Genomic DNA, 57,671 nt, shown 5'->3' on the forward strand with positions numbered 1-57,671 from the left:
ATCGGCGATCTGCACGGTCATCTTTTCCTGGATCTGCAGACGCTTCGCGAATGCATCGACGAGCCGCGCGAGCTTCGAGATGCCCACCACGCGATGCTGCGGCAGATAGGCGACGTGCGCGCGGCCGATGATCGGCACCATATGGTGCTCGCAATAGCTTTCGAAGCGGATGTCCTTCAGCACGATCATTTCGTCGTAGCCGTCCACTTCGGAGAAGGTGCGGGCGAGGATTTCGCGCGGATCGGTCTGGTAGCCCGCGAAGAACTCCTCGTACGAGCGGACCACGCGCGCGGGCGTGTCGAGCAGCCCTTCGCGGCGCGGATCGTCGCCGGCCCAGCGCAACAGCACGCGCACGGCGGCTTCAGCTTCTTCGCGGCTCGGGCGGGGCTCGGCCGCTGCGGTTTTGGTCTTTTTTGCCTTGCTGCTGGTCATGCGTCGTTCCTCCTGGATCGCGCGGCGACGCTGCGCGTGGCGCGCGGGGTCAGTCACTGCGGCCATTGTTCCATGTTTGCGCGCAAAGGTGTCGAAGTTCCCGGCGGCGGTCAGAGCGCGCGAGGGAACCGCGTCGATTGCCGCGCGCCCGCGTGCGAAGCGGCACGCTTACTTTGGCCATTCGTCCATCGCGTCGTTGAAGAGCTCGGAGACCACGCCGCGCAGCCACGTGCCGCGCGGATCGTTATGAAACTTGCGATGCCAGTGTTGCCGCAGATCGAAGCGCGGCAACGGCAGCGGCGGTTCGACCAGCATGATCGACGCATGCTCGGAGACATAGGCGAAGCCGATCGCGTGCGGCACCGTCGCGAGCAGGTCGGTGCGCGCGAGGATAAACGGCAGGCTCATGAAGTGCGGCGTTTCGAGCACCGCGCGGCGGTTGATGCGCTTTTTCGCCAGATACTGTTCGAGCACTTCCTGGCTGCGTCCCTCGGAACGCACGACCGCGTGGCCCGAGGCCACGTACTGCTGGAGCGTGAGCGGCGCCTTCGCGAGCGGATGGCCGCTGCGCATCAGGCAGATGAAGCGGTGCGTGAAAAGCCGCTGCTGGAAAAAGTTATTGCCCGCGAGGTCCGGAAAATAGCCGACCGCGAGATCGACGTCGCCCGATTCGAGCCCGCGTTCCACCTGCGACGGCGACAGCGTGACCGAGCGCAGATTCGCGCACGGCGCGCGCTCGGCGAACAGTTGCAGAAGCCGCGGCAGAAACACGATTTCGCCGACGTCGGACAGCGCGATCGAAAACGTATGGGTGCTGGTGACCGGCTCGAAGTCCTGCACGTCGAGCATGCCTTTCTCGATGCGCAGGAGCGCGTCGCGCGCGGCGGGCAGGATCGCGAGCGCGCGCGGCGTCGGCTCCATGCCTTTGGAGGTGCGCACGAAGAGCGGATCGTCGAAGTATTCGCGCAGCCGGCCGAGCGCGGTGCTGACGCGCGGCTGGCTCACGCCGAGCTGCTCGGCGGCGCGGCTCACGTTGCGCGTGTCTTCCATCGCGACGAGGTAGGGGATCAGGTTCAGATCCAGCGGTGTCTCGGACATGCTCGGCTCGTTATCGGCTTGCGGGGCGGGCGGTCGGGCGGGCACGGGTGCGGCCCGGGTGTGGCCCGTTTGTGCCTATTCCGTATCGCTATAAAGGGTAGTTGAAAAATCGCCCGTAAGCATACTGGGAATAGCCGTTGGCGGTTTTTTCGCGCGCCGCGAAGCGCGCGTTGTCACGTGCCGCGACCTATGATGAAGGGGATTTCCCTGCCTTGACAATGCGGCCCAAGGGCAACCATAATCGCCGAATCGTTCGCTAAACGAATCACTGTTCATACAACGAACAAATCGACGGTGAACGAACCGAAGGCGCCAGCCCGCTCCCAACGTCGCGAGCCGTCGCCAGCATGCCCGGAGACTGTTCCGCGCGAGCCTTGCCGGTTACGGCGGTACGCTCGGCGGCACGTAGTGCCCCCAAAGGAAATTCGACATGATCAACAAGATTTTCGAGTCACTGCAGTCGGCGGTCGCCGATGTCCACGACGGCGCGACCGTCATGATCGGCGGCTTCGGCACGGCAGGGATGCCGTCGGAGCTGATCGACGCGCTTATCGAGCAAGGCGCGCGCGACCTGACCATCGTCAACAACAACGCCGGTAACGGCGACATCGGCCTCGCCGCGCTGCTGAAGACCAAGCGCGTGCGCAAGATCGTCTGCTCGTTCCCGCGCCAGAGCGATTCGTATGTGTTCGATGCGCTCTATCGCTCCGGCGAAATCGAACTCGAACTCGTGCCGCAAGGCAATCTCGCCGAGCGCATCCGCGCGGCGGGCGCCGGCATCGGCGGCTTTTTCACGCCGACCGCGTACGGCACCAAGCTCGCCGAAGGCAAGGAAACGCGCCTGATCGACGGCCGCCACTATGTGCTCGAAGCGCCGCTGCATGCGGACTTCGCGCTGATCAAGGCGTACAAGGGCGACCGCTGGGGCAACCTGATCTATCGCAAGACCGCGCGCAACTTCGGCCCGATCATGGCGAGCGCGGCGAAAACCGCGATCGTGCAGGTCTCGCAAGTCGTGCCGCTCGGCGGCCTCGACCCGGAAGAAATCGTCACGCCGGGCATTTTCGTGCAACGCGTGATTGAAGTGCCGCAAGCGGTGCATGCCCCGACGCCCAATCCTCACGACGCTGCTGCCTGATTCGGAGACCGACATGAAGAAACTGACCCGCGATGAAATGGCCAAGCGCGTTGCCCAGGATATTCCTGAAGGCGCTTACGTGAACCTCGGCATCGGCGTGCCGACGCTGGTGGCGAACCATCTCGCCACCGACAAGGAAATCTTCCTGCACAGCGAAAACGGTCTGCTCGGCATGGGCCCGGCACCGGCGAAGGGCGAGGAAGACGACGAACTGATCAACGCCGGCAAGCAGCACGTTACGCTGCTGACGGGCGGCGCCTATTTCCACCACGCCGATTCGTTCGCGATGATGCGCGGCGGCCATCTCGACTTCTGCGTGCTCGGCGCGTTCCAGGTGTCGGCGAAGGGCGACCTCGCGAACTGGCACACCGGCGCACCCGACGCGATTCCGGCTGTCGGCGGCGCGATGGACCTCGCGATCGGCGCGAAGCAGGTCTACGTGATGATGGAGCACCTGACCAAGCAGGGCGAAAGCAAGATCGCCGCCGAGTGCTCGTACCCGGTTACCGGTGTCGGCTGCGTGACCCGTATCTATACGGACCTCGCGATGATCGACGTGGCGAAGGAAGGCCTCGTGGTGCGCGAGATCTTCTCGGATATCGGCTTCGACGAGCTGGTGAAGCTGACCGGCGTGCCGATGACCGACGGCACGCAGTCCGCGCGCGCGGCCTGATGGCTGGCTGAGTGGTGCGACAGGGCCGGCGCCGATGGAGCAAACGCTTCGTTGGCGCCGGCCCGGCAATTTCGGCGGCATGCCCGCCGCGTTTGGCGCAAAATACACGGCGACGCGCAATCGTGCGAACCGGCGTGTCAGGCCACCTGATGCGGCCCTGCGCCGGGCGAGCGTGAGCGCGAAGCACGACATGACGTGCGCAGCCGGAGATTGCGACCGCGGCAACCGCGGCAAGCGCGCCGGCTCGCGTCAACGTTGAGCCGTTGCGCGCCACGCTCATTCTTCATCCCCGATTCCCTCGAACCCGACGTCACCATGCTCGACTCCAGCGCCCGTCTGACTGGCCTTCTTTGCGGCACGCAGCCGATGAACGACATCTGGGCGCCGCGTGCCACGCTGCAACGGATGCTCGACGTCGAAGCCGCGCTCGCGCGCGCTTCGGCCGCCCATCATGTCATTCCCCACACCGCCGTGCCTGCGATCGAGGCGGCCTGCCAGGCCGACCAGCTCGACGCCGACGCGCTCGCGCGCGATGCCGCGCTCGGCGGCAATCTCGCGATTCCGCTCGTCAAGCAACTGACCGCGCGCGTCAAGGCCGCCGATGCCGAAGCCGGCAAATACGTGCACTGGGGCGCGACGAGCCAGGACATTATCGATACGGCGACGGTGCTGCAACTGCGCGACACGTTCGATCTGCTCGACAGCGGTTTGCAAGCCACCTGCGACGCGGTCGCGACACTCGCGGCCACCCATCGCGCGACGCCGATGATCGGCCGCACATGGCTGCAACAGGCGCTGCCGATCACGCTCGGCCTCAAGTTCGCGCAATGGCTCGACGCGCTGCTGCGTCATCGCGAGCGGCTCGATGCATTGCGCGAGCGCGTGCTCGTGCTGCAATTCGGCGGCGCGGCCGGCACGCTCGCGAGTCTGCGCGAGGCGGCGCCGCAGGTTACGCAAGCGCTCGCGAAGGAACTCGGCCTTGCCGTACCGACCTTGCCGTGGCATACGCAGCGCGATCGCATCGCCGAAACGGCAGCGCTGTTCGGCATGCTGATCGGCACGCTCGGCAAGATCGCACGCGATATCTCGCTACAGATGCAGACCGAAATCGACGAGCTTGCAGAACCGGCCGCGGCCGGCAAGGGCGGTTCGTCGACCATGCCGCACAAGCGCAACCCGGTCGGCTGCGCGGCCGTGCTGACCGCCGCGACGCGCGCGCCGGGACTCGTCTCGACCGTGTTCGCGGGCATGGTGCAGGAGCACGAACGCGCGCTCGGCGGCTGGCAGGCCGAATGGGACGCGCTGCCGGACCTCGCGCGCCTCGCGGGCGGCGCGCTCGCGAATATCGAGCAGATCGCCGCCGGCCTGAATGTGAACGTGACGCGTCTCGCCGCGAATCTCGACGTCACGCACGGCCTGATTCTCGGCGAAGCGGTCATGCTCGCGCTCGGCGATTCGATCGGCCGGCTCGACGCGCACCATCTGGTCGAGCGCGCCTCGAAGGCGGCGATCCGCGACGGCAAGACGCTGTACGAGGTGCTGTCCGCCGACGCGGACGTCACCGCCCATCTTTCGGCCGAGCGCCTGCAAGCGCTGCTCGACCCCGCTCAATACGTCGGCCAGGCGCACGCATATGTGGACGCGGCGCTGGCGCTTCATTCCATGCGCGCGCAGCGCGCCCATTCCAAGGAGTAACCGGCATGCCCTACGCCGCAGTCAACGGCACCGAGCTTCACTACCGCATCGACGGCGACCGTCACGGCCACGCGCCGTGGATCGTGCTGTCGAATTCGCTCGGCAGCGATCTGTCCATGTGGACGCCGCAGGTCGCGGCGTTGTCGAAGCATTTCCGCGTGCTGCGCTACGACACGCGCGGCCACGGCCATTCGGAAGCGCCGAAGGGGCCGTACACGATCGAGCAACTGACCGGTGACGTGATCGGCCTGATGGATACGCTGAAGATCGCGCGCGCGCATTTCTGCGGCGTGTCGATGGGCGGCCTGACCGGCGTCGGTCTTGCCGCGCGTCACGGCGACCGCTTCGAGCGCGTCGTGCTGTGCAACACGGCCGCGCGCATCGGCTCGCCGGAAGTGTGGGTGCCGCGCGCCGCGAAGGCCCGCAACGAAGGCATGCTCGCGCTGGCCGACGCGGTGCTGCCGCGCTGGTTTACGGCTGACTTTATCGAGCGTGAGCCGATCGTGCTGGCGATGATCCGCGACGTATTCGTGCATACCGACAAGGAAGGCTATGCATCGAACTGCGACGCGATCGACGCGACCGACCTGCGCCCCGAAGCGCCCGGCATCAGGCTGCCGGCGCTCGTCATCAGCGGCACGCACGACGTTGCCGCGACGCCCGCGCAAGGCCGCGAACTGGCCCAGGCGATTCCGGGCGCGCGCTATGTCGAACTCGACGCCTCGCATATTTCCAACATCGAGAAGGCCGACGCTTTCACGAAGACCGTACTCGACTTCCTGACGGAGACGAAATGAACGACGAAGACCGCTACGAAGCCGGAATAGGCGTGCGCCGCGCAGTGCTCGGCAATGCGCACGTCGACCGCTCGCTTGCGAATCGCACCGAGCTGACCGAAGAATTCCAGAACTTTATCTCGCGCTATGCATGGGGCGAGATCTGGACGCGCGATGGCCTGCCGCGTCATACGCGCAGCCTGCTGACCATTGCGATGATGGTCGCGCTGAACCGCAACGAAGAACTCGCGCTGCATCTGCGCGCCGCGAAGAACAACGGCGTGACGCGCGAGCAGATCAAGGAAGTGCTGATGCAGAGCGCGATCTATTGCGGCGTGCCGGCAGCCAATTCGGCGTTCCATCTCGCCGACAAGCTGTTCCGCGAAGACGATGCCGCGGCGGCGGCAAAGCCTTAAGCGTATCGCAAGCCGCATCGCAATCTTCTGCTGATTGAAGATGAAGAACGCGCGCCGGGATGTTGTCCGGCGCGCGTTTTTTTATGCACGGCGGCGCCACTGCGGCGCGCCTACCTGGCGTTGCCGCATCCAGCAGGTTCCGCGACCCCACGCAACGAGTATTGGCCCGCCGCCACACACTGCACGCCCGTTCGCTTCGGCGTAGATTTTGTGTGGGTTGTGATGCGGGATGATTCACTGGTAGTGTCCTGCCTTTGACGCGGGCGCATGGTGCCGCACGCGCTGCAACGCCCGCCGACCGTGCCGACGCGCCCGCCGCTCGCACGCCTTTCGGCTGGCCGCCGAGGGTCGCAATGCTTTCGAATCTGCTGGTACAACTGGTCAACGGACTTGCCGATGCCTCGACGCTGTTTCTCGTTGCCGCCGGCCTGTCGCTGATCTTCGGCGTAACGCGCATCGTCAACTTTGCGCATGGCTCGTTCTATATGATCGGGATTTACGTCGCGTACAGCATCGCGAGCCGCTTCGGCCATACGGTGGCGGGCTTCTGGCTGTCGGTGCTGGCTGCCGCGCTGGCGGTCGCGGTGCTCGGCACGCTCGTCGAAATCGTGGTGCTGCGGCGTATCTATCAGGCACCCGAGTTATTCCATCTGCTCGCGACATTCGCGCTCGTGCTGATCTTTCGCGATGCCGCGCTCTGGCTGTGGGGCCCCGACGATCTGTTCGGCCCGCGCGCGCCGCATCTCGCCGGCGCGGTCGATTTTCTCGGCCATCCGCTGCCGACCTACGATATCGCGCTGATCGTCATCGGTCCGCTGGTGCTGCTGCTGCTCTGGTATGCGTTGACGCGCACGCGCTGGGGCACGCTCGTGCGCGCCGCGACGCAGGACCGCGAGATGCTCGGCGCGCTCGGCATCAACCAGGCGTGGCTGTTTACCGGCGTGTTTTTCGTCGGCGCGTTTCTCGCTGGGCTCGGCGGCGCGCTGCAAGGGCCGCGCATGTCGGCGAACCTGTCGCTCGATCTCGAGACGATCGGCAATGCGTTCGTGGTCGTCGTGGTCGGCGGCATGGGTTCGATTCCGGGGGCGTTTATCGCGGCGCTGCTGATCGCCGAGATCAAGGCGCTATGCATCGGCATCGGCCATGTGACGCTGTTCGGCGTGGGCCTGTCGCTGAGCCGTTTTACGCTCGTCGCGGAGTTTGTCGTGATGGCGGTCGTGCTCGTCGTGCGGCCGTGGGGACTGCTCGGCCGCGCGAGCGTCGCGGTGCGCGGCATGGGCGCGCCGGAAGCGCCGCTGCGTCCCGCGAGCAGGCGCGTGAAGTGGCTCGCCGCGCTCGTGTTGCTGGTTCTCGCGCTCGCGCCGCTCGCGGCCGGGGCGTTTCCGTATATGCCGGTGCTGCTCGTCGAAATCCTGATCGCGGTGCTGTTCGCGGCGAGCCTGCATTTCATCATGGGGCCGGGCGGCATGCATTCATTCGGCCATGCCGCGTATTTCGGGCTCGGCGCATACGGCGCCGCGCTGTTTCTCAAGGTGCTCGATCTGCCGATGGAAGCCGCGCTGCTGCTCGGCCCGTTGCTTGCCGTGCTTGGCGCGCTTGTATTCGGCTGGTTCTGCGTGCGCCTCTCGGGCGTCTATCTCGCGATGCTCACGCTCGCGTTCGCGCAGATCGTCTGGTCCGTCGTATTCCAGTGGGACGACGTGACGGGCGGCAGCAATGGCGTGCTCGGCTTATGGCCGTCGAACTGGCTGGCGTCGCCGCTTGCCTACTATTACCTGACGCTCGTTTGTGCCGCGCTCGGTGTGTGGCTGTTGCGCCGCATGCTGTTTTCGCCGCTCGGCTATGCGATGCGCGCGTCGCGCGATTCCGTGCTGCGCGCCGAGGCGATCGGCATCGATGCCAGGCGCGTGCAGTGGGCCGCGTTCGTGATCGCGGCGCTGTTCTGCGGGCTCGCCGGTTCGCTGTATGCGTTCTCGAAGGGCACTATCTCGCCGGAAGTCATCAGCGTGAGCCGTTCGGTCGACGGTCTCGTGATGGTGCTGCTCGGCGGCTTGCAAACGCTGAGCGGGCCGCTCGTCGGCGCGGCGGTATTTACGTGGTTGCAGGATACGGTCGCGCGGCAGACCGACTACTGGCAGGCGCTGCTCGGCGTCGCGATCCTGCTGCTCGTGATCGCGTTTCCGCAGGGCATGGTCGGCTTCGTTCGCGAGCGTTTCGGCGATGCGAGCCTCGATCATGCCGATGAAAACAGCGGCGGCACGTCACCCGCGCAGCGCACCGAAGCGGTCAAGGAGGGCCTATGAGTCTGCTGCGCGTGAGCGGCCTGTCGAAATCGTTCGGCGGCGTCAAGGCCGTCGACGACGTTTCCTTCGCTCTCGAAGCCGGTCAACTGCTGGCGCTGCTCGGGCCCAACGGCGCGGGCAAATCGACCTGCTTCAATATGGTCAACGGACAGTTGCCGCCGTCGTCGGGCTCGATTCTTCTCGACGGGCACGAACTGGCCGGCATGCGTCCGCGCGATATCTGGCGGCTTGGCGTGGGCCGCACGTTCCAGATTGCCGCTACGTTCAATTCGATGACGGTGCTCGAAAACGTGCAGATGGCGCTCGTGTCGCGCGAGAAAAAGACCTTCAGTATATGGAGGCCGGCGCGCTCGCGTTATGCCGACGAAGCGTTCGCGCTGCTCGAACAGGTCGGCATGACCGCGCACGCGAGCCGCGCATGCGGCGTGCTCGCGTATGGCGACGTGAAGCGCGTCGAACTCGCGATCGCGCTCGCGAACCGTCCAAAGCTGTTGCTGATGGACGAACCGACGGCCGGCATGGCGCCGCAGGAGCGCCACGAATTGATGGCGCTGACCAAACGGCTCGTTATCGAGAACGGGATCGGCGTGCTGTTTACCGAGCACAGCATGGACGTGGTGTTTGCCTACGCCGATCGCATGATCGTGCTCGCGCGCGGCAAGCTGATCGCCGAGGGCGATGCGCAGACGATCCGCAACGACGCACGCGTGCAGGAAGTCTATTTCGGCACCGGCAAGACGTTCCGGCCGCAGGCGCCGTTGCTTCACGCAGCAGGTGGCGCGAACGGCCACGGTCGAGACGAAGGGGTGCGGCAATGAGCGAACCGATGCTGAAGGTAGCCGGCCTCAACGCGTTCTATGGCCGCGCGCATATCCTGTTCGACGTCGATCTCGAAGTCGGCCGCGGCGAAGTCGTCGCGCTGCTCGGCCGCAACGGCGCGGGTAAATCGACGACGATGAAAGCGATCATGGGGTTGCTGCCGCGCCGTCGCGGCGAAGTGACGTTTCGCGGCCAGAATATCGGCGCGCTGCCGCCGCACAGGATCGCGCGCATGGGCGTCGGCTTCGTGCCCGAGGACCGCCGCCTATTCGCCGATCTGAGCGTGATGGAAAATCTCGATACGGGCCGCCAGCCACCGCGCGAAGGCGCGCCGCAATGGACGCCGGACAAGCTGTTTCGCCTCTTTCCGAATCTCGGCGAAATGCCGAAGCGCCCAGGCGGACAGATGAGCGGCGGCGAGCAGCAGATGCTCACGGTATCGCGCACGCTGATGGGCAATCCTTACCTGGTGTTGCTCGACGAACCGTCCGAAGGCGTCGCGCCCGTGATCGTCGAGCAGATGGCGAACATGATTCTCGAACTGAAGCGCGAGGGACTCTCTATTCTGTTATCCGAACAGAATCTGCATTTCGCCGAACTGGTCAGCGATCGCGCGTACGTGCTTGAAAAAGGGCAGATCCGTTTCGGCGGCACGCTCGGCGAGCTTGCGCAAAACGATACGGTCAGGCGTGCATGTCTAAGCGTATGAGTCGGCGTATGAATGCGCGTATGAAGCGATACGGTACGATGCCGGCTTGTTGCGGCGAGTATCGCCTCGGTTGCCGCGCCGCCCGCCACCCGAATACCGGAAAAAACCCGCAATCCTTCAGACAACGGAGAAACGCATGACCACGCGCGCAGGATGGATCTCTCGCCTCATGGTGTCGGCCGCGTGCTCGTTTGCCGCATTCGGCGCGAGCGCACAGCAGACCATCAAAATCGGCGAGATCAATAGCTACAAGGCGCAACCCGCCTTTCTCGGACCTTACCGCAACGGCTGGACTCTCGCGCTCGAACAGGTGAACGCGGCGGGCGGCGTGCTCGGCAAGCCGCTCGAAGTGATTTCGCGCGACGACAACGGCAACCCCGGCGATACGATTCGCGTTGCGCAGGAGCTGATTGCGCGCGAGCAGGTGCAACTGCTGTTCGGCGGTTATCTGTCGAATACGGGCCTCGCGCTCACCGACTTTGCGAAGCAGAAGAAGATGTTCTTCCTTGCCGCCGAACCGCTGACCGACAAGATCGTCTGGGCCGACGGCAATCAATACACGTACCGTCTGCGTCCGTCGACCTATATGCAGGTTGCGATGCTCGTGCCGGAAGCGGCGAAGCTCAAGAAGAAGCGCTGGGCGCTCGTCTACCCGAACTACGAGTACGGGCAGTCGGCGGTGGCGACCTTCAAGAAACTGCTGACGGCCGCGCAGCCCGACGTGCAGTTCGTCGTCGAACAGGCCACGCCGCTCGGCAATATCGACGCGGGCGCCGTGACCCAGGCGATCGCCGATGCGAAGCCCGACGCGATCTTCAACGTGCTGTTTAGCGCAGACCTCGGCAAGTTCGTGCGCGAGGGCAATACGCGAGGGCTCTTCAAGGATCGCGCGGTCGTTTCGCTGCTGACCGGCGAGCCCGACTATCTCGATCCGCTCGGGGCCGAAGCGCCGAGCGGCTGGATCGTGACCGGTTATCCGTGGTATTCGATCGATACGGCCGCCAATAAAAAATTCGTCGAGGCGTATCAGGCGCGCTTCCACGATTATCCGCGGCTCGGTTCGGTGGTCGGCTATACGGCGATGATGTCGATCGCGGACGGGATTCGAAAGGCCGGCTCGGTCGATTCCGACAAGCTCGCCGCCGCGTTCAAGGGGCTCAACGTACAGACGCCGTTCGGGCCGATCATGTTCCGTCCGCAGGACAACCAGTCGACCATGGGCGCGTATGTCGGCGTGACGGCGCTGAAAGACGGCAAGGGCGTGATGACGTCGTACCGGTATATCGACGGCGCGAGCGTGCAGCCGTCGGATGCCGAGGTGAAGAAACTGCGGCCGGCGGAGTAGCGGAGTAGGGGGCCGGCGGCCTAAAAATACCGGCGGCCTTCACGCTTCACGACACCGAAGGCCGCCGCCAGCTACTCTTCCGCGTCGTGCTCCATGACGAAGTGCTTCAGATAGGCGAGCACGGCCGCTTCCATCGCACGATGATCGGCGGTGCTTTTCGAGCCCGCGCTGGCCTCGTCGCCGAATAGCGTGGCCGGCGCGTCGTGCACGTCCACTTCCTGCCCTTCGCGAAACACGCGAATTTCGTGGACGTCTTCGGCATATTCGGCGACCCAGTGCACGCCCTCGATATGCGTACCCGCGCGAACGGTGGGACTCTTCATGAACGTCTCCTCAAAGCGGTCGACCTGAGTTGGCGCTTCAGCGCCGACTCCGATCCCATGCAAAGCGATCGACCCGAGTTAGCTCTTCATCGCCTATTCTGATCCCATACCAGGCAGCCGGCCAGATCGGGCATCGCTTCAGGTATCACCTCAGGTCTCACTTTACACACGGTTCTGCGCAAACCGCATCGCGCGCGCCTCGCAAATGTGGACACGACTCCGTGTAATCCCTGGCATGGATTTAGCCGCGTATTACCTCGGCCGCCGCCGCGGTCGCTACATTTGACTCCATGGTCGGCGCAAACGGGCTCGCGCCGTTCCTCGCGCTGCCGGCACACGCATCGCACACTGACGGAGGAGGATATGGCGAAACTCATCCACACGATGATTCGCGTGCGCGATCTGGAGCGCTCGCTCGCTTTCTATGAGACCGTACTCGGCATGACGCCGAGCCATCGGCTCGATTTCGACGACTTCTCGCTCGTCTATCTGCGCAACGGCGAAGCCGATGCCGAAATCGAACTTACCTGGAACAAGGGCCGCGAGACGCCGTACACGCATGGCGACGGCTACGGCCACGTCGCCGTCGTGGTCGACGACACGCACGCGGAGCGCGAACGCCTGCTCGGTCTCGGCTTCGCGCCCAAGGACCTGCGCGAATTTAAAAACGACGCGGGCGAATTGCTTGCGCGCTACTTCTTTATCGAAGACCCGGACGGCTACAAGATCGAGGTGCTGGAGAAGCACGGACACTATCGCTAGTCCGGCACCCGCCCGCGCGCAAGGATGCCCACAGTCCGCGCGCCAACATGGAAGGAGACGACGATGACAGGCAAGACCATCGATATTGCCCTCGACGCGCAAGCGGCGAGCGGGACGCGTGCGCGCATCGCGCTTACGCGCCGCGAATGGCTCAAGGGCACGGGCATTCTGATCGGCACGCTCGCGGTATCTTCCTCGCTGGCGATGTTCGCGCCGAGCCGCGTCTGGGCGCTCGAACTCAAGCATCTCGACACGCATCAGGGCGCCGTGCTGCTGGCGATGACGAAGCAGCTCTATCCGCACAAGACGCTCGACGACGCCGTTTATGCGCTCGCGGTCAAGGACCTCGACGCCAAGGCGCAGCAGGACGCGGCCGTGCGCAAGCAACTGGCCGACGGCGTGACAGCGCTCGATAAAAAGGCCCCGGGCGGAGACTGGACAAAGCAGGCGGCCGAGGCGCAGGCCAGCGACGTCGCCGCCCTCGCGGGCACGCCGTTCTTCGAAACGGTGCGCGGCACGGCCGTGGTGTCGATCTACAGCAGCACGCTCGCGTACCAGCATTTCGGCTATGGCGCGAGCGAGGGCGACGGCGGCTATCTGTTCAAGGGCTTCAATAATCTCGCGTGGCTGCCCGAGCCGCCCGCCGAGGACAGCGGCCCGGTTCCGGCGGCGTGACATCGGGAGACCCAACATGGCAACGACACAAGGCAGCACACGCTTTTCGCTCGACGACCATAACGTGGTCGTTATCATCGGCTCCGGCGCGGGCGGCGGCACGCTCGCGAACGAACTCGCGCAGAAGGGCATCGACGTGGTCGTGCTCGAAGCGGGCGCGCACAACACGCCGGCCGATTTCAAAACGGAAGAGTGGGATGCGTTCCATCTGCTCTCCTGGCTCGATCCGCGCACGGCCTCGGGCAGCTGGCGCGTGGCGCGCGATTTCCCCCATCTGCCCGCGTGGATCTGCAAGACGGTCGGCGGTACGACCACGCACTGGGCCGGCGCGAGCCTGCGCATCCAGCCGCACGAATTCAAGGCGCGCACGACCTATGGCGCCATCGACGGCGCGACGCTGCTCGACTGGCCCGTGACGCGCGAGGATCTCGATCCGTACTACGACCGCGCCGAGAAGAAGATGGGCGTGACGCGCACGAACGGCTGGCCGGGCCTGCCGGGCAACAATAATTTCAAGGTGATGTTTGCGGGCGCCACCAAGGTCGGCTATCGCCAATGCAACACCGGGCATATGGCGATCAACAGCGTGAATCGCGACGATCGCAGCCACTGCTATCAACGCGGCTTCTGCTTTCAGGGCTGCCGCTTCAGCGCGAAGTGGTCCACGCTCTATACCGAGCTTCCGAAGGCGCAGGCGACGGGCCATATGGAATTGCGGCCGCATTCGCACGTTGCGCGCATCGAACACGATGCGCACGGCAAGGTGAATGCCGTGCTCTATTACGACGGCAAAGGCAAGCTGCAACGCCAGAGGGCACGCGTGGTGGCGGTCGCGGGCAACTCGATCGAAACGCCGCGTTTGCTGCTTGCCTCGGCATCGAGCCGCTATCCGAACGGACTCGCCAATTCGTCGGACCAGGTGGGACGCAATTACATGCGCCATACGACGGGTTCTGTCTACGCCACGTTCGAAAACAAGGTCGAGATGTTCAAGGGCACGACGATGGCCGGCATCATCGAGGACGAAGCGCGCTTCGATCCGAAGCGCGGCTTCGCCGGCGGCTATCATATGGAGACCATCTCGCTCGGCTTGCCGTTTTACGCGGCGTTCCTGAATCCCGGTGCGTGGGGCGCCGACTTCGCGCACGCGATGGACGCGTATCCGTACACGGCGGGCATGTGGATCGTCGGCGAGGACATGCCGCGCGCGAACAACCGCATTACGCTCAATCACGACGTGAAGGATCAGTTCGGACTGCCGGTGGCCAACGTCAATTTCGACGATCATCCCAATGACGAGGCGATGCGCGAACATGGCTTCAAGCAGGGCACGGCCGTGTACGAAGCGGCGGGTGCGAAGACGGTGTATCGCGTGCCGCCTTATCCGTCGACGCATAATCTCGGCACGGCCCGCATGAGCGCGCGAGCGGAAGACGGCGTATGCAACCGCTTCGGGCAGACGCACGACATTGCGAATCTGTTTATTTCTGATGGCAGCCAGTTCACGACCGGCGCGGGCGAGAATCCCACCTTGACCATCGTGACGCTCGCGATCCGCCAGGCCGACTATATCGCCGGGCAGATGAGCAAACGCGAAATCTGACGGGCTGGCGTAGCGGCGCGAGGTGGGGCGAGGGCCGCTACGTCATCATTTGCGAGGGACAGTATGTGCAATGTCTATGTCAACGCCGATCCGATCCTCTATGAATCGCGCACGCGCGCGCTGCGCATTCATGGCGTCGTCACGACGGTCCGGCTCGAAAATCTCTTCTGGGATGTACTCCAGGAAATCGCCAACCGCGAGAACATGACCACGACCCAATTCGCCGTCAAGCTCTACGACGAACTGCTGGCCTTGCGCGGCGAAGAGCCGCTGAATTTCGCGTCTTTTCTGCGCGTATGCTGCCTGCGGTATTTATCGACGAGTGCCGCGCGCAACGAGGCGGCGGGAGACTTGCCGGGCAATCCCGCCTTTCGGCCCAAGATCGTGAAGACTGTTTGAGCCTGTGCGTTTGAACCCGCGTGTTTGAACGCGTGTATCGCATGCGCATCTACAGGCGCATCCACGCGAGGCGCGATAAAAAAAGCGGCGGCACGCCAACGCGTGCCGCCGCTTCTGCTTTCGAGCGTGTTTCGAGCCGCGCTTACTGCACGGTCGCGAGCACCTCGCCAACCGTCCTGAAGAGATGCGCGATCTGCTCCTCGTCGATGATGAGCGGCGGCGAAAACGCGAGGATATCGCCGGTAAAGCGGATCAGCACGCCCGCCTCGAAGCATTTGACGAACGCCTCGTAGGCCCGCGCGCCCGGCGCGCCGTCGCGCGATTCGAGCTCAATGCCCGCGACGAGGCCGAGGTTGCGCACGTCCTTGACGTGCTTCGCGCCGCGCAGCGCATGCGCGGCCGCTTCGAACGTCGGCGCGAGGCCGGCCGCGCGTTCGAACAGTTTGTCGCGGCGATACAGGTCGATCGTCGCGATCGCGGCGGCGGCCGCGGCCGGATGCGCCGAATACGTGTAGCCGTGGAACAGCTCGATCGCGCCCGGCGCGCCGCTATTCACGACCGTATCGTGGATCGCGCGGCTCGCCGCGACCGCGCCCATCGGAATCGCCGCGTTATTGATCGCCTTCGCCAGCGTGATGATGTCCGGCGTCACGCCGAAGCGCTCGCTCGCGGTCGCCTTGCCGAGGCGGCCAAAGCCCGTGATGACCTCGTCGAAAATCAGCAGGATGCCGTGCTTCGTGCAGATTTCGCGCAGCTTCTGCAGATAGCCTTGCGGCGGAATCAGCACGCCGGTCGAACCGGCCACCGGCTCGACGATGACCGCGGCGATCGTCGACGCATCGTGCAGCGCGACGAGGCGCTCCAGTTCCTCGGCCAGATGCGCGCCCCACGCGGGCTGGCCCTTCGAGAACGCATTGTGTTCGAGGTTGTGCGTGTGCGGCAGATGGTCGATCGCGGGCAGCAGCGCGCCCGAGAAGGCCTTGCGGTTCGGCGAGATGCCGCCGACCGAAATGCCGCCGAAGCCGACGCCGTGATAGCCGCGCTCGCGGCCGATCAGACGCGTGCGCTGGCCTTCGCCGCGCGTGCGGTGATAGGCCAGCGCGATTTTCAGCGCGGTATCGACCGATTCGGAGCCCGAGTTCGTAAAGAAGATGCGGTCGAGGCCGGCCGGCATCAATTCGGCGACCTTGGCGGCCGCTTCGAACGCGAGCGGGTGACCCATCTGGAAGGTCGGCGCGTAATCGAGCGTCGAGAGCTGCGCGGTGATCGCCGCGACGATCTCGTCGCGGCTATGACCCGCATTCACGCACCATAGACCCGCGCAGCAGTCGAGCACTTCGCGCCCGTCGGTGCTGCGGTAGTACATGCCCCTCGCCGATTCCAGCAGGCGCGGCGCGGCCTTGAACTGGCGGTTGGCGGTGAAGGGCATCCAGAACGACGACAGATCGTCGATGACGGGGCGCGAGTTCATGGCATTTCCTTGGAGTAGGTGGGGGTGCGGGTTTTCTGCGTAGCCAAACTGTAGCGCTCGCGGTTTAATGACGGCATAAACAGTTGACGAAGTGTGGTGCTAACTGTGCTGGCGGATTCGCTTGAACTGTTCCGGTGGGCGATCGATTCACGGCGCGAATGCTCAGGCACCGCATCCACAGCGTCCATTCACCCCGGCCGGCCGTCGCGGCCCGTTTTTTTGCCTGGATTCATCGCCCGCATCATGATCGAACTGGAACTTCAGCGCGACCGGCGCGCCGCGTCGACGCTCGTCGAGCAGGTCGTGCAAGGCTTCGCGCAGGCGATCGAGGCGCAATCGCTGCGCGCGGGCGCGCTGCTGCCGTCGGTGCGGCAGCTCGCGCACAGCCATGCGCTGAGCACCTTCACGGTGACCGAGGCCTACGGCCGGCTCGTCTCGATGGGGCTCGTGGTCGCGCGGCGCGGCTCCGGCTATCGCGTGGCGGCGCGCGGACCGGCCACGCGCGCGGCCGCCGACGACTGGCAGCCGCCGAGCCTGACCGCGACCTGGCTGCTGTCCGACGTGTTCGCCGACCATTCGGTGCCGATCAAGGCCGGCTGCGGCTGGCTGCCGGCCGAGTGGATTAACGAAAGCGGCTTGCAGCACGCGTTGCGGGCGATAAGCCGGGTGCCGGCCGTGCGCCTCGGCGACTACGGTCATCCGTACGGTTTCGCGCCGTTGCGCGAGCGCGTCGCCGAACAACTGGACCGGCGCGGCCTGCCCGTCGACGTGACGAACGTGCTGCTCACCCAGGGCGCGACGCAGGGGCTCGATCTGATCGTGCGCACGCTGCTGCGCGCGGGCGATACGGTGATCGTCGAAGATCCCGGCTATTGCAATCTGCTGCAGATCCTCAAGCTCGCCGGCCTCGTCGTGCATGGCGTGCCGCGCACGCCGGCCGGCATCGATACCGACGTGCTCGACACGCTGGTCGCGCGGCACAAGCCGAAGGCGATCTTCGTCAATACGACGCTGCAGAATCCGACCGGTGCGACCTTCGGCATGTCGGCCGCGTTCCGTGTGCTGCAGATCGCCGAGCGCGAGCGCATGTGGGTGATCGAGGACGACGTGAGCCGCGAACTCGCGCCGTCGGGCGCGCCGCTTTTTGCCGCGATGGAAGGGCTGCAGCGCGTGGTGTACGTGAGCGGCTTTTCGAAGACGGTGACGCCCGCGCTGCGCTGCGGCTATGTGGTGGCCGAGACGGCGGTGCTGCGCGAACTCGCGCGCACGAAGATGGCGGTGGGGCTGACGTCGTCCGAAACGATCGAGCGGATTGTCGACAAGGTGCTGGTCGAGGGGCGCTATGCGCGCCATGTCGAGACCGTCAACGAACGGCTCAAGCTCGCGCAGGCCGCGCTCGAAGAACGGCTCGATGCGCTCGGGCTCGAGATTTTTCACCGGCCGCGCGCGGGGCTTTTCATGATGGCGCGCCTGCCGATCGAGCCCGAGCGCGCGGGCGCGGTCGCGACGGCCGCGCTCGCGCATGGCATCTGGCTCGCGCCCGGTTCCTACTTCCGTCCCGACGACGCGCCGAGCACCTGGTTCCGCTTCAACGCGCCGTACTCGACCGACGATGCATTGTGGCGCTTCATCGAGCGGGTCGGGCAGGGCGCGTTCTGAGCGCGGCGGGCGGATGTGGCAGTGCGAGGCGTGCTACGAAAGCCGTAACGTGCGGCACCGCGGCGCTGTGTTGTGCGGTGTTAGGCCGCGAAGGCCGGCCGTGCTCAGCCGCCGTGGCCGAACAGCTTCAGCGCGATCGGATACAGCGAGGCCACCAGCAGCAGCGCCATCGCCACGTTGAAGATGCGCAGCCGCTTCGGATTCGACAGTACCTGTCGCATGGCCGTGCCGAAACCCGCCCATAGGCAGATGCACGGAAAGCCGATCACGTAGAACACCACCGCCATCGCGACGACATTCATGCCGAAGCTCTCGCTGAGGTGGATCGTCGTGGCCGCGGTCAGCACCATCATCCACGCCTTCGGATTGACCCACTGGAACGCGATCGCTTCGTGAAAGCGCATGGGCCGGCGCTCGCCCTTCTTGAGCTTCAGTTCGCCCGAGGTGCCGATTTTCCACGCCAGATACAGCAGATACACGACGCTGACAGCTTCGAGCACCGTGTACAGCACGGGGAAATGCACGAACGCCTCGCCGAGACCGATGCCGACCGACAGCATCAACAGCACCATGCCGGCGCTGATACCGGACAGGTGCGGCAGCGTGCGGCGAAAGCCGAAATTGACGCCCGAGGCCAGCAGCATGGTGTTGTTCGGACCGGGCGTGATCGACGTGACGAGCGCGAACAGAATGCCGGCGGGCAGCGCGCTGAGACTGACGTAAGACATGAATGGCTCCGTGGCGGCGGAAAGGTGAATGACCGATGAAGCTCATTCTATCGGGGTGATCCGGTACAGTACCTATACGGTTTGGGGATGATGTCCGGTACGGATCGGGGCCTCATGGGAAGCGTGATCCATGCCTCTCACGGAGCAGGGGACGGCGGACAGCAGTGCGGGCGGTGGTGCCGTTTCTTGCCGCGCAACGCGTCAGGGACCTGCAAATGGAAAGGCCGAGGCCATCACTGGCCTCGGCCTTTCTGCTATCGCCAATCCCGGCTTTTTTCAGCCGGTTTTGCGAACCGGCGCGAAACGCCGCTTGGTGGGCGCCGGCCCGATGCGTCTGAAGCGTTCCCGCTTGTGTTCCTCTTCGAAGTGCGCGAGCGACGGCTTGACCAGATCGCTGCGCGAGACGATGCCGATCAGCCGCATGCTCTTGCGGTCGGCGACCACCGGAAGGCGTTCGAGACCGAGCACGGCGAGGCGCGTTGCGACGAGCCGGCATGTTTCGGATGGCAAGGCAAAGGCGGTGTTGTGCTGCGCGAATACCTCGGCGAGCGGCAGCGCGCGTTTGCGCTCCGCGTCGTCGGCGCAGAAGCGTTCGAGCAGCATGCGGTCGGCCACGCCGATCACCGCGCCGTCGCGCACCACCGGATAGGCGCGGCGCACCTGGTTCGCGCCGAACAGCGTTTGCAGCGTGGCGCCGACCGTCGCGCTCGCCTCGGCCGATTCGACCGAGGCCGTCATCACCTCGTCGACATAGTGGCGTTCGAGCGGATCGACGCCGTACTCGCGAAAGATGTGATAACCGCGGCGCGCGATTTTCTCGGTCATGATCGAGCGGCGCATCACCATGGTCGAAAAGCCGTGCGCGACCAGCGTGGCGGTCAGAAGCGGCAGCAGCGCGTTGCTGTCGTGCGTGAGGCCGAATGCGAACACGATGGCCGTAAGCGGTGCGCCGAGCGTGGCGCCGAGCGTCGCGGCCATGCAGACGAGCGGCCACAAGGCCGGCTCGCTGCCGGGCAGCCAGTGCGAGAGCACCGTGCCGAGTCCGGCGCCGAGCATCAGGAGCGGCGCGAGCACGCCGCCCGAGGTGCCCGAGCCGAGCGCGACGACCCACATCACCGCCTTCACGGCGAGCAGCAGAAGCGCGACCTGCACCGCGATATGCTGATGCAGCAGATCGCCGATCACGTCGTAGCCGACGCCGAGCGCGCGCGGTTCGAGCCACCCGCCGATCCCGACCACGATGCCGCCGAGCGCCGGCCACCACATCCAGTGGATCGGCAGCTTGCCGAACAGGTCTTCCACCTTGTAGAGCGCGGCGGACAGTCCCGAGGCCAGCGCGCCCGACAGCACGCCCGCGACGAGGCACGAAATCAGCGACCAGCCGTCGGGCGTGGCGGTTTGAAGCGGAAACAGCGGACCCGTGCCGAAGAAGATCGCGCGCGCGAAACCGGCGACCGCGCAGGCCACCGCGACCGGCAGGAAACTGCGCGGCCGCCATTCGAACAGCAGCAGTTCGACCGCCAGCAGCACGGCCGCCACCGGCGTGCCGAATACCGCGGTCATGCCGGCGGCGGCGCCGGCGACCAGCAGCGTCTTGCGCTCCGCCGACGTGACCTTGATGCACTGCGCGATCAGCGAGCCGAGCGCGCCGCCCGTCATGATGATCGGGCCTTCCGCGCCGAACGGTCCGCCGCTGCCGATCACGATGCCCGACGACAGCGGCTTGAGTATCGCGACTTTCGGCGACATCTTGCTCTTGCCGAACAGGATCGCTTCGATCGCCTCGGGAATGCCGTGGCCGCGGATTTTTTCGGAGCCGAAGCGCGCCATCATCCCGACGATCAGCCCGCCGATCACCGGCACGCCGATGACCCAGAGGCCGAGCGTATTGGTGGCCGGCGAACGGTCGGCGAACGACAGCGTGCCGAAGAAGAACAGATTGGTGAACAGATGAATCAGGTTCAGCAATACGAAAGCGGCGAGCGTGCTGACCATGCCGATCGCGGCCGCCAGCGCAAAAATGCCCGGCAACCGCGCGTTGGTCGAAAAGTCGCGCTTATGGGAATCCATGCTCATAGTTAGTCGAAGTCGATCTGTGGAATCTGGAAAGAGCCTTCGAGCGATTTCAATTCGGCGCGATGCAATTCCGCGAGTCGCTCGAGTACCCGCTCGCCGGCTTTTTCGATGTGTACTTCAACCTGGCGCCGATCGGTTTCGCTGACCTGACGGCGCACGAGATTCAGCGCCTCGCAGCGCGACACCAGCGCGACCACGCCGTGATGCTGCGCCTGCAGGCGCTCCGCGAGTTCGCCGACGGTGGCCCAGTCGCGCTCCGGATAGCCCTTGATATGCAGCAGCAGCAGGTATTGCAAGGGCGTGATGCCTTCGCTTTGCGCGGCCTGTTCGGAGAACCGCTCGAAGCGCCGCATCTGATAGCGAAACTCCGACAGTTGCTCGAAGTCGCTTTTGTTCAGCTTGCGAGTTCGTACTTTCATGGGCGATCAGCCGAGAGGAGAAAACCTCAAATATATCACATGGTGATGTATTTGGTCGAATGAAGGCCTTGATTCGCGACCCCGGTTGCGCGTATGTCTAGGCTGCGTGGCGTGCTTTGGCGATGGTTTGCCGGTAAAGGCCGGAGATCAGGTCGACTTGCGTAATCATGCCGGCCACGCGCCCGCTCGCATCGAGCACCGGTACGTGGTGATGGCCGAAGTTCGCGAACATCGGCACGAGTTCGGTGATCGGCGCGCTTGCGTCGACGGTGCAGACCTCGGTGGTCATCACGCTGCCGACGTTGGGCGTGCGAGACGCGTCGCCGCGCAGCCAGCCGTCGAAGTAGTCGAGGATCGGCGCTAGTGCGCCGGAGCTTTGATGGTCGACGAAATCGGCGCGCGTGACGATGCCGACCAGTTTCTGTTCCGCATCGACGACCGGCAGCGCTTTCACCTTGTTGCGTTTGAACAGATCCCAGGCGGTGGCCGCGCGAGTTTCCGCGGAGACCGATACGACGTGGCGCGACATGACGTCTTCGCAGCGCAGTTCGTCGAAGCTGCGCGAGAACGCCTGAAGCTGCGTTTCGCGCAGCAGCGAATAGAGATCGTCGGGATCGATGTCGAGCATTTCGCCGCGCCGCGCGAGAACCGCTTCGACGTCCGCGCGCGCGAAGCCGACGCGCGAGGCTTCGTCGGCGGCCTGGCTGGCCGTCGCGCGATCCTGGCGGCCCGCATGCGGATAGCGGTGACCGGTGGCGGCGTGATAGACGAGTGCCGCGAGCAGCAGCGCGGCTGACTGGATCGCGATCGGTTCGAGCACGAAACGGTAGCCGAGTACATGAATGACGGGGCCGCCGAGCACGGCCGTCAACGCGACCGCGCCCGACGGCGGGTGTACGCAGCGCAGCGCGAACATGCCGCAGATCGACAGCGAGACGGCCAGCGCGGCCGCGAGCGTCGGGTCGCCGATCAGGTTCGCGCAGGTCACGCCGATCGTTGCGGAGACGAGATTGCCGCCGATGATCGACCACGGCTGTGCGAGCGGACTCGCGGGCACCGCGAACAGCAGGACCGCCGAGGCGCCCATCGGCGCGACGAGCAGCGGGATGCTCGCGGCAGGCCCGAGCAGCAGGTACATGAGTCCGCCTGTGAAGGCGATGCCGAGCAATGCGCCGAGACACGATCGCGCACGCTCGTGCCATTTCACGGTGACCGGTGCGGGGAAGAAACTGGACAGCCAGCTAAGGACGGGGGAGCGGGACAAGATAAGGATCAGAAAGTAGTCGAGAATGCCGGGCCCGACATTACCGGGGAAACCCTGGCAACGCGAATACACTGTGGTCATGATTATATTTCAATATGATATAAAACGCGGCGCCGGCACGCCGTGGCGCGGGAAAACTGTGGCGTGGCGCTGACAGCGGCGCAGTGTCGCAACGACGATACGGACCGTGCATGCCCGCGCACGGCACCTCGCGCATTTGCATCATGTTGTGATATAAAATGATGGCGACAGGGCGGGTGCGGGTCGCTGGCCGGTACAGCGCGTCTATCGGGAAAGGAGCCATCATGATGATTACATTTCAATCGACGGCGTCACCGGATGTCGTGATGCTCAGGGACCTCGCGCAATATCTGCTTGGTTTGATCGGCAAGCGGCTCGGCGAGCGCGGCGTCATCATGCACGACGAACTGCCCCACGCGATCGACCGGCTCGAAGCCGCGATTTCCGACGATGCGACTGCGGAGGCGACGCTCGAAGCGTTGCACTGCTCGGCCGGCAATCAGCGCGACTCGCGCAACCGGCTCTCGCAACGCGCATGGCCGTTTCTCGACATGATGCGTGAGGCGCGCAAGAGCGAGGCAGACATTATCTGGGGACTGTGAACGCATTTTATTCGGCTTCCTGATGGGTCATTCCGTTTTACGCGGGCCTGGCGAAGGCCTGATGATGAAGCGGCGGTTGTTGCGGCTGTTGTCGCGGCGGCGTTTCACGATCGTTCTCGCGATGGTCTGCGTCGTGCCGCTCGCCGTGCCGTATGTATCACAAACTGACATATAATGAATTAATCATATGCCGCGAAAGCAGTGCAGGGGAAACGCTATGGCATGCTTTAACCGCATTCTTCTCTGTTACGACGGAACCCGCGAAGGGCAGCACGCGCTGAAAGACGGTGCCGCGCTGGCGCAGGAACTGAACGCCCAGGTTCATCTGCTTTCCGTGCTCAATAACTCGGCCTGGATGCAGGGCGCGGATATCACCTCCGCGGTGCCGGTCGACTTCATCAACGAATCGGCGCGGAGCCTGCTCGACGAGGGATTGAAGAAACTCGCCGCACGTGGCATTCACGCGACGGGACATCTCGCGATCGGCGAACCGCTCGAACAGATTCCCTTCTTTGCGAAAGATCTGAACGTCGATCTCGTGGTGGTGGGACACCGTCGTAGCCACGGACTCGCGCGCTGGTGGGGCGGCAGCCGCAACGACGGTCTGCTGCTCGACCGGGTTACGTGCAGCGTGCTCGTGACGATGGGCGCGCAAGCCGAAGCGTCCGAGGCGGTGGCCGGGGCGTCGGGCGCGTAGATATGGGTGGCACGAAGTTCGCGCTTTTCCGCCATATGTTTTGCCGCATTGCGGGGAATGATCCGATCGTTGCGTCGGGGGCTGCGTTGTGCTCTCGTTCGTGTGTGCGGCGCGTGCCCTTGGGCCTGGCAGACGGTGGCACGAAATTCGACTCGTGCCGACTTTTGCCGCTACAGCAGGCTCGAAATCAAACGACAGCCACAACTGGCCCGATGTCCATGCCGGGCAATCGGAACGCCGTTGTCGGTCATTGTTTCGTCGCCTTCCACTATCGTGTTCGGCTGCACGTCCGGGTGGCGCGGACACGAAACCTCGTCGCCCTTGCGCGCGACGTAACGACCGTCGAAACACAGGGTCGACGAACCCGTGATGACCTTGCCGCCGTGGTCGGTGTCGTCGCCGACACGAATGAGATCGATCATTTTTTGTCTGACTTTCGAGTGCGATAGAGGTTTATTTGTAGCGGAAGTACAGGTTGCCGAAGTTGGGCAGTTTGTTTTCACGGCGAGATTCGCGTGATGTTTTCCGCAAATCGATGTTTTCGACGTCGGGCCAGCCGAAGGTAGCGAAGATCGTTTCTGCGATTCTGACGAAGCCCATGAATTTGCGTGAAATGCGGAATGCCATCAGACCCGAGATCAGCATCCAGAACGCAAATACCATAAGCAGCATGAAGGGCATGTCTTCGTTGGAAAAAAACTTGTGGCCTTCCCGGAGCATCAGGAGTATTGGCAACGTGAGAAACATCAGCACGGAACACCATAGCCAGATCTTGAGGGATTTCTTGTGGTGCACTTTCCGGCCTGCCGTGGCGTGAGGGTAGACGGCAAGCAGGTCGTCGCCGTCCCGTTTGACCGCGTACGCAATGTACCGTTGGCTTCCAATTTGCTCGGCAACGACCTCGACACGGTCGCCGTTGCGCATCGGCATCATCCAGAGCCAGCCCTTGATCTGCTTGCCGTCGAGTTCGAACTCGACCCAATCGGCTTCTTCATCGGAGTTTCCCGCCATGCCGATCAGGCCGATGCCTGTAGCGCCCAAGCCCATGGCCGAGGCGGCAACGGCCGTCGCGCCGACCTGTTGGTGCTGAACTTCGTCCAGCACGAAGTCGCGGTTTCGCTTCGAGCGCTCGAGATTGGAGATCACGCCTTTCAGCAGTACAGCGGGTTTTGTTGGATTCACGTAGGCTGCGACCGTTATTTATAGCGGAAATACAGGTTGCCGAAGTTAGGCAGCTTGTTTTCACGGCGAGATTCTCGAGACGTTTTCCGTAAGTCGATATTCTCGGCATCGGGCCAGCCGAAGGTCTTGAAGATCGTCTCCGCGATTCTCACGAAGCCCATGAATTTGCGCGAAATGCGGAATGCCATGAGGCCCGATATCAGCAGCCAGAAAACGATCCCGGGCAGAATAAAGAACTTGACCATATCCGCGCGCAGGAAAAAACTCGCGCCTTGCTGGATCAGCATGACGATCATCCCTGCCGCATAAAGCAACGCTGCGCTCCAGAGCCATATCTTGAGGGACTTTCGATAATGCACTTTTCTGCCTGCCGTAGCGTGTGGGTAGACGGCAAGCAGATCGTCGCCGTCCCGTTTGACCGCGTATGCAATGTACTGCCCGCTCCCGACCTGCTCGGCGGCGACCTCGACCTGATCGCCATTGCGCATCGGCATCATCCAGAGCCAGCCCTTGATACGCTTGCCGTCGAGTTCGAACTCGACCCAATCGGCTTCTTCGGCGGAATTTCCCGCCATGCCGATCAGGCCGATGCCCGCAGCGCTCAAGCCTAGGGCCGAGGCGGCAACCGCCGTCGCGCCGACCTGTTGGTGCTGAACTTCGCTCAGCACGAAGTCGTGGTTTCGCTTCGAGCGTTCGAGATTGGAAATCACGCCTTTCAACAGTACAGCGGGTTTTGTCGAGTTGTCTTTTTTCATGAGAGTTTGGTCATGGCGTCGACATAGTCCTTCTCTTGCTGAGAAGGGTCCGTGTAGCGCGTGACGCTATGGTCCGCGACGCGAAGTATCGTTTCCTGTCCAGTGCCGAATGCGCACCGGGAACACCAGGATTCGAGCGCATCGGGCGTCAGCCAGCTGGCGAGCGTCTGCAGCACGATCAGTCCCACCGTCGCTTCCCAGCCTATCAGCATACCTACCGATCTCAATGCAGCCCAAGCTACCATGCGCGCGGTGACGGTTTCCACCGCCTCTATCACCGCGTCAGTTCCATACTGGATTGCGAGCCTTTTGAGCAGGGGAGCTGCGGTGCTTATGGTGTCGATCACTGTTGCTACACCCATTGCGCTACCTAGCAGCGCCTGCCCAAAATTGAGGACCGCAATGTCGTACTGTTCCTTTTTGAGGCTATCGCCGGTTTGCTCAAAGCTCATCCACGCCGAAATAAACGTCCCAAAACTACTCAACCCCCCACCCACCAGCTTCCAGCTCTGCGACTTGATGGCGTTCTTCAGCGCCCCATAAAACGGCGTCATCGTAATCGTGATGACCGACGACAGCATCGACGCACCCGACTGCACGAGCTTGAGCGTCGTATCCTTGTCGTGCGTCCCCGACATGATCTTGTAGAAGTTGACCGCCTCCAGCAATGCCGCCACCACGGCAATCCGGCTCGACCTCAGCGCCTTGATGCCCTCGTCGGTGGACTTCATGCCGTTCCACACGTCATACAGCGCCTGGGTTGCTTTCGGCGTATTCGCGGGCGCCGCCGAGCGCAGCAGCGAGCGCGTCTTCAACAGGCGCTCGATCGTTTCGGCACGGCTGATCTTTTCCACCTCGGCCTGCTTGCGCACGAGCGCCATCGCGTCGGAATAGGAGATGCCGGCACGTTGCAGCAGCAATGACTGAATGATCTTTTCGCCGACGAAGTCGCCCATCTGGTTGATGCGGAATTTCGAAAAAACCGCATCGCCCACGGTCAACCCGAACACGTCCACTTCGAGACGTTTGAGCAGCCCGCCTAGCGGCGTGATCTTTTTCGGGTCCGTTTCGAGCGCCAGTTTGCCGAGATTCTTGTAGTAGCCGTTGAGCGTCTTGAGCGACCCGGCCGCCGAAATCACGGCGTTCACTCCCGCGCTCTGTCCCGCGGCGGGCTGCCCGGGCGGCGCTTCGAGCGGCGTATCCTTTTTGGCGAGCGCCGTTTTCAGCAACTGAGCCATTTCCTGGCGCGCGTCCTTCTGGTTCATCGCGAACACCCGCCAGATGAGACTCGCCGGCTGCACGGGGTCCCAGTGCGTGACCAGCGTATCGAGCACGGTCTTGCCCTTGGGCGTCGAGCCGATGCCCGCGAGCGCATCGGTGATCACGATCTCGAAGGCCACCGCGTCGCGCAGATCGGTTGAGGCGTAGTCTTCCAGCGTGTCGAGGAACAGCTTCGACTGCAGCCATTTGCCGACGTCGGCGGTACGCGCTTCCTGGATGTCGTGCACCTTCGCCTGCAGTGCGTTGTACTTCTTGCGGAAATTCTCGATATCCGTCCGCTTGAGCCGCGCCTCGTAATCGGACCAGTTGTATGTCGTCATGCTCTTGAGATTGCGGTCGTGAGCACCGGGCTGCGCCTGCGCGTACGCATGCGCCTCGTTCATGATCTGGTCGCGATACGTGCCCGTATAGGGCACGCTGGAGCCCGGGCTGCCCGCCGCCGTGAAGCGGCCCATCTGCACGAGCCGGGTCTGGTAGCTGCCGGGAATGTTGTTGGCGGCCATCCAGTCCATGTCGTCGTAATACGCGTTGATCTGCGACGCGCGCGTCGGGTCGGCGCCCGCCAGCGCCTTGGCGCGTTGCGCGGCGAGCGCGCCTTGCGCGCCCGGCTGGCCGAGCGGCGTCATCGAATGCGCCTGCTTTGCCAGCGCTTCCTGGTTGTTCAGCGCCTGCTCGGTACGCGACTGGACGATCGCGTGCGCGGTGTCGATATCCTTGAGCGCGCCGACCTGGAGCTGGCGCTCTCCGGTCGCATAGCGATCGAGCCATGACGCGGGATCGCAGCGGAAACCGTTCAGCTCGTGCACCGTGCCGATGCTGTCCCACAACGCAAGCAACATCGGCGGATGATGCGCATCGGCGCTGCCGCCATCCTCGTTTTTCGCGCCGATCTGCTGCATCAGCTTCACGAGTGCCTGGCTGGCGGAAGCCGGCGACGCCTGGCGGATGAACGGCGCATAGCGCGTCACTTCATGCTGCAGCAGGTCGTCCTTGTAGGCGCCGGTTGCATCGCTGAAGGCCTGCTTGTCGTCGGGAAGCGCCATCGACTTCGGATCGAAGCCGGGCATGTATTCGATCACGGCGTCGATCGTCTGCGCGGTCGCGGCGACCGCATGCTGGTGCGCGTCCGCGCTACCGCCGATCCACTTCGACGGCTCGATGTACTGCATGCGCGCTTCGCGCAGCGTGTCGTCGGACGCGTACAGGTCGAAAATCTGCTGATGCCACGTATGCTGGGAGAACGCGATGAACACGCGGCCCGTGCATTTCTCGGGGTGCTCGATGGCGATGAGGTCCATCGGCACCGCGATCGCGCATTGCGCGCAGGCGGGATCGGTCACGGGCACCAGCGATAAGGGCAGCGTCTGTTTCCAGAGGCGTCCGTCGGAAGTGACCTTGTACGCTTCCCAGTAGCGGCTGCCGCGCGGGCCAGCTTCATAGAAGAGATAGACCCAGCCTTCGCGCAGCGTACGCACGCCGTAGTGGTGCGCTTCGAGCGCGACGTCTGTCACGCGTGCGCCGCCGATGCCCGCGGGCAAGCCGGCCTTCACGTATTTCGGCAGTGCGGTATAGCGAACCGGCAAGATCGGCAGCCCGGACTTCTCACAGTTCGCGCATTTCTGGTTATTCGTCGTCATGCTGTGTCGTCGTTTCGATTGCGTGCGGAGGCGAATGGATTAGCGGGAAGCCGACGCCGTGAGACGGTCGTACCAGGCACCCTGGCGGATTTCGGCGATCTCGTCCGCGGAGAGCCGGCTGATTGCGGCCGAGTAGAAATCGTCGTCGGCCCGGCGGCCGAGCAACTGCAACACTTTGGGATGCAGATCGAATTGCGGATGCCAAGCAATCGCGTGCCCGATGAACGCGATCTGGTCGTCGCGGTCGAGCAGCCCGTAGCGTTCGGCGCGCGCGGCGGCGGCGAGCGCCGCCTCGACTTCGTGCGCTTGCGGCTGACGCTCGCTCGCATACGCGTGCAGCGCCAGCGCGCGATTGACGAGACCGTGCCGATGGATGGCGTCCCATTGCTGCGGCAGCAGCGCGAAGCGGGCCGGCGACGTCTGCGCGCTTTGGCGAACCACGAGCCGCGCGCACGCGTCGAGCGCGTGCCATGCCTTTACCGGGCCGAGCAATGCCTGCTGTTGTGCCGGGGAGAGCGCCGTCCATAGCAGGTCGAGCGCGCGCGTGTCGTAGAAGCGCAGCACGCAGGCGCGTCCCGCCGCGTCGCGTTGCAGCGCGAGACGCGACCAGTGCGCGGCGACATCCTCGAGCGAAGCCGGGCTTGCGAGCCAGCCGCCGATCCGTTGTCCCAGGCCCGACGCCATCGAGGCCGGGAGGCGGTCGTCGAACGCGGCCTGCACGCTGTGCGCGAGCGCGGCCAAGCCCGTGTCGGTCGCAAGATCCAGTTCGAGCAGATAGGGGCGATGCGCTTCGGCAAACGCCTCGTGATCGATGACGACGTCGGCGCGCGGCAGATCCGCGAACGGGTTGTCGTGTTCGGGAAAGTCGGCGTTCAGGTTGCGCTGGCTCGGGTCGACGGAGAGAAAGCAGCGCTGATTCGCATGGCGGCCGAACCATTGTCTGATCGTCGCGGTCGACGCGTCGACCCGCGCGGCTTCGGTCGTCCTGGACGCTTCGGATGCGCGGTTCGCGGCTTCGTCGTGATGGTGTCGATAGTCCATCGTCTTACTCCAGCACCACGCTCGAGGCACTGTCCGCCGACGCCGCGGCGGATTTCCACGAGCAGCCCTTCGTCACGCTCGTCACCTGCGCGGGCAACCGCATCGAAGCCGGGCCGGGCTTGTCCCACGACGCGCATTTTTCGAGGATCTGGCCGGAGGTGCCGTTTTCGATCATGTCGGCCGTGATGCGGATATACGAGCCACCCGCGCCGATCCAGATTTCCTTGTCGGCGGACAGCACGAGCTTGCCGCTGGTGCTCGTCACCGTTACGTCGTTGAGCGCCGTGAGCGCCAGCGCGTCGCTCTGCGCCTGAATCTCGACCTTGCCCTTGGCGGCGAACAGCTTCATGCCGGCGTTCTGCACGAACAGGCTGATCTTCTCGGTCACGCTCGCGATCAGCGATTTGCCGGCGGCCACGTGCGTGTTCTTGCCGCTGACGATGTTGACTTGCTGGTTCGCGGTCAACTGCGCCGAATCCTGGGTGGAAACGCCCACGCCGGACGGGCTCGCGAGCAGCATGATCGGCGTGGAGAAACCGTTCGCGTTGCCGGTGCCGCCGCCGCCCGTGCGCCCGCTCGAACCCGCGCCGCCCGGCACGCTGTATTGCGTCGCGTCGGTGAACTTCTTCAGCGCGTCGTGCCCCTCGTCGAGACTTTCGGCCTGGTTCGCGGCGCTCGCCTGCGAAGCCAGTTCGACCACGCTTTCCGCGCTGGCGAGTTGCTCGGCTGCGGCCGTGACGTTGAGCGGTTGCGTGACGGAAGCCGGATGCGTCGTGACGAACAGGCCCTGGCTCGCGCGGACCGCGCCGTAGGCTTCCGATTTGAGGTCGAAGCCGCTGCCGAGAAACGCGCCGCGCGTATTGGCCGACTGATCGACGAGATAGCCCAGATGCAGGTGGGACTGATAGCTGCTCGAATATAGATGGACGCGGTTCTGCGCCGTCGAGTCGTCCATTACGAGCTGGTTGTAGCCGCTGCCGCCGCCATATTCCCTGGAGCGATAGCCCGAGAGCAGTCCGTTCGAATGCCACTGCGGTTTCGCGGCGCCGTTATAGAGCCGCGACGTTGCCACGGGCCGGTCGCAGTCGCCGCCGATGTGATCGATCAGAACCTCTTCGCCCACGCGCGGCATATGCACGGCGCCGTAGCCGCCGCCCGTATCCGATTGCGCCACGCGCACCCAGCAGGAGGCGCGTTCGTCGCCGCCGTTCAGGCGGTCCCAGATGAACTGCACCTTGATACGGTTCAGCTCGTCCGTATAGACCTCTTCGCCTTGCGGACCGACGACGATCGCCGTTTCCAGGTGCATCTCGGGTTTGCGGTGCTCGAACGGGCTGCGGTACGGCACGCTCGTGCGCTGTGCCTCGATCTCCACGAGATAGAAGCCCACCGAACCGTCGTCGTGCGCGACCGTGAACGCGGCGTCGCTCGCGTGACGCGCGCGCGCCGCGTCCACGGTTTCCTGGAGGCTGTGCGGAAAAGCCGATCCCTGGCTACCGGACGGAAGATTGTTGGCGATCACCCAGTTCGTTTCGATTGCCGCGAATTCTTTCCGGCTGGCGGGATCGGCGTCGTGATCGGGGTGGCCGTCGAGCACGAAGCGCTTGCCCGCATCCATCGCGCGCACGCCGCCCACGCCCACGAAACGCTTGGCGCGCGACTCCCATTCTTCCATACGGATGCGCGAAAGCTGATCGCCGCGATCCTGCTTGTTATAGGTGTAGGCGCCCGTGTATTCGTAGACTTCCGCCTGATCCGGGAGGGCGCCCTGATCGGGCATGGTCGGCACGGCCGTACCCTTCGGGTTGTGGATTGACGACGGCGTTTTGTAGTCGAACGTGCGCGTGGTGAGTACCGTGCTTTGCAGGGTGCGTGTGCCCGACCATTGCACGAGCGCGTCGGTTTCGCTGCCGGTGCCGCCGCGATAGAACGACACTGTTTCGGGCGAGAGCGCATCGAGCGTGGCGAGCCGGTCGGTGATGACGAGCGTGTGCGAGCGCCCGTCCTGCGCCTGGCGCCAGAAGCCGAAGAGCCCCTCGGTTTCGAGCAGCCGGTGCACGAAGTTCCAGTCGCTTTCGTCCTGGCGGCAGTAGGAGCGCGCGGGAAGCGGACTGGACAACGCGAACTGGAACAGGCCCTGCGATTGCGGATGGGCGTTGAATACGTCGGCGACGATGTCGTCGGCGCTCCGGTCCTGCCAGATGCGTTGATCGCGACGGAATTTCAGGAAGTGCATCCACGAGGCGAAACCGAGCTGATAGCCGGTCAGCCCGCTGTTCGAGCCGAGCCGGCGTGCGGTATGCACGTAGCCGTTGTGCGGCTGATACGATTTGTCGGCCTGCTGGACCCAGAGCGTCACGGGCTGCGCGATCAGCGACTTGAGCTCGATGCTGCCGGTCGTCGAAACGACGTCCACCGTGAATTCGAAGTGGCGCCCGAGACGCGAGCGCCCAACGACACGCTGCGGCACCAGGATATTCGAGCCCAACGGAGTATCGAGTTTGAGCAAGCGGTCGCTTTGTGTCAGATCGCTCGAAATCGTGCTGGCCAAATCTTGCGTTCCCATTCCACCCTGCCTTTCAAAGTCATGTTTGCATCGCGCGAGCATTTTATAAAAAATTTGTGTGACGAAATCAATGCCTTGCAATTAATGCTTTGAAAATCAAGGGGAGAAAGGCGAGAAATGAGAAAAAAATGCCGATTAAGAGATGGATGATTAGAAATCGGTAGAAATAGCGCGGCTGTAAGCTTGAATAATTCTGATATTCCGTCGCTTCAATCGGAACCGTGCGAATCGCGAGGGGATTTAACCGTTCCGTTATCCCGGTCCCGCACGAACGGCACCGACTTTCGTCTTTAAGTCCTCAGCCCTTCACCTGCTCCGCCGATATCCAGCCGTTAGCGACGCCGATCTGCGCGATCTGTTTCGCGACCGCGCCGGCGAGGCGCTTCGCATCGTCCGACACGCCGGCGCGTTTCGTTTCGCTTATGCCGTGCAGGCCCGCGCCCGCCGCGGCCGTGGTCGCGATGCTGCCGGCTGCCGCGCCCACCCCGGCGGTTTCGGCGATGCCCGGCATCCTGCCGCTGTCCGCATTGGCGGTGAAGCTCTGCACGAGACGCGCCGCGCCGCCCGCCGGCTGGTAGATGATCCGCACCGAGCCCGTCACTTCGCTCTTGCCTGCGCCGAGGCCGATCAGCGTGCGACGGCGGCGATTGCCGGAGTCGATCGTGTCGAAGCTGCCTTGCACAAGCAGCACGTTCTGATCGGCGGGCACGGGGCCGTCCGAGCGCGCCGCGTGCAGACCCATCGCCTGCAACTGGCGCACGATTTCATCGGCGGTCTGCTCGCGAACCTGGGCTGCATCGGCGACCTGCTGCTGTTGCGCCGACGAACCCGACAACTGCGTCTTCAGCTTCTGCAGCATGCCGCTATCGAGTTTGACCTGGCGCGGATCGGCGTCGAACGTCGAGACGTAAATCGTGTCCGGGTGCGCCATCGCCGGTACGCCGGCTGATGTGCCGGTTTGCGCATCGCGCTGCGTGGCAACGGGCGGATTCATCGCGCTCGCGTTCGTGATCTGCGCGCCGGCGCAACCGCTCAATAGCGCGCTGCCACAGACGAGTGTCATGCAGGTGAAACGGGCCGCATTCTGTTTGATGAAGTTCATTGGGTTCAACATGATGATCCTGTCGTCGGCACCGGGTGCCGGTCGGTTCGAAGCCATGCGCCGATGATCGGGCAACCGTGGGATCGTCGATCATCGGCGAAGGGATTCGCACGTGGAGCACTTCGATCGCATGCGTCGTTGATTCGTACGCACCGGCAGCGAACGAAGTATGGGCGCGTGGTGCGCCGGACGCCATTCGACAATTATTTCGCGCGATGTCGCGGCGAAATGCGCGCGAGTGAAGGTGTGTCGAGGGCACGGTCGCAGCAGCCTGCGACGTAAAAAAGAACGGGCGTGAGATGAAAGCGCCTACGCGCGAGCAGCGTGAGCCGTAGGCGCAGCGGTCCATGCGGACCGGCACGGATAATACGGCGTACGCGTCGAAGTCGTCGGCATGCGCAACGCAATGAGCGTCCGCACGGATGCGCCACGATCAATTCAAGGCCAGCTTGATGATGCAGCACAGGACGAACACGAGCAGGGCGGCGGCAATGGCCAGGTTCAACGGATAGCGCATTCTTCACCCTGCCCGGACGTTTCGGTGCTCCTATCCTAGTCACCTGGGGGAAGATGAAAAGCGCCAGTGAAGCGCCAATGTGGGACAGCCAACGTAGCGTGCCGAAGGGCTGCGCGATGCGGTGGAGGGAGCGCTTCCACGCGAGGACGGCCGATCGTAATGGCCGGTCTTGCGCCGAGCATGAAGCGAGTAAGCGCCGCATACCACGCGACGCTTTATTCCATCCAAACACGCAGCCACGAACGGCCGCGCAAACCCGGCACCTCCACTCGACGCATCGGCTCAGTGCGTCGGTGCAGTGCGGCGGCTCAATGCGACTGACCGGAAGACTGCCCCGACGGCATGCCATCCGGCATACCATGCGATGCCTTGTTTGCCACGGCGAGGTCTTCCGCGAGACTCGTGCGCAGCGTGGCGATTGCCTGTTCGGGATTCGCGGGCTTCAATTGTTCGCGAGCCAGCGAGTCGTAGACGTAGTGCCGCAGCATCGGGTCCTGCGTCTTGCCCAGCACGTCGCGGTACACCGCGACGATTTCGCTTTCATGACCGCTCAGCGCATAGAGACGGCGCAACTGTTCGAGATCGTGGATCACCGCGAAGTTGGCGCCGCCCGGACCCCTCATCTGACCATGGCCGCGAAACGGCGGCGGCCCGTCGCCATGCATCGCGCCGGGCGGTGGGGGCGGCGGATCGTCGGCGCAGGCGGCCGTTGCGATCAGGCCGGAAACCGCGGCGAGCGCCGCGCAGAATAGGGCTTTTTTCATCATGTCGCTCCCGTCGAGAACGGTGCCGGCGCCACGATGGGCCGGTCCAGCCGCAACGATAGTCGACTCGATGATTCGTCGGGTTACTGAAAGCGCTGCGGTAACTTACCGGGCCTTGCATCGGGGGCGGCGCGTCAGGGTGAGTCCGCTGGCGCAATGCGGCCGGATAGAGCATGATTGAGCGCGATGTGCCGTGCACCCCCCAAACCCAGCTTGCCGTGGTGGCTCGTGCGGCACACGCCGTCGCCAGGTCCCGATGCCATGCTTATGCGAGGTGGCCGCGCACCGGCGGCGTCCGTTCAACCGCAAGGAGGATTTCGCATGGACCGACCCGAAGCCGCCAATCCGTTTGGCGATCTCACGAAAATGCTCGAGCAGTTCAAGCTCCCCGGCTTCGACGTACCCGCCATCATGGAAGCACGGCGCAAGGACATGGAAGCACTGGTTCAGGCGAATCAGACGGCTTTCCAGGGCATGCAGTCGCTCGCGCAGAAACAGGCCGACATGCTGCGCGCAACGCTGAACGAACTGCAAGCGCTGACGGCGCAACTGTCGACAGCGGGTGCGTCGCCGTCGGCGAAAACCGCGGAGCTGGTCCAGCAGAGCCTGCACAAATCGCTCGCCGATATGCAGCAACTCGCGCAGGCCGCGTATCAGACGCACGCGGAGTCGTATGCGGTCATCGCAAAACGCGTGGAAGAAAACGTGCAGGAGCTGAAGTCGCTTTTGCAGCAGCAAAAGAAATAACCGCGAAGCAAGCGGCGTTGCGCGCTTCGACGTGCGCTTCAAAGCACACTTCGAACACCCATGCCGCGGATGGCGATCGTGCCATCCGCGGCATTTTTTTGGCCCGATATTTTGGCCGATATAAGGTCTGATAAAAGGCCCGAAAAAAGTCCGACAGCAAGCCGCAGAAAGCGCCCGTAGTCAGAGGAATACACGCGTCGGACCCAGTTTGTTAAGCGAACGCTTACATGATCCGGACAAGCTTCGAGCGGTCTCTATTTTTTATGCAGCCCTTCCCGGATTTTCCGTGGCCGTTTGCTTTAAACGTCATATAAAACAGAAAAAGACGGCAAAGTACTGTTCGTAAAAGGTTTCGCTATCGTCAGTCAAACGAAGTCGAACGTACTGATCGCGCGTCGCGGTTTGAATCGCGGCGCAAACGATTGCCGCGTGCCGTCCGCCTCGCTAAAGTTTCGCCCCATCCTTCCGTAGACGCATTCACGCAACCGATCGGCGTGAAGGCAAGCCGGTTCCGCCGGTCAGGTGTGCGCCCCTGGTTTCGCGTTTGTGGCGGCTTCATGCGGTCACGGGCGTTTCATCTCGAAGGAAATCTCTTGAAACCGATGTTTCTTACCCGCATTGCCTGCGCAATGCTCGGGGCGAGCTGCGCATTGCCGTTCGCCGCGCACGCGACACTCGGCCAGAACGTCAGCACCGTCGATGGCGATCAGTCGCACCTGCACGCCGTCGCGCACGCGGCCACCACGCAGGGCGCGTACTCGGTGCATCGACTGACGTTGCCGTCCGGCACGCAGGTGCGCGAGTACGTCGCGCAAAACGGCATCGTGTTCGGCGTCGCGTGGGACGGCCCGACCTTGCCCGATCTCAAGGCGATGCTCGGCGCCTCCTTCGACGTGTACGTGGCCGCCGTCGCGAACCGGCGCGGCACGCCGCTCGCCGTGTCGAACAGCGACCTCGTGGTGTTTTCGAGCGGCCATCTGCGTGCGTTCACCGGTTACGCGTATCTGCCGCGGGCGCTGCCCGCGGGTGTCGATGTCGGCGTCATTCAATAACGGAGCGAATCATGCGATACAGGTCTTCGTGGATGACCCTGCTGGGCGCGGCACTCGCCGCACTGATCGTGAGCGCATGCGGTGGCGGGGGCGGTGGCTCCGGCGGCGCGAGCAGCACAGCCAACTCGGCCAATTCGGGCAACTCGACGGCTTCGTCGAGCAGCCCGACCGTGACCAACACCTCGCCGGCGCCGCAGGTGCTTGCCGCCAACGCGGTGCGCGTGACGGTCGACTCGGGCGTGAGCAACGTGCCGAACATGCCGTTCGTCAGCATCACGATCTGCGCGCCCGGCACGAGCGACTGTCAGACGATCGATCACGTGCTCGTCGATACGGGCTCGTGGGGCGTGCGCGTATTCGCCTCGCAATTGCCTGCGTCGATGAATCTGCCGCCACAGAAGGACGGCGCGGGTAATCTCGTCGCCGAATGCATGCAGTTCTTCGATGGCTATACGTGGGGCGCCGTGAAGCTCGCCGATCTGCGGATCGCCGGCGAAACGGCGGCGTCGCTGCCGGTCCAGGTGATCGACCCGAACTACGCCTCGCTGCCCGCCGATTGCGCGGCCGTCGGCGCGTCGCGCAATACGCCGGCGGCGTTGCAGGCCAACGGCATTCTCGGCATCGGCGTGTTCAAGCACGATTGCGGCGGCAACTGCGTGCAGCAGGCGATTCCCGCGACGTACTACGGTTGCGGCGCTTCGGGCTGCACCTCGATTCCGCTTGCCGAGAACTATCAGGTCGCCAATCCGGTGCCGTACTTCACGACCGACAACAACGGCTCGGTCCTGAGTCTGCCGACCGTGAACGGCGGCGCGCCGTCGGTATCGGGGCAGCTCGTGTTCGGCATCGGCACGCAGAGCAACAACGCGCTCGGCAATGCGCAGGTGATCGGCGTGAGTCCGTCGAACGGCACCTTCACGACGGTGCAGAACGGCACGACGTACTCGCACAGCATTCTCGATAGCGGCTCGACCGGACTCTTCTTCCAGACCTCGTCGATGCAGGCCTGCGCGAGCCCGAATAGCGCGTACTACTGCCCGGGTTCGACGCAGCAGTTGAGCGCGATGATCGAGGGCGTGAACGGCGTGACGAGCGCGGTGACGTTCGGCGTCGCCAATGCGACCTCGGTTGCGCAGACCTATAACGGCGATGCGGCGCTGCCGCTGCTCGCGGGACCGGCGTTCGTGACCTCGGCGGTATTCGACTGGGGGCTGCCGTTCTTCTATGGCCGCAACGTGTATGCGGCGATCGAGCAGCAGGGGACGCCGGGCGGGACCGGGCCTTATGTCGCGTATTGAGCGATGGCGCGGAGGGCATGCGCGAGCCTGTGAGCGAAGGCCGCGCATCGCTGCATGAATAAAACCCGCTGCTGGTCGATCCGGCAGCGGGTTTTTTTATGCCGTCGTCGTGCGCGAACTCAGGCGTTGTCGGCGTCGAGTCGATGCGGTTCGTGCGAGGGACCCGCCGCGGCGGCTTCGTTCACGGCGGCTTCGTCCTCGCTCGCAGGCGTTGCCGGCGGATCGGTGGCCCGCGTCTTCTTTTCTCCCGCCGCCGCGATTACGTGATGCACGAAGCGCAGCTTTTCCACCACCGGCGCGGCGAGCGTGAACGGGTAGCCATCGGCGATACCGAGGCTGCGGTTCAGGCTGTTCAGCGCATACGTGAGCGGAAACCAGCGCTTGAGCAGATTGTCGAAGCTCGCGTCCTCGACCGGCGTGCGGTCGGTCAGCGTCGGTTCGCGCGGATCGTCGGGCAGCAGCGCGAGTCCGTAAGTGCTCGCGGTATCGAGCACGTCGACGATCAGCAGATAGTGCGCCCACGTCTCGGCCCAGTCTTCCCACGGATGCATCGTCGCGTACGCGCTGATATACGAGGCCTGCCAGTCGGCTGGTGCGCCGTCGCGATAGTAGGCTTCGAGCGCTTCGCCGTAATCGGCGCGTTCGTCGCCGAACAGTTGGCGATACGGTTCGAGCCGGCTCGGCTCGTTTTCGATCAACTGGCTGAAGTAGTAATGCCCGGTCTCGTGGCGGAAGTGTCCGAGCAGCGTGCGATACGGTTCGCCCATCGCGGTGCGTACTTTCTCGCGATGGGCGTCGTCGGCTTCGGCGATGTTCAGCGTAATCAGCCCGTTGTCATGGCCCGTCATCACGCGCGCGCCGTCGTCGCCGTCGGCGAGGAATTCGAAGGCGAGGCCGTGCTCGGGGTCCGCGTCGCGCGACGTCACGTCGAGCCCGAGTTCAGCAAGCGTGTACAACAGACGCCGCTTCGCGACTTCGAGCCGATACCAGTAGAGGCGGTTCTCCGGTTCGGCCAGGTTCGGGATCGTGTGCGTCAGATGACACGCACGGCACAGCGTGTCGGGCGAGGCGTCGGGAATCATCCAGTTGCAGACATTTTCGACCGCATAGTTGTGGCATTGGCGGAACAGCGTGCCGTCCGCGCGCGGATGCAGGCTGCGCCAGCGGTCTTCGCCGGCGGTCTCGAACGCGCTGATTTCCTTGAGATCAGGAAGGTAGCCGAGCAGGGACTCGCAGCGTTCGCAGCGGACGTTCTCATAGAACACGAGTTGCGAGCAGCGATTGCAGTGGAAGGTTTTCATCGGTCGGACCCGGTGGTGAAGGCGGCGTGAAGAGGCATGAGTCACGTTCATGAGCGGTTCATGAGCGAAAGCCCGCCGCAATCTTCATGCCGCGATTGCCAGAACTCACTGCTTTAACGCACAGTACGTACATGATCGTGCATCGGCGGCGCGCCGCTTTGGTGCACGGTTCGATGGCGCACCGCGGCAACGCGCGGTGCGTGGCGGGAGTGTTTCGCGAGAGATCGCGGTTAACCGGATAGAGGTTAGATCGAAGTCCAGCGCAACATGATGAAAGTCGCCTCGGGGCAGCGAGACTGGGTAGCGAGACCGGGCGGCGAGATCAGGCAGCAGCGAATGCAACGGCAGCAGATGCAACCGCAGCAGATGCAACAGCAGCACACGTCAGCACAACGCAATTCATGAAGCACCAGGCGGTTCAGGTAGCGGTTGTCGCTCAACGGCATAGAGCTTGCTTTCTGGCGGGCTGCCCATCTTCGTCGAGGAGTCCGGAGTGTCCATTCGCGTCGCGTTGCATCACGTTACTCATTACCGCTACGACAGGCTCGTCTCGCTGTCGCCCCAGGTCGTGCGGCTGCGGCCCGCGCCGCACTGCCGTACGCCGATCCTCTCGTATTCGATGCGGGTCGAGCCGGAGCGGCACTTCATCAACTGGCAGCAGGACGCCTTCGCCAACTATCAGGCGCGGCTCGTGTTTCCCGAACCGACGCGCGAATTCAAGGTGACCGTCGATCTGGTCGCCGAAATGGCCGTCTATAACCCGTTCGATTTCTTTCTCGAACCGTCGGCCGAGCAGTTTCCGTTCGACTATGCGCCGGAGCTTGCCGCCGAACTCGCGCCGTATCGCATCCAGCGGCCGATGACGCCGCGCTTCGCCGAATTCGTCGCGAGCATCGACCGCACGCCGGCCGGCACCGCGAACTTTCTCGTCGCGCTCAATCAGCGGCTGCAACACGAGATCCGCTATCTGATCCGGATGGAGCCCGGCGTGCAGACCCCCGAGCAAACGCTCGTGAACGCTTCGGGTTCGTGCCGCGATTCGGGCTGGCTGCTCGTCGAGACGCTGCGGCAACTCGGCTTCGCGGCGCGCTTCGTGTCGGGCTATCTGCTGCAACTCGCGCCCGACGTCAAAGCGATCGACGGCCCGAGCGGCACCGAAGTCGACTTCACCGACCTGCATGCGTGGTGCGAAGTCTATCTACCCGGCGCGGGCTGGATCGGGCTCGATCCGACCTCGGGGCTGCTCGCGGGCGAGGGGCATATTCCGGTTGCGTGCACGCCGGAGCCGGGCAGCGCGGCGCCGATCTCGGGCGCGGTCGACGAATGCGAGGTCGAGTTCGGCCACGCGATGTCGATCGAACGCGTGCTCGAAACGCCGCGCGTGACGAAGCCGTACAGCGAGGAAGTCTGGAGCGACGTGCAGGCGATGGGCGCGCGGGTCGATCGCGAACTCGCCGGGATGGACGTGCGCCTCACGATGGGCGGCGAGCCGACCTTCGTGTCGGTGCGCGACCGCGACGCCGCCGAATGGAACACCGATGCGCTCGGGCCCACCAAACGCGGCTACGCGGTCGCGCTGATGGACCGGCTGCGCGAGCGCTACGGCGCGGGCGGCTTCCTGCATCTCGGCCAGGGCAAATGGTATCCGGGCGAACAGTTGCCGCGCTGGGCGATGTCGCTCTACTGGCGCGCCGACGGCGAGCCGTGCTGGCATAACCCCGCGCTCTTCGCCGACGAACGCGAGCCGGGCCGCTATACCGCCAGCGACGCGCAGCGTTTCATCGCGCATCTGGCGGACAAGCTCTCGGTCGACAAGAACTGCATCGAGACCGGCTACGAGGATACCTGGTACTACCTATGGCGCGAGCGCCGCCTGCCCGTCAACGTCGATCCGTTCGATGCGCGCCTCGACGACGAACTCGAACGCGCGCGTCTGCGGCGCGTGTTCGATGCGGGGCTGAGCCACCCGACCGGCTACGTGCTGCCGCTCGGCCGCGCACGCGGACTGCCCGGCTCGACGCCGAAGTGGGTCAGCGGCCGCTGGTTCTTCCGCGACGAACGCATGTACCTGATTCCGGGCGATTCGCCGATGGGCTACCGCTTGCCGCTCGACTCGCTGCCGTGGGTATCGGAGACCGACTATCCGTATCAGCACGCGCACGATCCGTTCGCGCCGCCGCAGCCGTTGCGCACGGCCGCGCAGTTGCGCCTGCAATACGAAGGCGTGCGCGAGCAGGCGGGGTCCGCCGAGGCAACGGCCGAGGCACGCCAGGCCGCGGCGTTGTCGCTATCCGCGGCGGATGTGCTGAGCGGCATGCCGGGCGGCACCGTGCTGGCCTATGCGCCACGCGCCGACGAGGCGCGGGAAGGAGTGCTGGGAGAAGCGCAGGCGCCCGCACGCGGGCAGTCGTCGGCGGATACGCTGCGCACCGCGCTCTGCGTCGAGGCGCGCGACCCGAAACGCGCGGCCGGCCCGAAGGCCGAAACGGATTCGTTCGGCAGCGGCCATACGCTGCTGCATGTATTCATGCCGCCGCTGACCGATCTCGACGATTATCTCGACCTGCTCGCCGCAGTCGAAGCGACGGCCGAAGAACTGAAGATGCAGGTCGTGCTCGAAGGCTATCAACCGCCGCGCGACGCGCGCCTGAAGGTGTTGCAGGTGACGCCCGACCCCGGCGTGATCGAAGTCAACATCCATCCGGCCGCGAGCTGGGAGCAACTCGTCGATCACACCGAGTACCTGTACCGGTCGGCCGAGCACTGCTATCTGAGCAGCGAGAAGTTCATGCTCGACGGCCGCCACACCGGCACCGGCGGCGGCAATCACTTCGTGCTCGGCGGCGCGACGCCGGCCGACAGTCCGTTTCTGCGCCGTCCCGATCTGCTCGCGAGCCTGGTCGCGTACTGGCATAACCATCCTTCGCTGTCGTATCTGTTCTCGGGGATGTTTATCGGGCCGACGAGCCAGGCGCCGCGTATCGACGAGGCGCGCAACGATCAGGTCTACGAACTCGAAGTCGCGTTCGCCGAATTGCAGCGGCAGATCGATCTGCTCGGCGGTCGCGACAGCGCAAGCCTGCCGCCGTGGATGATCGACCGCGCGCTGCGCAACATCCTGATCGACGTGGCCGGCAACACGCACCGCGCCGAGTTCTGCATCGACAAGCTCTATTCGCCCGACGGCCCGACTGGCCGCCTCGGCCTGCTCGAACTGCGCGGCTTCGAAATGCCGCCGCATGCGCGCATGAGTCTCGTGCAGCAACTGCTGCTGCGTGCGCTCGTCGCGCGTTTCTGGCGCACGCCGTACACGCAGCGCCTGACGCGCTGGGGCACCGAGCTGCATGACCGCTTCCTGCTCGGCACCTTCGTCAGGATGGATTTCGACGACGTGCTCGCCGATCTCGGCGAAGCCGGCTTCGCATTCCATAGTGCGTGGTTCGCGCCGCATTTCGAATTCCGCTTCCCGCTGGTCGGCGAGATGGTCGTGAGTGGCGTCGATCTGACGATCCGCAACGCGCTCGAACCGTGGCACGTGATGGGCGAGGAAGGCGCCGCCGGCGGCACGGTGCGCTATGTCGATTCGTCGGTGGAGCGGCTCGAAGTGCGCGCGCTCGGCTTGAACGGCAACCGCCATGTGCTGACCGTCAACGGCGTGCCGGTGCCGTTGCAGCCGACCGGCCGCGTCAGCGAATACGTGGCCGGGGTGCGCTTTCGCGCGTGGTCGCAGGCGTCGGCGCTGCATCCGACGATCGGCGTGCATGCGCCGCTCACGTTCGATCTCGTCGATACATGGACCGGCCGCTCGCTCGGCGGATGCCAGTATCATGTCGCTCATCCGGGCGGGCGCAACTACCAGACCTTCCCGGTCAACGCCTACGAGGCGGAAAGCCGGCGGCGCGCGCGCTTCTTCGCGTCGGGTCACACGCCGGGGCCGCTCGCGGTGGGCACGCCGCGGCGCAGTCTCGAGTTTCCGTTCACGCTCGATCTGCGCCGCCGTTGACAACGATGGACTCCTGACCTCACACGACCTTGGCCTTTCAATCGACCTTGCCCTTCGAAGCGTCCGCGCCGCACGCGGATGCTTTGTCCCTGTTGCGGTTGCTGCCGGGTCATGACGGACATTGGGACGAACTGCGCGACGCGTCCGGCGCGCTGCGCGAACCGTGGCGGCAGTTCTTCGCGCTGCTCGGCGAAGACGGCATCGCGCGGCTCGCGGACCACAATGCGTCGATCGCGCAGCAGATTCGCGACAACGACATCAGCTACAACGTCTATGCGGACAACGGCAAGTCGCGGCCGTGGGCGCTCGGCCTGCTGCCGTTTCTGATCAGCGAAGCCGAGTGGGCGCAGATCGAGCGCGGCGTGAAGCAGCGCGCGCATCTGCTCAATGCCATCGTCGCCGACATCTACGGCGCGCGCACGCTGCTCGAACGCGGGCAATTGCCGCCCGCGCTGGTCTTCGGGCATCCCGGCTATCTGCGTTCGGTGACGGGCTTCACGCCACCGGGCGGGCAGTACTTGCAGGTCGTCGCGCTCGATCTGACGCGCACGCCGAACGGCGAGTGGAGCGTGCTCGCGCATCGCACCGAGGCGCCGTCCGGCCTCGGCTATGCGCTCGAAAACCGCCTGATCGTCTCGACGCTGTTCGCCGGGCCGTTCCGTGCAATGCGCGTGAGCCGCCTCGCGCCGATCTATTCGCAACTGATCGCGACGCTCGTGCGATCCGCGCAGGCGACCCTGGGCAACGCAGCGAACGCCGGCGATGCCGATGCATCATCTTCTGATATATCGCCGCATATCGCGCTGCTCACGCCGGGGCCTTACAGCGAGACCTATTTCGAGCACGTGTTTCTCGCGCGCTATCTCGGCGTCACGCTGGTCGAGGGCAAGGACCTGACCGTGCGCGGCGACCGGCTCTATCTGAAGACACTGACCGGGCTCGAACGCGTGCACGTCGTGCTGCGCCGTCTCGACGACGCGTTCTGCGATCCGGTCGAGCTGCGCGCCGATTCGACGATCGGCGTGCCGGGCCTGTTGCAGGTGATGCGCGCGGGCAATGTGATCGTGTCGAACGTGCCGGGCGCGGGCTTCGTCGAATCGCCGGCGCTGCACGGTTTTCTGCCGGGCATTGCCGAGGCGCTGCTCGGCGAGGAACTCGTGCTACCCGGCGTGCCGACCTGGTGGTGCGGCGAGGCGGCCGCGCGCGAGCATGCGTTCGAGCATCTCGACACCGCCTTTATCGTGCCGACATGGCCGCTCGCGGGACGCGACGCGCCGCCGGGCATCGAGCAGGGCGCGCAGCCGCTCGCGGCCTGGCGCGAGCGCATCGAGGCGATGCCCGATACGTTCACGATCCAGCAGGAGCAGCGCTTTTCGTGTACGCCGCGCTACGAGGCCGGCACGATCGGCGGCCGGCCGTCGGTGCTGCGCGTCTATGCGATCGCCGACGTCAACGGCGGCTGGCACGTAATGCCGGGCGGCTTTACGCGCATGGCCGCCGAGCGTCAGACGACCGTGTCGATGCAGCACGGCGGCAGCAGCGTCGATACGTGGGTGCTGTCGAGCCAGCCGAGCTCGACGTTTACGCTATTGCCTTCGCCGATGCAGCCCGCCGACCTTTCGCGCCGGCATCGCACCGTGTCGAGCCGCGCCGCGGAAAACCTGTTTTGGGCCGGCCGTTACGGCGAGCGCGCGGAAAACAACGTGCGGCTGTTGCGGCTGATTCTCGGCTCGCTCGAAGGCAACGATGCCGATGCGATGTTTCCGGCGCTGGTCGAACTCGCGACGTACTGCGGTCTCGTGCAGCCGGGCGATATGGCGTCGCCGCATACGCCGCCTTCGCCGCAGACCTTCGAGCGCGTGCTCGTCGCGAATCTCTCCGGCAGTGCGGGCAGCGTCAGCATCAGCCAGAACCTGAGCAGTCAGGCGCGCGCGAACGGCGAGGTGCGCGGAAGATTGTCGAACGATCACTGGCGCGTGATTCTCGCGGCGCGTAATGACTTCGAGGATGCATTGCAGGCGTTGTTGCCGGTGGCCGCTAATGGCAATAGCAGCGGCAAAGGCGGCGCGAGCGGTGCGGCGGGTGGTACGGCAGACGGCACGACGAATAGCGCAAGCGCCAATGCCGCCGATCGCTACGACCGCGTGACGCTCGCGAACGCGCTCGAACATCTGTCGGTACAGTTGTCGGCGATCAGCGGCGCGCAGGGCGATCGCATGACGCGCGACGGCGCGTGGCGCCTGCTGTTCGTCGGCCGCCATATCGAACGCGTCGCGACGATGACCGCATTCGTTCGCGGCGTCGCCGCGCATGGTCAGCTTGCGGCGCCGGCCGGTTTCGATCTGCTGCTGCAACTGTTCGACAGCACGCTCACGTATCGCTCGCTGTATCCGGGCCGTTTCGAAGTGCCGGCCCTGCTCGATCTGCTCGTGATCGAACCGCACAATCCGCGCGGCATTTACGGCGTGTACGAACGGCTGCGCAAGAAGCTCGATGAAATCACGGCGACGACGGACAGCGCGCGGCACCGGCCGTTCGCGGAGCTATTGCCGCCCGTCGAATTGCTGCCCTCGCTCGAATCGCTGTGCGAAGTCGACGAGCAAGGCGCCTACACCAGCCTGATTGCGCTGTGCGATCAGATCGGCGGCTTCGCGAATGCGGCCGCGCATGAAATCAGCGCGCGTTATTTCAGTCACGCGACCACGGTCGCCTCGCAGGTGTGGGTATGAAGAACGCGCCGACCGTGCTGTCCGTTTCGCATCGCACGACTTATCACTACTCGACCTATGTTGAGACCGCGCAGCATCTCGCGACGATCCGGCCGCTCGCGTGCCCGTGGCAGCGCGTGATCTCGCGCAGCGAGCGGATCGAGCCGCAGCCGTCGTATCTGCATAGCCGTATCGACGCGTTCGGCAATGACGTGCTGTACTTCGCGCTCGATACGCCGCACGAATGCTTGCAACTGGTCAGCGAAACGACGGTGTCGCTGACGCCGCGCTGGACCGATCTCGATGCCGAGGCCACGCCCGCGTGGGAAACGGTGGCCGATGCGCTGCGGTTTCGCGTCGGCGGCGAGTTTCGGCCCGAGGTCGAGTTCTGTTTCGCGTCGCCGAATATCGCCTTGCGGCCGTCGCTGCGCGACTATGCGTTGCCGAGCTTTACGAGCGGCCGGCCGCTCGTGGCAGGCGCGATCGATCTGATGCAGCGGATTCACGCGGACTTCGCCTATAAGCCCTCGGCAACGCTGTTCGATACGCCGGCCGAGCGTGCCTTCGAACTGAAAAGCGGCGTATGCCAGGATTTCGCGCAGGTCATGATCGGCTGCCTGCGCTCGCTCGGCTTGCCCGCACGCTATGTGAGCGGCTATCTGCGCAATGATCCGCCACCGGGACAGCCGAAGCTCATCGGCGCCGACGCGTCGCATGCATGGGTTTCGGTGCATTGCCCCGGCAGCGGCTGGATCGATCTCGATCCGACCAACGACGTGCTTGCCGATCTCGATCATGTGACGCTCGCGATCGGCCGCGATTACAGCGACGTGTCGCTGTTGCGCGGGACGATTCTCGGCGGCGGCGCGCATCGGATGGAAGTGGGGGTGACGGTGCTAGGGCTAGAATGATGCAACCGTTTCCACCGTACCTGCGATGATTTCCACCCAGTACATCAGCCGTATTTCACTGCTGCGCGAGAAGGTCGAGTCTTTCGAGCGCTATCCGTTTTCCTTGCCCGCGATTCACTCGTTCGAGTCGCTCGAACCGCATCCGAAGGTGACGTTCCTGATCGGCGAAAATGGCTCGGGAAAATCGACGTTTCTGGAAGCGGTGGCGGTTTCGATGGGCTTCAATCCCGAGGGTGGGACGAAGAACTTCAACTTCGGCACGCGCAACTCGCACTCGAATCTCGCGGACTATCTGCGCATCGCGAAGGGTATCAAGCGCCCCAGGGACGGGTTCTTTCTGCGCGCGGAGAGTTTTTTCAACGTTGCCACCGAGATCGAGAACCTCGACTCGGAGCCGGGGCTGGGGGCGCGCATCATCCACTCGTATGGTGGCCGCTCGCTGCACGAGCAGTCTCACGGCGAATCGTTTCTGACGTTGCTGATGAACCGCTTCGGCGGCAAGGGGCTGTATCTGCTCGACGAACCCGAGGCCGCGTTGTCGCCGCAACGGCAACTCGCGGCGCTTGCCCGAATTCACGATCTCGTCAGCGACGACTCGCAATTTATTATCGCGACGCACTCGCCGATCCTGATGGCTTATCCCGATGCAACGATCTATCACTTCGATGCAAACGGCGTGTCGCAAATGGCGTATGAGGACACGGAGCACTACCAGGTCATGCGCGCTTTTCTGATGAACCCGCAGCGCATGCTCGACACGTTGCTAGGTGGCGAATAGCGCGTATTTGCTGCGCGCGCGAGGACTCGCGGCAAGTCCCGTTACGCGCTCTGCTTGTGCGTCTCGCGCGATGGAATCGTCATGGCGGCGACGCCGGCAACGACACACGCCAGTCCGAGCCACGCCGACGTGGACAGCGATTCGCCGAGCAGCGCCATGCCGATTCCCACGCCAATCGGAACGCGCAGATAGGCTTGCGCGGTCGTGCCGACCGAGCCGAGCGTTTGCACGAGCCGAAAGTAGATGACGAACGCCATGGCCGTCGAAAAGACCGCGAGCGCGGCTAGCGCCATGAGCGATTGCCATGAAGGGTGAAGCGTCCAGGGGCGATCGACGACCAGACTGACGGGCGTGAGCAGTATTGCGCCGGCAATCAGCGAGCCCGCCGCGGGCGCGGCCGGTGAGAGTCCTTTGAACGAGCGACCGTAAATCGCCGCGCCTGCATAGCAAACCGTCGCCGCGACGATCGCCAGTTGCGGAATCAGTTGATGCCCGAGTCCTTCGAATGCGCTTACGCCGACAACGAGGCATATGCCGGCGAGTCCCGCGACGACGCCGAACAATTTGCGGGGTGTCAGCGGTTCATGGCGCGTCATCGTCCAGGTGCCGAGAAATGCGAGTACCGGTGACGCGGAGTTGAGAATGGTCGCCAAACCCGCTTCGACCGAACGTTCCGCCCACGCGATCAGCGTGAAGGGAACCACGCTGTTCAATAGCGCCTGTACCAGGAAGCGGCGCCATGTCGCGAGGCCGCGCGGCATCGGGATGCGTTGGACTTTCATCCAGAACAGGAGCGCCGAACCGGCGATCAAGGTTCTCGCCGCGATGAGCGTTAGCGGGGGAATCGTGGCGACGCCGATCCGGATGAACGTATAGGACGCGCCCCATAGCGTCGAGAGCGCCAGAAGCAGGGCGAGTTCGAGAGCGGTGTTTGGGCCGTTTCCCGTGGCTGGTTCGGTACGGGGCAATTCGATTTCGCCTTGACGGTGTGGGTATGAGCGATGCGCGTCGTGGTCCGCCTGTGGAATCGAATTATGCGTGTGTCCTGATGTGGATGTTTCAGTGTGGAGTGAAATGTGGGTGGGGGTTGGTTTGGTTGTCTTGCATGCTTTGAGAAACGGTATGACGGTGGTTTTCGCTCTGCTCGCTCTGTAAAAGCGATGGACGGGGTGCTCCGTTCGATAACCCGGTTTCATCGATTGATTTGATAGTCTGCCTTCGAGGCAGTGACGACCTCGCCGCCGTGGTCGGTGAGGTCGCCGAGCCGAAAAAATCCAGGCCGCTGCCTTGGGTCAGTTTTTCTTCGCGGGGACGATTTCAGGCGTGCGCGGCAACGGTGGCGCACCGGGCAGATCAAAGCGGGCTTCCCATCGCCGGGTGCCGTCGGGGTCGGCATGGTCGGCGCCTGGCACATTGGTGTGCAGCGAGGGAGGCGCGGGATTACGCAGCACACGTAGCACGCGATTGACGAACACGTAGGGTTCGGGAAGTCCCTCTTCAGGCGCGCCGAGGCGGGGGAAGTCGCCCGCGCGGATCAGCAGGCAGTGGCCGACCCGCTCGATGCCAATGTCAGGCCGTGCCAGGTCGGCTCGCACGGCGGCTTCCCCGCCGAGGCGGTCGACGAACAGGTCGCCGATGAGGGTGTACCAGTTCACGCCCTTGATGAAGCCGTAATGCCCGACTTTGGCGCCGGGACGAAGGTCTTCATAAAGCGCCGTCATGTGGTCGGTCGATTGACCCTCGTACGACATGGTGTCGTATTCCATATCTTGTATGAACGCGTAGCTGTCGATTTCCAGTCCGCTGAACCGCTGCGCAAGCGCCCACTCCTGCGGCATGTACTCGTGGAAACTGTACGGCAGGATGGATGAGAATCCGCCGTAGCCGCCCCGCACCGGAAGCTGTTCGCAGACGAAGCGCAGGAACGCTTCGTAGCTCCGGACACCTTCGGGCGTGTTCACGAAATCCATCGGCATCCAGAATTTGAGGTAGGACAAGCCACAGTCCTGCCCTTTCTTCACGAAAAATCCTGACGGATCGGTATAGTCCTCGGCTACCGCCACATCGGTCAGCGTCTTGATCTGATAGGCTGCGGCGCTATCCTCGTCGATCGCGCTGGAGCGTACGACCTCAACCTTGATTTCGGGCTGAGTTTCCAGAATCGCCCGGCGCATCGCTTCGACCCCGCGTGATGTCTTCCGGCTGAAGCGCCCGTCATCGCCATTCCTGCCGCCTTTCAGGTAGGGGCCGAACAGTTGCTCGAAACGGTCGAAGCAGGCAAGCAGTCCCCGGCGTACATCGGGCTTCGAACCGCGCTCGAAGAACACCGTGCCGATTACGCCGGGGAAGATCACCAGCCGGCCCTGGTTGTCGTGCTGGCATAGTTCCTCGCCATAGCGGCTGAAGGCTTCCGCCGGTGCCAGCACCGGCTTTTTATGGGAAGAATTCATCATGTGATCCATTTGAAGTAAAAGAGAAATTGGGTGGACTGGTCAGTGCCGCCATCAGCGCCGCGTCGCCCGCTGTCGCGGTGATCGCCACCAGCGCGGCCAGCGCGCCGACCAGAGCCTGCGTCAGCACGACGGGAACGAGAACCCCATCGATGACGAGGACAACCACGGCCATCCCCCCGGACATGGTGATGCACACCTGTCCCCAGTCGATCTGCCGCAGTTGCTGGACGGTCAGGTCGGTCTGCTGTCTGATCTGCTGCCATGCGGCCTTGAGTTCAGCAGCGGTGTAGCGCGACACGGCCCGGTTTGCATCGTCGAGGTAGTGCCATTCATGGCCGGCGGCATGCGCTTCCGTTATCCACCGGCCCTGCTCGAACAGCCACTGCGCCTCCTGACGCAGCCAGGCCTGGGTGTCGTCAGAAAGCTCTCGGGCCCCTTGTGCCGCCGTATCCCATAACGCCGCCACACCGCTCGCGGCCGAATCGGCTGCGCCCTCCAGCGCGCTCCACGGCTCGAACCATGCGGCCTGCGGGACGGGGATCTTCGAGCGGAGCCGGGCGCGCAGCAGCAGCCTGCCGGCGACCTTGCCGAGGAATCCGGCGGCAATGGCCGCCTCGACCATTGCCTTTGCACGCTCCTCACCGCCCGAGACTTTCAGCACGGTCATGTGGCGGTTATCGCCGGCAATGCCGAGATAGTCGCGCTCCTGGTTTTCGCCCCAGGTATCTCCCGGAAACTTGACCTCGACGAGCCTCAGCAGGTTCGGCCACTGCGCCATGCCGTCGTGATCGACTGCTCCGCGCCCTGGCCACCGGTTGCCCTCGTTCTCGACGATCACCACATCCGGGCGGCGGACTTCGCCCGCAAGGCTGCCGGGCAGAGGAAACGGGTTCTGGCTGTGGCGGCGCCCGGGGGTGTCGCCGTCGGTCTTGCTCAGAAAAGGAATTGGCGCTTTTGCATGTCTGCTTGTTATCCACGGCCGCATATCAAACGACACCTCGGCCTTGTATCTCCAGCAGAACTCATGTTTCCTCTCATCCGCGCGAATCGCCGCGCTCATCGCAATCTGCTTGAGCAGGCTCGTTCCCACCAGGCCATCCGGTCTCTGCACCCGGAGTACCTCGGGCCACCACATCGCCGAGCGGATTTTTTCTTCGAGGTAACCCATTGCCTGATGCGGAAGACGGACGTATTTGGGTATGTCCTCCCGGATGGTCACTGTTGTGTCAACGGGAATCATCTGTGCTGCCATCAATACATGCTCTCCTCGTCAGTTGAGTTATTCGGTGATGCGGTTGGCAAACAATCTCCGTCCCGCCATCCGCGAAGGAAAGCTTGCGGATGGGCTCTCCCCAATCGCGAATAGGGAGCAAACCGACATATGGCCTGCGATCGTTCCCAACTTCCCGCAGAAAAGCAACGACACGATTTTGTCAATGAGTCGGAGATACCCTTGGCAAGAACGGACTCAGCCGTCCCGGAAGCCCACCGAAGTGCCGTGTCCTATGACTTTTGCACCGACTGCGCGTGGCACATCTGTGCTCAAGGCGATGATCTATTCATGACTGAAATTGTGAAAAATCCTTGAGTTTTAAGGCCGGAAAATATCCGCTAGAGCATCATTTCTTCTCCCGATGGCAAACGCGCTTGCCATATAGGTCACGATTCAGCACGACGGAAGAGACAGGGCTAACGACAGGAATGGCGATGTCCGCTATCGAGCAAGGCTCTTCAATTCACAAAAATCTTGACTCTGTGCGTATGCACATATAGACTGCGCAGCATGACCCGACCGATCTCCTACGACGAATGCAACTGCTTCGCGCTGCGCCAGGCGGCGCGGCACGTCACGCAAATCTACGAACGCCATCTCAGTGGTGTCGGGCTGACGGCTGCGCAGTTCACGATTCTCGCCAAGCTCGCGCGCATGCCGAATCTGCCGATGGCGGACCTTGCGGACGCAATGGTCATGGAGCGCACCACGCTGGTTCGCGCGATGAAGCCGTTGCAGCGCGACGGCCTCGTCGTGGCCGAAGCGGCGGAGCACGATGGCCGTACATTTCTGTTCAGCCTGACGGAAAAGGGCGAAGGGACGTTCGATCAGGCATCCATTGCATGGCGCGAAGCGCAGGACGAATTCGAAAAGAAGTTTGGCCGCGCGCGCGCCAAAATGCTGCGCGCCGAGTTGTTCAGCATTACCGGTTAGATTGCGCGGATCAACCCGCTTCGGCGGGTTTTCTTATACCTTGGTATGTGCATATGCACTAACATGCAATGAGCAGGAAAGTACCGCAATGGAAGCACTTTTCGACGACGACTGCTTTGCGATCCGCCAGGCGGCGCGCCACGTATCGCAAATCTACGACCGGCATCTGTCGAATGTCGGGTTGACCATTACGCAGTTTTCGCTGCTAGGGCGGCTCAGGCGCACAGGTCCGATGACGATGAAGCAGATCGCCGAGGCAATGCACATGCAGCGCACCACGCTGGTCCGCACGATCCAGCCACTGCGCCGCGATGGCCTCGTGTCGAGCGCGACGAGGGGCGCGGATGCACGCACGCTGTTGATTTCGCTGACCGCGACCGGTGCGGAGCGGCTGAGCGCGGGCCGCGCGCATTGGCACACCGCGCAAGCTGAATTCGAACACCGGTTCGGCGAGCAGCGCGCGGCTGCGCTGCGCACCGAACTGTTTGCGATCACCCGGGATTCGCTTTGACATCAACGCTAGAAGTCGCGGAGGCCGGCGCATGGCGCTGTTTTTTTAACCTGATAAGTGCATACGCAAATATACGAACCATGTCCACTACACCTTCGACTGTCGCGCCGCCGAGCGCGCTGCAACCCGCCCGGCAGGTACGGCGCATTCCGTGGATGCTGCTCGCGGTTCTCACGGTCATTGTCGTTCTGGCGCTTGCTGCTTCGTACTGGTTCTTCGTCGGCCGTCTTGTCGAGACGACCGACGACGCCTACGTCGGCGGTGACGTGACCGTGATGGCACCGAAGGTGAACGGCTTCGTCACCGACGTGCTCGTGCGCGACAACGAGTTCGTCCACGCGAACCAGGTGCTCGTGCGGCTCGATGCGCGCGATTACGAGGCCCGTCTCGCGCAGGCGAACGCCGAAGTGGAGAGCGCGCAGGCGGCCGTCATCGAACTGGAAGCGAAGAAATCGCTGCAACTCGCCTCGATCGGCGAGCAGGCCGCCGAGGTTCGCGCCTCCGGCGCCGAGCTGACGCGCAGCGCCGCCGACCAGACGCGCTATCGCGAACTCGTGAAAGACGATGCGGTATCGAACCAGGTCGTCGAGAAGGCCGACGCCGATCTGACGAAAGCGCGTGCCGCGGTCGATCGCAGCGGCGCGGCGCTGCTTGCCGCGCAACGCCAGATCGCGGTGCTCGACGCGCAGATTGGCGACGCGAAGGCACGTATCGCGACCGCGCAGGCCGCACAGCGCGTCGCGGCGCTGAACGTCGGGTACACGACGATCCGTTCGCCGATCGACGGCTATGTCGGCAATCGCACCGCACGCGTGGGGCTGCTTGCGAACACCGGCGTATCGCTGCTGACGGTCGTGCCGGCGAGCGGTTTGTGGATCGACGCGAACTTCAAGGAAGACCAACTGAAGAAGATGCATGCCGGAGACAGCGTCGACGTCGATCTCGACGCATCGAGCCGGCAACTGCATGGCGTGGTCGAAAGTCTCGCGCCGGCTACCGGCGCAACCTTCAGCCTGCTACCCGCCGAAAACGCGACCGGCAACTTCACGAAGATCGTTCAGCGTGTGCCGGTGCGCGTGCGCCTCGATGTGCCGAAGGACATGCAAAACGTGCTGCGTCCCGGTCTTTCGGCGACGGTCAAGGTACATGTCGACGCCGGCAACGCGGCAACTCGGGGATAAGCCGATCATGACTCACGTTCCCGACAATCCCGCCGATCAGCCGACCCGCACCAAGGTTTTCGCGTTCACGCTGATGTGCATCGGCTTCTTCATGGCGACACTCGATATCCAGATCGTCGCATCCTCGTTGCGCGACATCGGCGGTGGATTGTCCGCGAGTCAGGACGAATTGCCGTGGGTGCAGACTTCGTATCTGATCGCGGAGATCATCGTGATTCCGATGTCGGGCTGGCTCACACGTGTGTTCTCGACACGCTGGCTTTTCACGTTCTCCTCGTTCGGCTTCACGGTAACGAGCATGCTGTGCGGGCTCGCATGGGACATCCACTCGATGATCCTGTTTCGCGGTCTGCAAGGCGCACTCGGCGCCGCGATGATTCCGACTGTGTTTACCACGGCATTCGTGCTGTTTCCGGGCAAGCAGCGCCTGATTGCGTCCACGACGATCAGCGCGCTTGCCTCGCTCGCGCCGACCATCGGCCCCGTGATCGGCGGCTGGATCACGTCGCAATGGTCGTGGCACTGGCTGTTCTATCTGAATCTCGTGCCCGGTGTGATCGTTACGCTGATGGTGCCGAAGTATGTGCATATCGACAAAGCCGATCTGTCGCTGCTGAAGAAGGGGGATTACGTGGGCATTCTGCTGATGTCGGGTTTTCTCGGCTGCCTCGAATACGTGCTCGAAGAAGGCCCGCGCAAGAACTGGTTCGGCGACGACGTCATCGTATTGTGCGCGTGGGTCGCGGCAATCTGCGGCTTTCTGTTCGTCGTGCACGCCTTCACGGCGAAAGACCCGATTGTCGATCTGCGCGCGCTCGCGCTGCGCAATTTCGGCATCGGCAGTCTGCTGTCGTTCATTACCGGCATCGGGATTTTCTGCATGGTATTTCTGACGCCGGTCTTTCTCGGGCGCGTACGCGGTTTCGATTCGTTGCAGATCGGCCTTGCGCTGCTGTCGGTCGGCTGCTTTCAACTGCTCGCGCTGGTCGCCTATTCGATGCTCGCGCGCGTTGTCGATATGCGCATGCTGATGGTGTTCGGGCTCGTACTGTTCGGCATCGGCTGCTATCTGTATGTGCCGTTGACGAGTCAATGGGGCTGGCAGCAACTGCTGATTCCGCAGGCGTTGCGCGGCATCGGCCAGCAGTTCTGCATTCCGCCGATCGTCACGATGGCGCTCGGCGCATTGCCGCCGTCGCGGTTGCGTTCCGCGAGCGGGCTTTTCAATCTGATGCGTAATCTCGGCGGTGCAATCGGCATTGCGGTCAGCAGCACGATGCTGAATGACCGTTTGAATTTCCACTACGAACGGCTTGATGAGCATTTGACCGCGGGCCGTCCGGTGGTCGAGTCGATCCTGCAAAAACAGGCCGAATATCTGTCGGCCGTCGGCGGCGGCGTATTGAATGCAGCGAATGCGGGGCTCGGTGAATTGCACGCGGTACTGATGCGCGAAGCGCTCGTTCTTACTTTCTCCGACGCGTTTCTCGCCGTGTCGCTTTGCTTTGTGGTCGGCTTGCTGAGCGTGCTGTTTTCGCGCCCGTTCGGCAATACCGCGCCGCCGCCCGAAGCCCATTAAGGAGTCGAACATGAAGCGGATGATAATGACGTGGGCAGCGAGCGCGGCATGGCTCGCGCTTGCGGGATGCGCGGTGCAACCGGCCACGCATGCGGATTTGCCGCAGACGGTAGCGACGATCGCGCCGGCTGCGTGGAGCGTCGATGCGCCGCAGGACAGCGTGAGTGCCGATGCCTGGTGGACGCAGTTTGGCGATTCGGTCATGCATCAACTGGTCGAAACGGTGTTGACCGGCAACCTCGACGTGCAGGCTGCAATGGAACGCGTGAAGCAGGCGCAGGATCTCGTCACGCAGGATCGTGCGGCGCTCGTGCCGCAACTGAATGCGAACGCGGGCGCGTCGAGCACGCGCCAGAACACGCCGCCGCCGCTCGGCTATGTGCGGCAGGCCGGCTTCGGCGTGGCCGCGAGCTGGACGCCCGATGTGTTCGGCGGCGAACGTCTCGCGGTGCTGGCCTCGCAGGCGCAGGTGTCGGGACGCGAAGCCGCCTTGAACGAGTTGCGGCTCGCGCTTGCGGCGAATACGGCGGCGGCCTATATCGATCTGCGCTGGGCTCAGGCGCAATTGCAGATTCTCGGCGACAACGAAGCGATTCGCAGCCGTGCGCTGAAGCTCACGCAGGAGCGCTTGCATTACGGTCTGTCGACGCAACTCGACGTCGCGCGCGCGCAAAACCAGCTGGAGGATTTGCAGGCGCAGATTCCGCGTATGCAATCGGCGGTGCAGCATCAACTGAGTCTGATCGCCGTGTATTCGGGTCGTACGCCGGAAAGCGTCGACACGCTGCTGCTTGGCGACGCGCGCGAGATTCCGGTGCCCGCGCAAAGCGCGCCGCAGGTGTTGCCGTCCGAGGCGCTGCTGCATCGGCCTGACGTGCGCACCGCGTATGCGCTCGTCGAACAGCGCGCAGCGGAAGTGGGCGTGTCGAAGGCGCAGCGCTATCCGCAGTTCAGGATCAATCTCGCGGATGGGCTGCTTGCTTCGTCATACCTGGGATTGCCGACGCTAACCGACAATCTGTTTAGCGCCGCCCTCAATGCGACGAGCCCGATTTTCAACGCTGGCCGCATTACCGCGAACATCGACGCGAGCGAAAGCCGCATGCGCGAATCGCAACTCGGCTTGCAGCAGACGATGCTGCAGGCGTTGAAGGAAGTCGAGGATAACCGCAGCGATCTCGTGAGCGGCGCGGTACAAGTGCAGCGTCTCGGCGCTGCGCTCGATGCGTCGAATCACGCGCTGCGTTTGTCGACGGAGTTGTACAAGGGCGGTGCGTCGAGTTTTCTCGATGTTCTGGCCGCGCAGGAAGCGTATCTGCGCGACGCTGAATCGCTGAACCAGGCAAGGCGCGAGCATGCGCTTGCGGCGATTGCGTTGTATCGGTCGCTTGGGGGCGGTTGGGATGAGGGGGAGGCGGTGGCGGCGGTGGATCGGTGATGGGGTTTGATCGCGGGTAGATGGTGCGGCGCTTACTGCATTGCAGTCCCGGCTATATTCGTTCGTCGAAGGCCTGTTGTATCAGGAGATAGACGCGAGCTTACGTTGCGCGTATCGCAGGTTTCTACGCTGTTTCCATCCCAGTGTATGTGAATCACGACGTATGCAAAATGAATATACTGATGGGCATAGTGTTTTATCGGCAGTGGTCAGCATGAATCTGACCGGCAGCAGTCTGGGGCAATTGGCTGCCCAATTTTACAATTCCCGAAGATTATTCGATTGCATTCACATAATCGTCATACGTAAAATCGCGCGAGGTGAACGGATAATCAGATAAAGAGCGTCATGAATGCACAGGATTTAACCGGGGTGATAACAGGCGGCCTGTCGCAGCAGGACCGTCTTCTGAAACTGGATACGCCGGCAGGCAATGACGTACTGCTGCCACATCGGGTAACGGGGCGTTCGCGGATTGGCCGCGATTACCTGTTTATGCTCGACTGCGTTTCCACGTTGGCCGATGTTCAGCTCAAGACGCTGATTGCGCAGGGCAT

49 protein-coding genes (2 of these 49 cut by a window edge) are annotated in these 57,671 nt (G+C 64.0%); 29 read left to right on the top strand and 20 right to left on the bottom strand.

From position 1 onward, the window contains the following. Positions 1 to 432, bottom strand: the 5' portion of a protein-coding gene (gene folE, locus GXB81_RS03105) for a GTP cyclohydrolase I FolE (protein ID WP_167044651.1). 207 nt of this gene lie to the left of the window's left edge; 432 of the gene's 639 nt are visible here — the first part of the coding sequence; the start codon lies at positions 430 to 432; the stop codon falls past the left edge of the window. Between the two features lie 168 nt (positions 433 to 600). Continuing rightward, positions 601 to 1,530: a LysR family transcriptional regulator gene (locus tag GXB81_RS03110; protein WP_205988348.1), complete on the bottom strand. Its 930-nt coding sequence runs from the start codon at positions 1,528 to 1,530 to the stop codon at positions 601 to 603. Positions 1,531 to 1,960: 430 nt separating this feature from the next. Here GXB81_RS03110 and GXB81_RS03115 point away from each other — a divergent pair, with 430 nt between their 5' ends. From GXB81_RS03115 to GXB81_RS03155, 9 genes are all read left to right on the top strand, one after another. Continuing rightward, positions 1,961 to 2,668, top strand: a complete 708-nt coding sequence (locus GXB81_RS03115; RefSeq protein ID WP_167044644.1) for a 3-oxoacid CoA-transferase subunit A — start codon at positions 1,961 to 1,963, stop codon at positions 2,666 to 2,668. A gap of 13 nt (positions 2,669 to 2,681) precedes the next feature. Next, a complete protein-coding gene (locus GXB81_RS03120; RefSeq protein WP_167044641.1) occupies positions 2,682 to 3,341 on the top strand; it encodes a 3-oxoacid CoA-transferase subunit B in 660 nt (219 codons plus the stop codon). A 315-nt stretch (positions 3,342 to 3,656) separates the two neighbouring features. Further along, positions 3,657 to 5,036 carry a 3-carboxy-cis,cis-muconate cycloisomerase gene (locus GXB81_RS03125; RefSeq protein WP_205988349.1) on the top strand — a complete coding sequence of 460 codons (1,380 nt, stop codon included), beginning with the start codon at positions 3,657 to 3,659 and terminating at the stop codon, positions 5,034 to 5,036. Positions 5,037 to 5,041: 5 nt separating this feature from the next. Further along, complete coding sequence (pcaD, locus tag GXB81_RS03130) at positions 5,042 to 5,833, top strand: 3-oxoadipate enol-lactonase (RefSeq protein WP_167281956.1); 792 nt, start codon at positions 5,042 to 5,044, stop codon at positions 5,831 to 5,833. Further along, complete coding sequence (gene pcaC, locus GXB81_RS03135; protein ID WP_167044632.1) at positions 5,830 to 6,228, top strand: 4-carboxymuconolactone decarboxylase; 399 nt, start codon at positions 5,830 to 5,832, stop codon at positions 6,226 to 6,228. Before pcaD ends, pcaC begins: the two co-directional genes overlap by 4 nt. 353 nt (positions 6,229 to 6,581) lie before the next feature. Then, on the top strand, positions 6,582 to 8,531 hold the full coding sequence (locus GXB81_RS03140) for an ABC transporter permease (protein WP_205988350.1): 1,950 nt from the start codon (positions 6,582 to 6,584) through the stop codon (positions 8,529 to 8,531). Continuing rightward, positions 8,528 to 9,349: an ABC transporter ATP-binding protein gene (locus tag GXB81_RS03145; RefSeq protein ID WP_205988351.1), complete on the top strand. Its 822-nt coding sequence runs from the start codon at positions 8,528 to 8,530 to the stop codon at positions 9,347 to 9,349. The genes GXB81_RS03140 and GXB81_RS03145 overlap by 4 nt, the downstream gene beginning before the upstream one ends. Next, positions 9,346 to 10,059: an ABC transporter ATP-binding protein gene (locus GXB81_RS03150; RefSeq protein ID WP_167044623.1), complete on the top strand. Its 714-nt coding sequence runs from the start codon at positions 9,346 to 9,348 to the stop codon at positions 10,057 to 10,059. Before GXB81_RS03145 ends, GXB81_RS03150 begins: the two co-directional genes overlap by 4 nt. A gap of 136 nt (positions 10,060 to 10,195) precedes the next feature. After that, on the top strand, positions 10,196 to 11,404 hold the full coding sequence (locus GXB81_RS03155) for an ABC transporter substrate-binding protein (RefSeq protein WP_205988352.1): 1,209 nt from the start codon (positions 10,196 to 10,198) through the stop codon (positions 11,402 to 11,404). A 71-nt stretch (positions 11,405 to 11,475) separates the two neighbouring features. Here GXB81_RS03155 and GXB81_RS03160 read toward each other — a convergent pair whose 3' ends face one another. Beyond that, entirely contained in the window at positions 11,476 to 11,727 is a 252-nt protein-coding gene (locus GXB81_RS03160) for a hypothetical protein (protein WP_167044617.1), read from the bottom strand. A 363-nt stretch (positions 11,728 to 12,090) separates the two neighbouring features. Between GXB81_RS03160 and GXB81_RS03165 the strand changes: the two genes are divergently transcribed. The 4 genes from GXB81_RS03165 to GXB81_RS03180 all read left to right on the top strand — a co-directional run bounded on the left by GXB81_RS03165 (position 12,091) and on the right by GXB81_RS03180 (position 15,166). Beyond that, positions 12,091 to 12,489, top strand: a complete 399-nt coding sequence (locus GXB81_RS03165; RefSeq protein WP_167044613.1) for a VOC family protein — start codon at positions 12,091 to 12,093, stop codon at positions 12,487 to 12,489. 63 nt (positions 12,490 to 12,552) lie between these two features. Beyond that, positions 12,553 to 13,164 (top strand): tat (twin-arginine translocation) pathway signal sequence, encoded by a 612-nt coding sequence (locus GXB81_RS03170; RefSeq protein WP_205988353.1) that lies wholly within the window; start codon positions 12,553 to 12,555, stop codon positions 13,162 to 13,164. Between the two features lie 16 nt (positions 13,165 to 13,180). Next, positions 13,181 to 14,767 carry a GMC family oxidoreductase gene (locus GXB81_RS03175; RefSeq protein WP_205988354.1) on the top strand — a complete coding sequence of 529 codons (1,587 nt, stop codon included), beginning with the start codon at positions 13,181 to 13,183 and terminating at the stop codon, positions 14,765 to 14,767. Between the two features lie 63 nt (positions 14,768 to 14,830). Beyond that, positions 14,831 to 15,166: a ribbon-helix-helix domain-containing protein gene (locus GXB81_RS03180; protein ID WP_167044604.1), complete on the top strand. Its 336-nt coding sequence runs from the start codon at positions 14,831 to 14,833 to the stop codon at positions 15,164 to 15,166. A 142-nt stretch (positions 15,167 to 15,308) separates the two neighbouring features. Here GXB81_RS03180 and GXB81_RS03185 read toward each other — a convergent pair whose 3' ends face one another. Further along, positions 15,309 to 16,637, bottom strand: a complete 1,329-nt coding sequence (locus GXB81_RS03185; RefSeq protein ID WP_205988355.1) for an aspartate aminotransferase family protein — start codon at positions 16,635 to 16,637, stop codon at positions 15,309 to 15,311. A 243-nt stretch (positions 16,638 to 16,880) separates the two neighbouring features. On the opposite strand from GXB81_RS03185, the gene GXB81_RS03190 reads away from it, so the two are divergent. Then, positions 16,881 to 18,296, top strand: a complete 1,416-nt coding sequence (locus tag GXB81_RS03190; protein ID WP_205988356.1) for a PLP-dependent aminotransferase family protein — start codon at positions 16,881 to 16,883, stop codon at positions 18,294 to 18,296. Positions 18,297 to 18,400: 104 nt separating this feature from the next. On the opposite strand, the gene GXB81_RS03195 is transcribed toward GXB81_RS03190, so the two are convergent. From GXB81_RS03195 to GXB81_RS03210, 4 genes are all read right to left on the bottom strand, one after another. Continuing rightward, positions 18,401 to 19,024: a LysE family translocator gene (locus GXB81_RS03195; RefSeq protein WP_167044595.1), complete on the bottom strand. Its 624-nt coding sequence runs from the start codon at positions 19,022 to 19,024 to the stop codon at positions 18,401 to 18,403. A gap of 276 nt (positions 19,025 to 19,300) precedes the next feature. Then, a complete protein-coding gene (locus GXB81_RS03200) occupies positions 19,301 to 21,100 on the bottom strand; it encodes a chloride channel protein (protein WP_167281983.1) in 1,800 nt (599 codons plus the stop codon). 2 nt (positions 21,101 to 21,102) lie between these two features. Continuing rightward, on the bottom strand, positions 21,103 to 21,519 hold the full coding sequence (locus tag GXB81_RS03205) for a helix-turn-helix domain-containing protein (RefSeq protein ID WP_167044589.1): 417 nt from the start codon (positions 21,517 to 21,519) through the stop codon (positions 21,103 to 21,105). Positions 21,520 to 21,616: 97 nt separating this feature from the next. Next, positions 21,617 to 22,783: an HPP family protein gene (locus GXB81_RS03210; RefSeq protein WP_205299207.1), complete on the bottom strand. Its 1,167-nt coding sequence runs from the start codon at positions 22,781 to 22,783 to the stop codon at positions 21,617 to 21,619. A gap of 305 nt (positions 22,784 to 23,088) precedes the next feature. On the opposite strand from GXB81_RS03210, the gene GXB81_RS03215 reads away from it, so the two are divergent. Both GXB81_RS03215 and GXB81_RS03220 read left to right on the top strand, forming a co-directional pair. Then, positions 23,089 to 23,406 carry a DUF1840 domain-containing protein gene (locus tag GXB81_RS03215; protein WP_167044586.1) on the top strand — a complete coding sequence of 106 codons (318 nt, stop codon included), beginning with the start codon at positions 23,089 to 23,091 and terminating at the stop codon, positions 23,404 to 23,406. Positions 23,407 to 23,623: 217 nt separating this feature from the next. Next, complete coding sequence (locus tag GXB81_RS03220) at positions 23,624 to 24,103, top strand: universal stress protein (RefSeq protein WP_167281985.1); 480 nt, start codon at positions 23,624 to 23,626, stop codon at positions 24,101 to 24,103. Positions 24,104 to 24,273: 170 nt separating this feature from the next. Here the strand turns inward: GXB81_RS03220 and GXB81_RS03225 are convergent, their stop codons facing one another. The 8 genes from GXB81_RS03225 to GXB81_RS03260 form a co-directional block, all read right to left on the bottom strand. Continuing rightward, on the bottom strand, positions 24,274 to 24,525 hold the full coding sequence (locus GXB81_RS03225) for a PAAR domain-containing protein (RefSeq protein ID WP_167044579.1): 252 nt from the start codon (positions 24,523 to 24,525) through the stop codon (positions 24,274 to 24,276). 31 nt (positions 24,526 to 24,556) lie between these two features. Further along, a complete protein-coding gene (locus GXB81_RS03230; RefSeq protein ID WP_167281989.1) occupies positions 24,557 to 25,285 on the bottom strand; it encodes a putative type VI secretion system effector in 729 nt (242 codons plus the stop codon). Positions 25,286 to 25,299: 14 nt separating this feature from the next. Next, positions 25,300 to 26,040, bottom strand: a complete 741-nt coding sequence (locus tag GXB81_RS03235) for a putative type VI secretion system effector (protein WP_205988357.1) — start codon at positions 26,038 to 26,040, stop codon at positions 25,300 to 25,302. After that, positions 26,037 to 28,958 (bottom strand): T6SS effector BTH_I2691 family protein, encoded by a 2,922-nt coding sequence (locus tag GXB81_RS03240; protein WP_205988358.1) that lies wholly within the window; start codon positions 28,956 to 28,958, stop codon positions 26,037 to 26,039. Before GXB81_RS03240 ends, GXB81_RS03235 begins: the two co-directional genes overlap by 4 nt. A gap of 39 nt (positions 28,959 to 28,997) precedes the next feature. After that, positions 28,998 to 29,999 carry a DUF4123 domain-containing protein gene (locus GXB81_RS03245; protein WP_205988359.1) on the bottom strand — a complete coding sequence of 334 codons (1,002 nt, stop codon included), beginning with the start codon at positions 29,997 to 29,999 and terminating at the stop codon, positions 28,998 to 29,000. Positions 30,000 to 30,003: 4 nt separating this feature from the next. Beyond that, entirely contained in the window at positions 30,004 to 32,565 is a 2,562-nt protein-coding gene (locus tag GXB81_RS03250) for a type VI secretion system Vgr family protein (RefSeq protein WP_205988360.1), read from the bottom strand. A gap of 298 nt (positions 32,566 to 32,863) precedes the next feature. After that, positions 32,864 to 33,679 carry a DUF4410 domain-containing protein gene (locus tag GXB81_RS03255; protein ID WP_205988361.1) on the bottom strand — a complete coding sequence of 272 codons (816 nt, stop codon included), beginning with the start codon at positions 33,677 to 33,679 and terminating at the stop codon, positions 32,864 to 32,866. An 813-nt stretch (positions 33,680 to 34,492) separates the two neighbouring features. Beyond that, positions 34,493 to 34,948, bottom strand: coding sequence for a hypothetical protein (locus GXB81_RS03260; RefSeq protein ID WP_205988376.1), 456 nt, complete (start codon positions 34,946 to 34,948; stop codon positions 34,493 to 34,495). A 321-nt stretch (positions 34,949 to 35,269) separates the two neighbouring features. On the opposite strand from GXB81_RS03260, the gene GXB81_RS03265 reads away from it, so the two are divergent. The 3 genes from GXB81_RS03265 to GXB81_RS03275 all read left to right on the top strand — a co-directional run bounded on the left by GXB81_RS03265 (position 35,270) and on the right by GXB81_RS03275 (position 38,045). After that, the gene (locus GXB81_RS03265; RefSeq protein WP_167044562.1) at positions 35,270 to 35,695 is read left to right on the top strand and encodes a phasin family protein; all 426 of its coding nucleotides are present in this window, start codon (positions 35,270 to 35,272) and stop codon (positions 35,693 to 35,695) included. 602 nt (positions 35,696 to 36,297) lie between these two features. Then, a complete protein-coding gene (locus GXB81_RS03270) occupies positions 36,298 to 36,747 on the top strand; it encodes a DUF2844 domain-containing protein (RefSeq protein ID WP_205988377.1) in 450 nt (149 codons plus the stop codon). Positions 36,748 to 36,758: 11 nt separating this feature from the next. Next, a complete protein-coding gene (locus GXB81_RS03275; RefSeq protein WP_167044556.1) occupies positions 36,759 to 38,045 on the top strand; it encodes a DUF3443 domain-containing protein in 1,287 nt (428 codons plus the stop codon). Between the two features lie 119 nt (positions 38,046 to 38,164). Here the strand turns inward: GXB81_RS03275 and GXB81_RS03280 are convergent, their stop codons facing one another. Then, positions 38,165 to 39,346, bottom strand: coding sequence for a putative zinc-binding metallopeptidase (locus GXB81_RS03280; RefSeq protein WP_205988362.1), 1,182 nt, complete (start codon positions 39,344 to 39,346; stop codon positions 38,165 to 38,167). 493 nt (positions 39,347 to 39,839) lie between these two features. Here GXB81_RS03280 and GXB81_RS03285 point away from each other — a divergent pair, with 493 nt between their 5' ends. The 4 genes from GXB81_RS03285 to GXB81_RS03300 are packed head-to-tail and all read left to right on the top strand — an operon-like array spanning position 39,840 to position 47,746. Then, the gene (locus tag GXB81_RS03285; protein WP_205988363.1) at positions 39,840 to 43,349 is read left to right on the top strand and encodes a transglutaminase family protein; all 3,510 of its coding nucleotides are present in this window, start codon (positions 39,840 to 39,842) and stop codon (positions 43,347 to 43,349) included. Between the two features lie 29 nt (positions 43,350 to 43,378). Then, positions 43,379 to 46,078 (top strand): circularly permuted type 2 ATP-grasp protein, encoded by a 2,700-nt coding sequence (locus GXB81_RS03290; protein ID WP_205988364.1) that lies wholly within the window; start codon positions 43,379 to 43,381, stop codon positions 46,076 to 46,078. Beyond that, a complete protein-coding gene (locus GXB81_RS03295; protein WP_167044545.1) occupies positions 46,075 to 46,968 on the top strand; it encodes a transglutaminase family protein in 894 nt (297 codons plus the stop codon). Before GXB81_RS03290 ends, GXB81_RS03295 begins: the two co-directional genes overlap by 4 nt. 25 nt (positions 46,969 to 46,993) lie before the next feature. Further along, a complete protein-coding gene (locus tag GXB81_RS03300; RefSeq protein WP_205988365.1) occupies positions 46,994 to 47,746 on the top strand; it encodes an AAA family ATPase in 753 nt (250 codons plus the stop codon). A 41-nt stretch (positions 47,747 to 47,787) separates the two neighbouring features. On the opposite strand, the gene GXB81_RS03305 is transcribed toward GXB81_RS03300, so the two are convergent. The 3 genes from GXB81_RS03305 to GXB81_RS03315 form a co-directional block, all read right to left on the bottom strand. Next, positions 47,788 to 48,942: a DMT family transporter gene (locus GXB81_RS03305; protein ID WP_346777772.1), complete on the bottom strand. Its 1,155-nt coding sequence runs from the start codon at positions 48,940 to 48,942 to the stop codon at positions 47,788 to 47,790. Positions 48,943 to 49,038: 96 nt separating this feature from the next. Continuing rightward, complete coding sequence (locus tag GXB81_RS03310; RefSeq protein ID WP_241016213.1) at positions 49,039 to 50,199, bottom strand: type VI immunity family protein; 1,161 nt, start codon at positions 50,197 to 50,199, stop codon at positions 49,039 to 49,041. After that, a complete protein-coding gene (locus GXB81_RS03315; RefSeq protein WP_205988366.1) occupies positions 50,180 to 51,451 on the bottom strand; it encodes a VRR-NUC domain-containing protein in 1,272 nt (423 codons plus the stop codon). The genes GXB81_RS03310 and GXB81_RS03315 overlap by 20 nt, the downstream gene beginning before the upstream one ends. Positions 51,452 to 51,982: 531 nt before the next feature. Here GXB81_RS03315 and GXB81_RS03320 point away from each other — a divergent pair. The 6 genes from GXB81_RS03320 to GXB81_RS03345 all read left to right on the top strand — a co-directional run. Then, the gene (locus GXB81_RS03320; RefSeq protein WP_167282017.1) at positions 51,983 to 52,405 is read left to right on the top strand and encodes a MarR family transcriptional regulator; all 423 of its coding nucleotides are present in this window, start codon (positions 51,983 to 51,985) and stop codon (positions 52,403 to 52,405) included. Between the two features lie 88 nt (positions 52,406 to 52,493). Next, positions 52,494 to 52,916, top strand: coding sequence for a MarR family transcriptional regulator (locus GXB81_RS03325; protein WP_167282019.1), 423 nt, complete (start codon positions 52,494 to 52,496; stop codon positions 52,914 to 52,916). An 80-nt stretch (positions 52,917 to 52,996) separates the two neighbouring features. Next, positions 52,997 to 54,097 (top strand): HlyD family secretion protein, encoded by a 1,101-nt coding sequence (locus GXB81_RS03330; protein ID WP_205988367.1) that lies wholly within the window; start codon positions 52,997 to 52,999, stop codon positions 54,095 to 54,097. A 7-nt stretch (positions 54,098 to 54,104) separates the two neighbouring features. Beyond that, on the top strand, positions 54,105 to 55,676 hold the full coding sequence (locus tag GXB81_RS03335; RefSeq protein WP_205988368.1) for a DHA2 family efflux MFS transporter permease subunit: 1,572 nt from the start codon (positions 54,105 to 54,107) through the stop codon (positions 55,674 to 55,676). Between the two features lie 10 nt (positions 55,677 to 55,686). After that, a complete protein-coding gene (locus GXB81_RS03340; RefSeq protein ID WP_205988369.1) occupies positions 55,687 to 57,114 on the top strand; it encodes an efflux transporter outer membrane subunit in 1,428 nt (475 codons plus the stop codon). A 348-nt stretch (positions 57,115 to 57,462) separates the two neighbouring features. Next, positions 57,463 to 57,671, top strand: partial view of a type VI secretion system Vgr family protein gene (locus GXB81_RS03345; protein ID WP_205988370.1) — the beginning only. 2,650 nt of this gene lie beyond the right edge of the window; 209 of the gene's 2,859 nt are visible here — the first part of the coding sequence; the start codon lies at positions 57,463 to 57,465; the stop codon falls past the right edge of the window.

Source organism: Paraburkholderia sp. Ac-20336 (genome assembly GCF_017105025.1).
Classification (GTDB): Bacteria; Pseudomonadota; Gammaproteobacteria; order Burkholderiales; family Burkholderiaceae; genus Paraburkholderia.

Bases quoted from the DNA above. Each gene is read 5' to 3' on its own strand.
- GXB81_RS03310 (WP_241016213.1), bottom strand. From the start codon at position 50,199: ATGATGAATTCTTCCCATAAAAAGCCGGTGCTGGCACCGGCGGAAGCC.
- GXB81_RS03270 (WP_205988377.1), top strand. From the start codon at position 36,298: ATGTTTCTTACCCGCATTGCCTGCGCAATGCTCGGGGCGAGCTGCGCA.
- GXB81_RS03315 (WP_205988366.1), bottom strand. From the start codon at position 51,451: ATGGCAGCACAGATGATTCCCGTTGACACAACAGTGACCATCCGGGAG.
- GXB81_RS03115 (WP_167044644.1), top strand. From the start codon at position 1,961: ATGATCAACAAGATTTTCGAGTCACTGCAGTCGGCGGTCGCCGATGTC.
- GXB81_RS03125 (WP_205988349.1), top strand. From the start codon at position 3,657: ATGCTCGACTCCAGCGCCCGTCTGACTGGCCTTCTTTGCGGCACGCAG.
- GXB81_RS03255 (WP_205988361.1), bottom strand. From the start codon at position 33,679: ATGTTGAACCCAATGAACTTCATCAAACAGAATGCGGCCCGTTTCACC.
- GXB81_RS03200 (WP_167281983.1), bottom strand. From the start codon at position 21,100: ATGAGCATGGATTCCCATAAGCGCGACTTTTCGACCAACGCGCGGTTG.
- GXB81_RS03305 (WP_346777772.1), bottom strand. From the start codon at position 48,942: ATGAAACCGGGTTATCGAACGGAGCACCCCGTCCATCGCTTTTACAGA.
- GXB81_RS03245 (WP_205988359.1), bottom strand. From the start codon at position 29,999: ATGGACTATCGACACCATCACGACGAAGCCGCGAACCGCGCATCCGAA.
- GXB81_RS03215 (WP_167044586.1), top strand. From the start codon at position 23,089: ATGATGATTACATTTCAATCGACGGCGTCACCGGATGTCGTGATGCTC.
- GXB81_RS03265 (WP_167044562.1), top strand. From the start codon at position 35,270: ATGGACCGACCCGAAGCCGCCAATCCGTTTGGCGATCTCACGAAAATG.
- GXB81_RS03340 (WP_205988369.1), top strand. From the start codon at position 55,687: ATGAAGCGGATGATAATGACGTGGGCAGCGAGCGCGGCATGGCTCGCG.
- GXB81_RS03275 (WP_167044556.1), top strand. From the start codon at position 36,759: ATGCGATACAGGTCTTCGTGGATGACCCTGCTGGGCGCGGCACTCGCC.
- GXB81_RS03120 (WP_167044641.1), top strand. From the start codon at position 2,682: ATGAAGAAACTGACCCGCGATGAAATGGCCAAGCGCGTTGCCCAGGAT.
- GXB81_RS03140 (WP_205988350.1), top strand. From the start codon at position 6,582: ATGCTTTCGAATCTGCTGGTACAACTGGTCAACGGACTTGCCGATGCC.
- pcaD (WP_167281956.1), top strand. From the start codon at position 5,042: ATGCCCTACGCCGCAGTCAACGGCACCGAGCTTCACTACCGCATCGAC.
- GXB81_RS03160 (WP_167044617.1), bottom strand. From the start codon at position 11,727: ATGAAGAGTCCCACCGTTCGCGCGGGTACGCATATCGAGGGCGTGCAC.
- GXB81_RS03280 (WP_205988362.1), bottom strand. From the start codon at position 39,346: ATGAAAACCTTCCACTGCAATCGCTGCTCGCAACTCGTGTTCTATGAG.
- GXB81_RS03145 (WP_205988351.1), top strand. From the start codon at position 8,528: ATGAGTCTGCTGCGCGTGAGCGGCCTGTCGAAATCGTTCGGCGGCGTC.
- GXB81_RS03165 (WP_167044613.1), top strand. From the start codon at position 12,091: ATGGCGAAACTCATCCACACGATGATTCGCGTGCGCGATCTGGAGCGC.
- GXB81_RS03240 (WP_205988358.1), bottom strand. From the start codon at position 28,958: ATGACGACGAATAACCAGAAATGCGCGAACTGTGAGAAGTCCGGGCTG.
- GXB81_RS03250 (WP_205988360.1), bottom strand. From the start codon at position 32,565: ATGGGAACGCAAGATTTGGCCAGCACGATTTCGAGCGATCTGACACAA.
- GXB81_RS03170 (WP_205988353.1), top strand. From the start codon at position 12,553: ATGACAGGCAAGACCATCGATATTGCCCTCGACGCGCAAGCGGCGAGC.
- GXB81_RS03150 (WP_167044623.1), top strand. From the start codon at position 9,346: ATGAGCGAACCGATGCTGAAGGTAGCCGGCCTCAACGCGTTCTATGGC.
- GXB81_RS03195 (WP_167044595.1), bottom strand. From the start codon at position 19,024: ATGTCTTACGTCAGTCTCAGCGCGCTGCCCGCCGGCATTCTGTTCGCG.
- GXB81_RS03235 (WP_205988357.1), bottom strand. From the start codon at position 26,040: ATGAAAAAAGACAACTCGACAAAACCCGCTGTACTGTTGAAAGGCGTG.
- GXB81_RS03220 (WP_167281985.1), top strand. From the start codon at position 23,624: ATGGCATGCTTTAACCGCATTCTTCTCTGTTACGACGGAACCCGCGAA.
- pcaC (WP_167044632.1), top strand. From the start codon at position 5,830: ATGAACGACGAAGACCGCTACGAAGCCGGAATAGGCGTGCGCCGCGCA.
- GXB81_RS03295 (WP_167044545.1), top strand. From the start codon at position 46,075: ATGAAGAACGCGCCGACCGTGCTGTCCGTTTCGCATCGCACGACTTAT.
- GXB81_RS03325 (WP_167282019.1), top strand. From the start codon at position 52,494: ATGGAAGCACTTTTCGACGACGACTGCTTTGCGATCCGCCAGGCGGCG.
- GXB81_RS03225 (WP_167044579.1), bottom strand. From the start codon at position 24,525: ATGATCGATCTCATTCGTGTCGGCGACGACACCGACCACGGCGGCAAG.
- GXB81_RS03320 (WP_167282017.1), top strand. From the start codon at position 51,983: ATGACCCGACCGATCTCCTACGACGAATGCAACTGCTTCGCGCTGCGC.
- GXB81_RS03185 (WP_205988355.1), bottom strand. From the start codon at position 16,637: ATGAACTCGCGCCCCGTCATCGACGATCTGTCGTCGTTCTGGATGCCC.
- GXB81_RS03260 (WP_205988376.1), bottom strand. From the start codon at position 34,948: ATGAAAAAAGCCCTATTCTGCGCGGCGCTCGCCGCGGTTTCCGGCCTG.
- GXB81_RS03300 (WP_205988365.1), top strand. From the start codon at position 46,994: ATGATTTCCACCCAGTACATCAGCCGTATTTCACTGCTGCGCGAGAAG.
- GXB81_RS03335 (WP_205988368.1), top strand. From the start codon at position 54,105: ATGACTCACGTTCCCGACAATCCCGCCGATCAGCCGACCCGCACCAAG.
- GXB81_RS03205 (WP_167044589.1), bottom strand. From the start codon at position 21,519: ATGAAAGTACGAACTCGCAAGCTGAACAAAAGCGACTTCGAGCAACTG.
- GXB81_RS03110 (WP_205988348.1), bottom strand. From the start codon at position 1,530: ATGTCCGAGACACCGCTGGATCTGAACCTGATCCCCTACCTCGTCGCG.
- GXB81_RS03180 (WP_167044604.1), top strand. From the start codon at position 14,831: ATGTGCAATGTCTATGTCAACGCCGATCCGATCCTCTATGAATCGCGC.
- GXB81_RS03155 (WP_205988352.1), top strand. From the start codon at position 10,196: ATGACCACGCGCGCAGGATGGATCTCTCGCCTCATGGTGTCGGCCGCG.
- GXB81_RS03190 (WP_205988356.1), top strand. From the start codon at position 16,881: ATGATCGAACTGGAACTTCAGCGCGACCGGCGCGCCGCGTCGACGCTC.
- GXB81_RS03330 (WP_205988367.1), top strand. From the start codon at position 52,997: ATGTCCACTACACCTTCGACTGTCGCGCCGCCGAGCGCGCTGCAACCC.
- GXB81_RS03175 (WP_205988354.1), top strand. From the start codon at position 13,181: ATGGCAACGACACAAGGCAGCACACGCTTTTCGCTCGACGACCATAAC.